46 protein-coding genes are annotated in these 49,240 nt (G+C 56.0%); 27 read left to right on the plus strand and 19 right to left on the minus strand.

Annotation, left to right across the window (positions count from 1 at the left end; genetic code table 11):
- Window positions 1-186 precede the first annotated feature (186 nt).
- Together ACOVRA_RS14485 and ACOVRA_RS14490 are read right to left on the minus strand one after the other, a co-directional pair.
- On the minus strand, window positions 187-2,100 hold the full coding sequence (locus ACOVRA_RS14485) for an ATP-binding protein (protein WP_421720919.1): 1,914 nt from the start codon (window positions 2,098-2,100) through the stop codon (window positions 187-189).
- A 96-nt stretch (window positions 2,101-2,196) separates the two neighbouring features.
- Window positions 2,197-3,060: a crotonase/enoyl-CoA hydratase family protein gene (locus ACOVRA_RS14490; protein ID WP_290807807.1), complete on the minus strand. Its 864-nt coding sequence runs from the start codon at window positions 3,058-3,060 to the stop codon at window positions 2,197-2,199.
- Window positions 3,061-3,226: 166 nt separating this feature from the next.
- Here ACOVRA_RS14490 and ACOVRA_RS14495 point away from each other — a divergent pair, with 166 nt between their 5' ends.
- Together ACOVRA_RS14495 and ACOVRA_RS14500 are read left to right on the plus strand one after the other, a co-directional pair.
- Window positions 3,227-4,237, plus strand: coding sequence for a DUF4197 domain-containing protein (locus ACOVRA_RS14495; RefSeq protein ID WP_421720920.1), 1,011 nt, complete (start codon window positions 3,227-3,229; stop codon window positions 4,235-4,237).
- 33 nt (window positions 4,238-4,270) lie between these two features.
- Complete coding sequence (locus ACOVRA_RS14500; protein WP_421720921.1) at window positions 4,271-5,170, plus strand: alpha/beta hydrolase; 900 nt, start codon at window positions 4,271-4,273, stop codon at window positions 5,168-5,170.
- Here the strand turns inward: ACOVRA_RS14500 and ACOVRA_RS14505 are convergent.
- On the minus strand, window positions 5,154-6,083 hold the full coding sequence (locus ACOVRA_RS14505; RefSeq protein ID WP_421720922.1) for a thioesterase family protein: 930 nt from the start codon (window positions 6,081-6,083) through the stop codon (window positions 5,154-5,156). The genes ACOVRA_RS14500 and ACOVRA_RS14505 overlap by 17 nt on opposite strands.
- Window positions 6,084-6,107: 24 nt before the next feature.
- Window positions 6,108-6,542: a Fur family transcriptional regulator gene (locus ACOVRA_RS14510; protein WP_421720923.1), complete on the minus strand. Its 435-nt coding sequence runs from the start codon at window positions 6,540-6,542 to the stop codon at window positions 6,108-6,110.
- 140 nt (window positions 6,543-6,682) lie between these two features.
- Here ACOVRA_RS14510 and ACOVRA_RS14515 point away from each other — a divergent pair, with 140 nt between their 5' ends.
- From ACOVRA_RS14515 to ACOVRA_RS14530, 4 genes are all read left to right on the plus strand, one after another.
- The gene (locus ACOVRA_RS14515) at window positions 6,683-8,653 is read left to right on the plus strand and encodes a TonB-dependent receptor (protein ID WP_421720924.1); all 1,971 of its coding nucleotides are present in this window, start codon (window positions 6,683-6,685) and stop codon (window positions 8,651-8,653) included.
- Between the two features lie 222 nt (window positions 8,654-8,875).
- Window positions 8,876-9,823 (plus strand): DUF1838 family protein, encoded by a 948-nt coding sequence (locus ACOVRA_RS14520; protein WP_421720925.1) that lies wholly within the window; start codon window positions 8,876-8,878, stop codon window positions 9,821-9,823.
- A 67-nt stretch (window positions 9,824-9,890) separates the two neighbouring features.
- The gene (locus tag ACOVRA_RS14525; protein WP_421720926.1) at window positions 9,891-10,502 is read left to right on the plus strand and encodes a glutathione S-transferase family protein; all 612 of its coding nucleotides are present in this window, start codon (window positions 9,891-9,893) and stop codon (window positions 10,500-10,502) included.
- A gap of 433 nt (window positions 10,503-10,935) precedes the next feature.
- Window positions 10,936-12,198 carry a TadE/TadG family type IV pilus assembly protein gene (locus ACOVRA_RS14530; RefSeq protein WP_421720927.1) on the plus strand — a complete coding sequence of 421 codons (1,263 nt, stop codon included), beginning with the start codon at window positions 10,936-10,938 and terminating at the stop codon, window positions 12,196-12,198.
- Between the two features lie 310 nt (window positions 12,199-12,508).
- On the opposite strand, the gene ACOVRA_RS14535 is transcribed toward ACOVRA_RS14530, so the two are convergent.
- On the minus strand, window positions 12,509-13,417 hold the full coding sequence (locus ACOVRA_RS14535; protein ID WP_421720928.1) for an SMP-30/gluconolactonase/LRE family protein: 909 nt from the start codon (window positions 13,415-13,417) through the stop codon (window positions 12,509-12,511).
- Between the two features lie 306 nt (window positions 13,418-13,723).
- Between ACOVRA_RS14535 and ACOVRA_RS14540 the strand changes: the two genes are divergently transcribed.
- Window positions 13,724-14,239 carry a RidA family protein gene (locus ACOVRA_RS14540; protein WP_421720929.1) on the plus strand — a complete coding sequence of 172 codons (516 nt, stop codon included), beginning with the start codon at window positions 13,724-13,726 and terminating at the stop codon, window positions 14,237-14,239.
- A gap of 44 nt (window positions 14,240-14,283) precedes the next feature.
- On the opposite strand, the gene ACOVRA_RS14545 is transcribed toward ACOVRA_RS14540, so the two are convergent.
- Window positions 14,284-15,066, minus strand: coding sequence for an SDR family NAD(P)-dependent oxidoreductase (locus tag ACOVRA_RS14545; RefSeq protein WP_421720930.1), 783 nt, complete (start codon window positions 15,064-15,066; stop codon window positions 14,284-14,286).
- A gap of 123 nt (window positions 15,067-15,189) precedes the next feature.
- On the opposite strand from ACOVRA_RS14545, the gene ACOVRA_RS14550 reads away from it, so the two are divergent.
- The 3 genes from ACOVRA_RS14550 to infC all read left to right on the plus strand — a co-directional run bounded on the left by ACOVRA_RS14550 (window position 15,190) and on the right by infC (window position 18,027).
- The gene (locus ACOVRA_RS14550; protein ID WP_421720931.1) at window positions 15,190-16,368 is read left to right on the plus strand and encodes a glycosyltransferase family 4 protein; all 1,179 of its coding nucleotides are present in this window, start codon (window positions 15,190-15,192) and stop codon (window positions 16,366-16,368) included.
- 2 nt (window positions 16,369-16,370) lie between these two features.
- Window positions 16,371-17,384: a glycosyltransferase family 9 protein gene (locus ACOVRA_RS14555; RefSeq protein ID WP_421720932.1), complete on the plus strand. Its 1,014-nt coding sequence runs from the start codon at window positions 16,371-16,373 to the stop codon at window positions 17,382-17,384.
- Window positions 17,385-17,502: 118 nt separating this feature from the next.
- Entirely contained in the window at window positions 17,503-18,027 is a 525-nt protein-coding gene (gene infC, locus ACOVRA_RS14560) for a translation initiation factor IF-3 (protein WP_290805655.1), read from the plus strand.
- Window positions 18,028-18,249: 222 nt separating this feature from the next.
- On the opposite strand, the gene ACOVRA_RS14565 is transcribed toward infC, so the two are convergent.
- Both ACOVRA_RS14565 and ACOVRA_RS14570 read right to left on the minus strand, forming a co-directional pair.
- The gene (locus tag ACOVRA_RS14565) at window positions 18,250-18,915 is read right to left on the minus strand and encodes an imm11 family protein (protein ID WP_421720933.1); all 666 of its coding nucleotides are present in this window, start codon (window positions 18,913-18,915) and stop codon (window positions 18,250-18,252) included.
- A 23-nt stretch (window positions 18,916-18,938) separates the two neighbouring features.
- Window positions 18,939-19,562, minus strand: a complete 624-nt coding sequence (locus ACOVRA_RS14570) for an imm11 family protein (protein ID WP_421720934.1) — start codon at window positions 19,560-19,562, stop codon at window positions 18,939-18,941.
- Window positions 19,563-20,250: 688 nt separating this feature from the next.
- Between ACOVRA_RS14570 and ACOVRA_RS14575 the strand changes: the two genes are divergently transcribed.
- The gene (locus ACOVRA_RS14575) at window positions 20,251-20,742 is read left to right on the plus strand and encodes a hypothetical protein (RefSeq protein ID WP_421720935.1); all 492 of its coding nucleotides are present in this window, start codon (window positions 20,251-20,253) and stop codon (window positions 20,740-20,742) included.
- Window positions 20,743-21,793: 1,051 nt separating this feature from the next.
- Window positions 21,794-23,158, plus strand: a complete 1,365-nt coding sequence (locus ACOVRA_RS14580; RefSeq protein ID WP_421720936.1) for a M24 family metallopeptidase — start codon at window positions 21,794-21,796, stop codon at window positions 23,156-23,158.
- Window positions 23,159-23,200: 42 nt separating this feature from the next.
- Here ACOVRA_RS14580 and ACOVRA_RS14585 read toward each other — a convergent pair whose 3' ends face one another.
- The 6 genes from ACOVRA_RS14585 to ACOVRA_RS14610 all read right to left on the minus strand — a co-directional run bounded on the left by ACOVRA_RS14585 (window position 23,201) and on the right by ACOVRA_RS14610 (window position 28,477).
- Complete coding sequence (locus ACOVRA_RS14585; RefSeq protein WP_421720937.1) at window positions 23,201-23,881, minus strand: zinc metallopeptidase; 681 nt, start codon at window positions 23,879-23,881, stop codon at window positions 23,201-23,203.
- Window positions 23,882-23,961: 80 nt separating this feature from the next.
- Window positions 23,962-24,456 carry a YkgJ family cysteine cluster protein gene (locus tag ACOVRA_RS14590; RefSeq protein WP_290806240.1) on the minus strand — a complete coding sequence of 165 codons (495 nt, stop codon included), beginning with the start codon at window positions 24,454-24,456 and terminating at the stop codon, window positions 23,962-23,964.
- 177 nt (window positions 24,457-24,633) lie between these two features.
- Complete coding sequence (locus tag ACOVRA_RS14595) at window positions 24,634-25,293, minus strand: 5-bromo-4-chloroindolyl phosphate hydrolysis family protein (protein WP_421720938.1); 660 nt, start codon at window positions 25,291-25,293, stop codon at window positions 24,634-24,636.
- 3 nt (window positions 25,294-25,296) lie between these two features.
- Window positions 25,297-26,046: a hypothetical protein gene (locus tag ACOVRA_RS14600; protein ID WP_421720939.1), complete on the minus strand. Its 750-nt coding sequence runs from the start codon at window positions 26,044-26,046 to the stop codon at window positions 25,297-25,299.
- A 3-nt stretch (window positions 26,047-26,049) separates the two neighbouring features.
- A complete protein-coding gene (locus ACOVRA_RS14605; protein ID WP_421720940.1) occupies window positions 26,050-27,156 on the minus strand; it encodes a toxic anion resistance protein in 1,107 nt (368 codons plus the stop codon).
- A 208-nt stretch (window positions 27,157-27,364) separates the two neighbouring features.
- A complete protein-coding gene (locus tag ACOVRA_RS14610; RefSeq protein WP_421720941.1) occupies window positions 27,365-28,477 on the minus strand; it encodes a hypothetical protein in 1,113 nt (370 codons plus the stop codon).
- A gap of 324 nt (window positions 28,478-28,801) precedes the next feature.
- Between ACOVRA_RS14610 and ACOVRA_RS14615 the strand changes: the two genes are divergently transcribed.
- From ACOVRA_RS14615 to ACOVRA_RS14630, 4 genes are all read left to right on the plus strand, one after another.
- Window positions 28,802-30,274, plus strand: coding sequence for a TolC family outer membrane protein (locus ACOVRA_RS14615; protein ID WP_421720942.1), 1,473 nt, complete (start codon window positions 28,802-28,804; stop codon window positions 30,272-30,274).
- Window positions 30,275-30,329: 55 nt separating this feature from the next.
- Window positions 30,330-31,418: an EAL domain-containing protein gene (locus ACOVRA_RS14620; RefSeq protein ID WP_421720943.1), complete on the plus strand. Its 1,089-nt coding sequence runs from the start codon at window positions 30,330-30,332 to the stop codon at window positions 31,416-31,418.
- Between the two features lie 129 nt (window positions 31,419-31,547).
- Window positions 31,548-33,227 carry an acyl-CoA dehydrogenase family protein gene (locus ACOVRA_RS14625; RefSeq protein WP_421720944.1) on the plus strand — a complete coding sequence of 560 codons (1,680 nt, stop codon included), beginning with the start codon at window positions 31,548-31,550 and terminating at the stop codon, window positions 33,225-33,227.
- A gap of 279 nt (window positions 33,228-33,506) precedes the next feature.
- Entirely contained in the window at window positions 33,507-34,322 is an 816-nt protein-coding gene (locus ACOVRA_RS14630; RefSeq protein ID WP_421720945.1) for an Abi family protein, read from the plus strand.
- Window positions 34,323-34,328: 6 nt separating this feature from the next.
- On the opposite strand, the gene ACOVRA_RS14635 is transcribed toward ACOVRA_RS14630, so the two are convergent.
- Window positions 34,329-34,892 (minus strand): GcrA family cell cycle regulator, encoded by a 564-nt coding sequence (locus tag ACOVRA_RS14635; RefSeq protein WP_290806267.1) that lies wholly within the window; start codon window positions 34,890-34,892, stop codon window positions 34,329-34,331.
- Window positions 34,893-35,136: 244 nt separating this feature from the next.
- Here ACOVRA_RS14635 and ACOVRA_RS14640 point away from each other — a divergent pair, with 244 nt between their 5' ends.
- The 6 genes from ACOVRA_RS14640 to ACOVRA_RS14665 all read left to right on the plus strand — a co-directional run bounded on the left by ACOVRA_RS14640 (window position 35,137) and on the right by ACOVRA_RS14665 (window position 41,445).
- A complete protein-coding gene (locus ACOVRA_RS14640) occupies window positions 35,137-35,766 on the plus strand; it encodes a histidine phosphotransferase family protein (RefSeq protein WP_290806270.1) in 630 nt (209 codons plus the stop codon).
- 110 nt (window positions 35,767-35,876) lie between these two features.
- The gene (locus ACOVRA_RS14645) at window positions 35,877-38,606 is read left to right on the plus strand and encodes a hybrid sensor histidine kinase/response regulator (RefSeq protein ID WP_421720946.1); all 2,730 of its coding nucleotides are present in this window, start codon (window positions 35,877-35,879) and stop codon (window positions 38,604-38,606) included.
- The gene (locus tag ACOVRA_RS14650) at window positions 38,603-39,085 is read left to right on the plus strand and encodes a chemotaxis protein CheW (RefSeq protein WP_290806276.1); all 483 of its coding nucleotides are present in this window, start codon (window positions 38,603-38,605) and stop codon (window positions 39,083-39,085) included. Before ACOVRA_RS14645 ends, ACOVRA_RS14650 begins: the two co-directional genes overlap by 4 nt.
- A gap of 16 nt (window positions 39,086-39,101) precedes the next feature.
- Window positions 39,102-39,476 (plus strand): response regulator, encoded by a 375-nt coding sequence (locus tag ACOVRA_RS14655; RefSeq protein WP_290806279.1) that lies wholly within the window; start codon window positions 39,102-39,104, stop codon window positions 39,474-39,476.
- Complete coding sequence (locus tag ACOVRA_RS14660; RefSeq protein ID WP_421720947.1) at window positions 39,473-40,612, plus strand: protein-glutamate methylesterase/protein-glutamine glutaminase; 1,140 nt, start codon at window positions 39,473-39,475, stop codon at window positions 40,610-40,612. The genes ACOVRA_RS14655 and ACOVRA_RS14660 overlap by 4 nt, the downstream gene beginning before the upstream one ends.
- Window positions 40,609-41,445, plus strand: coding sequence for a CheR family methyltransferase (locus tag ACOVRA_RS14665; RefSeq protein ID WP_290806285.1), 837 nt, complete (start codon window positions 40,609-40,611; stop codon window positions 41,443-41,445). The genes ACOVRA_RS14660 and ACOVRA_RS14665 overlap by 4 nt, the downstream gene beginning before the upstream one ends.
- Window positions 41,446-41,458: 13 nt before the next feature.
- On the opposite strand, the gene ACOVRA_RS14670 is transcribed toward ACOVRA_RS14665, so the two are convergent.
- Entirely contained in the window at window positions 41,459-43,264 is a 1,806-nt protein-coding gene (locus ACOVRA_RS14670) for an acyl-CoA dehydrogenase (RefSeq protein WP_421720948.1), read from the minus strand.
- Window positions 43,265-43,452: 188 nt separating this feature from the next.
- Between ACOVRA_RS14670 and ACOVRA_RS14675 the strand changes: the two genes are divergently transcribed.
- The 3 genes from ACOVRA_RS14675 to ACOVRA_RS14685 are packed head-to-tail and all read left to right on the plus strand — an operon-like array spanning window position 43,453 to window position 45,308.
- Complete coding sequence (locus tag ACOVRA_RS14675; protein WP_290806291.1) at window positions 43,453-44,091, plus strand: YceI family protein; 639 nt, start codon at window positions 43,453-43,455, stop codon at window positions 44,089-44,091.
- 3 nt (window positions 44,092-44,094) lie between these two features.
- A complete protein-coding gene (locus ACOVRA_RS14680; protein ID WP_421720949.1) occupies window positions 44,095-44,679 on the plus strand; it encodes a cytochrome b in 585 nt (194 codons plus the stop codon).
- Between the two features lie 17 nt (window positions 44,680-44,696).
- Window positions 44,697-45,308: a YceI family protein gene (locus ACOVRA_RS14685; protein ID WP_421720950.1), complete on the plus strand. Its 612-nt coding sequence runs from the start codon at window positions 44,697-44,699 to the stop codon at window positions 45,306-45,308.
- 62 nt (window positions 45,309-45,370) lie between these two features.
- On the opposite strand, the gene ACOVRA_RS14690 is transcribed toward ACOVRA_RS14685, so the two are convergent.
- Window positions 45,371-45,856 (minus strand): SgcJ/EcaC family oxidoreductase, encoded by a 486-nt coding sequence (locus tag ACOVRA_RS14690; protein WP_421720951.1) that lies wholly within the window; start codon window positions 45,854-45,856, stop codon window positions 45,371-45,373.
- 165 nt (window positions 45,857-46,021) lie between these two features.
- On the opposite strand from ACOVRA_RS14690, the gene ACOVRA_RS14695 reads away from it, so the two are divergent.
- Together ACOVRA_RS14695 and ACOVRA_RS14700 are read left to right on the plus strand one after the other, a co-directional pair.
- Complete coding sequence (locus ACOVRA_RS14695; protein ID WP_421720952.1) at window positions 46,022-46,963, plus strand: L-threonylcarbamoyladenylate synthase; 942 nt, start codon at window positions 46,022-46,024, stop codon at window positions 46,961-46,963.
- 84 nt (window positions 46,964-47,047) lie between these two features.
- Window positions 47,048-48,253: a pyridoxal phosphate-dependent aminotransferase gene (locus tag ACOVRA_RS14700; protein WP_421720953.1), complete on the plus strand. Its 1,206-nt coding sequence runs from the start codon at window positions 47,048-47,050 to the stop codon at window positions 48,251-48,253.
- 39 nt (window positions 48,254-48,292) lie between these two features.
- Here ACOVRA_RS14700 and ACOVRA_RS14705 read toward each other — a convergent pair whose 3' ends face one another.
- Window positions 48,293-48,694: a retropepsin-like aspartic protease gene (locus ACOVRA_RS14705; RefSeq protein WP_421720955.1), complete on the minus strand. Its 402-nt coding sequence runs from the start codon at window positions 48,692-48,694 to the stop codon at window positions 48,293-48,295.
- Between the two features lie 26 nt (window positions 48,695-48,720).
- Window positions 48,721-48,948, minus strand: coding sequence for a hypothetical protein (locus ACOVRA_RS14710; protein ID WP_421720954.1), 228 nt, complete (start codon window positions 48,946-48,948; stop codon window positions 48,721-48,723).
- Window positions 48,949-49,240 lie beyond the last annotated feature (292 nt).

Raw genomic sequence — 49,240 nt, forward strand, 5'->3', positions numbered from 1 at the left:
TTGCAAAGGCCCTCGGCCCTGTCGCCAGCTTCAGCGTTGGTGGCTCGAGCCTTGACGAAGCAGGCATCCAAGCCTGCAATACCGCCGCGAAATAAACGCAAGGCGATGCTTGGTTAGCTATTTGAAAAAGTAGCAATTTATTGAAAAGGCGAACCTTCATCGGTTCGCCTTTTTTCATTCGCGAGATCAGCCTACTTCGGCCAATAGGGTGTGCGCTTCTGCTTCTTCCTCGCCCGACAAGGCCTGATGGATTGCCGCAAACAAGACTTCGGGCCGGATCGGTTTGGCGACATGGGCATCCATGCCAGCGTCCAAGCATTCCTGCACATGGTGGGTCATGGCATTGGCGGTCAATGCGATGATTGGCGTGCGAGGCCGTTTCTGAACCCGCTCTAGCGCCCGGATCCGCACGGTGGCCTCTGGCCCGGACATGATCGGCATTTGCACATCCATCAAGATGAGATCAAATTGGTCTTGGGACCAAAGCTCCACCGCCACTTGGCCGTTTTCAGCAAACACCGGCTCGATGCCCACTTGTTCAAGGAACATCTGTAGCACGAGACGATTGTGCGCATTATCTTCAGCCGCCAGGACGCGGACCGAAGTTGCGCCTTCGCCACCTTGGGCACGCGATTCTTCAAATTGGCCTGCGTCCGTACGTTCGGGTGCCACGCCTAACGGCATGGTGACCGTAAAGCGGAAAACAGAGCCCTCTCCAACGCGGCTTTCGACTTCAATCTCACCACCCATCAGCGCAACCAATTGCTTACAGATGGCAAGGCCAAGGCCCGTGCCGCCAAACTTGCGATTGGTTGCCGTTTCGGCTTGGCTGAAGCGCTCAAACAAACGGCCTTGGACCTCTGGCTCAATGCCGATCCCTGTGTCCTTGATCGCAAAGGACAAAGCGCGGCGACCCTCACCGACGTCTTCCGCGGTGATAGTCACAAGGACACTGCCGTCTTGGGTGAATTTTACGGCGTTGGACACAAGATTATAGAGAACTTGCTTAATCCGCGTCGGATCGCCCAAGCACCAGATATCCGCGCTCTGATCCACATTTACGGCAAAGCTGATGCCCTTCTGGTGCGCCCTCAAGGTAAACATGGCCTCGGTTGAACGCACAATCTCCATCACACTGAAGTCGAGCGATTCCAGAGCGAGCTTGCCCGCTTCGATCTTGGCGATGTCGAGCACGTCGTTCAGCAAGGCGAGCAACGTATCGCCACTATCTTGGATCACCGCCAACATCCGTAGCTGGCGGTCGTCCAATGGCGTGCGCGACAACGCGTCTGCCATACCCAGCACGCCGTTCATGGGGGTACGGATTTCGTGACTCATCTGCGCCAAAAAGGCCGACTTGGCATGGTCAGCAGCCTCTGCGGCAGTCTTGGCCATTTCGAGATCGTGTGTCCGTTCGTCGATGCGAGCTTCCAAGGTACTGGCATGGAGAGCCAAAGCATCACGTGCTTCAACCAAATCTTGCGCTTGGCCCCGGAACAAGGCGGCGACACGGGCCCAGCATAAACCAGCCCCCACCATACAGCCGAGCAGGGCTGCTAGGCCGCCGCTCAACAGCAAGAAGGCCGCATCGATTTCGACTTTCAGGCTCGCGGCAATCTCGCGCCGCGCCTTTTCCAACTGCCGCGCTTTCCTTGTACCAGCTATGGCATAGGATTGCGATTGCAACAGCGCCTTCGCATCGGCTTGGCGACCCGCCGCAGCCAAAAGGACCGCTGAATCCTCAATCGCGCCCATTTCACGGGTTGCGTTGTAGATCGTTGCAAAAGCGCTCTTTTTCGTCGATTTCGGTGCCAATTGAATGGCTTTTTCGATCAAAGCTTCACGCGGCTCATTCAGCGCAACAAAGCGCTCACGATCTTCAGGCCTGCCCATTTGGGCAAAGTCATCGGCAGCTTCGGTAACGCGTTGATCCACCCAAGTCGCTTCACTCCAAGTGCGTTCGAACTTCGCCAAACGCTCAGCTTGCGACGATAAATTCCGGACAGCCGACAAAGCAATCGCCGCACCAACCAAAGTCCCCAAGACCGAAAGAATGAGAGCGGACCAGAGCCAAGAGCGTACGTTGCGGGTTTGTGTCATACCTAAACATGACATAAAAGCTTCAAAGCCGAGTTAATTTCGGCCCTAAAAACACGCCCCAAAGCACCCTAGGACTCTGATCCTTCTCGGTGATTTCTACATGCGATTACGCAATGGCAGAAGCTCGGGGAAGTTACCGGGTTCCTTGGCGGCATTGGCGCGGAAAGCTTCTGCCATATGGGCTGGGCTGAACATACCGGCCTGCCATGTGGCGATATAATCCAGGCCATCGCGGATCGAATGATCGCGCGCGTAATTGATCATGACCTTAGAGCCCGTGACGGCCAAAGGTGCCTTGGCGGCAATCTCGCGTGCGGTGTCCATCACGTGGGCAACCAAAGCTTCGTGGGTTTCAAATACTTCATTGACCAACCCGATCTCTTTGGCTTTCGCCGCGGTCAGGCGCCGACCCGTATAGGCCAACTCACGGACCCAGCCCTCAGGAATGAGTTTGCACAAGCGCGGGAAAGTACCGACGTCTGCCGTCATACCGATATTAATCTCTTGGATGCAGAAAAACGCGTCTGCGCTGGCCCAGCGGATGTCGCAAGCAGAGATGAAGTCGACTGCCCCTCCAATACAACCGCCTTGGACAGCCACCAGCACGGGAATGCGGGCCTCATCCAAGCAGGTGAAGGTGTTTTGCAGATGATGCACATGCAAGCGGAAGCTTTCGCCACGGGTCTCGCGATCCGAGACTGAACCTTGGGTGACGCCATCGCCACTGGAGAACACGCTTAAGTCCATCCCGGCGGAGAAATGCTTGCCAGTCGACGTGATCACAATCACACGGGCGCGGGAATTGTCATTGATGTCTTTGACGATCTTGGGCAGGTCGTTCCAGAAATCGCGGGTCATCGAATTGAAGGCCTCGGGCCGCTTCAATTGAATATGAGCGATGTGATCTGCGATAGTAACTTCAAAGCAAGTTGAAGTCGGTGTGGATTGTGAATCGTACATGGTCGCGCTCCCTTTGGCCGTCAGAGCTTAAGCTCTTTTCAATAGACTTTTGTCTTGCAGTGGACCAGCCTACAACAAGTTTGGCCTGTGGTCATCATGTGCCCTAATTGGGTCTTGGTTCAAGTCCAAAATTACGCCAAGATCGTTGGGGTCGAGGAGATTGTACATGTCAAACCCAGACGGGATTCAACGCCGTAGCCTGATGTGGTCGCTTATTGGCTTAAGCCTTGGGCTCGGCACCGCCGCGCAAGCCCAAAGTGCGGGGCAGATGCTGGAAGAATTAGCCAAGGCCGCCGCAGCCAAGCGTGCCGGCTTGCCCACGGCTTTGCCCAGTATCGACGATGACTTGCTGATTGCCTCCTCGCAGAATGAAGGCGAAGCGGGCATCCGTGCCGCCCTGCTGCAAGGGGCTGGTGCGGCCGTTAGCCGATTGGGCAAAGCGGACGGATTTTGGGGTGACACACGGGTGCGCATTCCTTTGCCAGAGCCGCTGGCTTCGCTGCAAAAGCGCTTAAGCCCACTGCGGTTAAGTGTCCCGCTCGATAACTTCCAATTGCGCCTCAATCGTTCGGCTGAGTCCATGATGCCAAAGGCCGGCAGCATTTTTGTCGACACGATCCGCGGCCTCACGATCGAAGATGTTTTGAAGGTGTTGCGCGGTGGAGACACGGCGGGAACGGACCTCTTGAAGGCCAAGTCCTATGCAGGTCTTGTGAGCCTTATGACGCCACCCATGGCCGAAGCGGTGCAAGCTTCGGGCGCAGGCCCAGCACTCGACCGGATTCAATCCCGCTATGGCAATGAGATTGAGCGGTTGGGCGGTTGGGGTAGTTTGAAGAATTATTCCGGCGCGCCCATCACCTTACCGGCTCCACCACCGCCAGAAGTGCCCGCCCCAGTTGCACCGCCGCCCAAAGCGGCCGCTGTCACCACCAAGACCAAGGCAGGGGCTACAAAGACCAAGGCTGTGACTGCCATTCCCGTGCCGCCCCCGCCACCGCCACCGCCGCCACCTGTCGTGTTGGATAACCCGCTTAAAAACCAATTGATCGGTTTTGCCGTAGACCGTGCACTGGATGGCTTGTTTGTCTATATTGGCGAAGAAGAACGTGGGATACGTCGTGATCCTGCCCGTCGAGGGACAGACCTTTTGAAGCGCGTGTTTGGCAACCTGTAAGGGTCCAACATTACTCCTGGAAGCAGAAACTAAGTGGTAGAGATTGTTGAAACCCGCCTTGTGCAACGCTTGGCGGAAGGAGAGATGGCGGGTCTGAAATGGGCAAGTGCGTCGCAGATGGATCAGGCCCCCGCCTTGGTCTTCTTTCACGCCAACGGGTTTTGCGCCTCGACCTATCGGCAGATGTTACGGCCTGTAGCCGAAGCCATTGGCCGCCCCGTCGCGGCCTTTGATCTGCGCGGCCATGGCCGCACCCGCTTGCCAGACGATCCAGATCGGCAAGACAATTGGAACCGCTTTGCCCGCGACATTGCTGCCCTCCTCGACAATATAGCGCCACAGGGCACCGTGCTCGCGGGTCATTCCATGGGCGGCACATCGAGCCTGTTGGCCAGCGCGCTGAGACCGGACTTGGTAAAAGGCCTGTGCCTATTTGACCCCGTCCTCGCCCCCACGCCATTTTACATCTATGCCCATATGCCGTGGGTGTTTCGCCTATGGCGCAGCCAGTTTCCCCTCGCCAAGGCGGCCGGTCGCAGACGCGCGATCTTTCCAAACAGGCAGGCCGTCTTAGACGCCTATACCGGGCGCGGTGCCTTTAAGTCTTGGCCCGCGGCCATGCTGGCAGATTATTGCGAGGATGGCTTTACCGATCTGCCAGACGGCCAAGTCCGCCTGTCTTGCGCCCCAGCCTTTGAGGCAGCCTGCTTTGCTGGCCAGCGCCATTATCCGATTGCGGCGCTAAAAGCTTTGAAAGTGCCCGGCCGATTGTTACGCGGCGGGCGGCATTCGACGACCGTTGCAACATTGATCCCGCTCCTCACCCGCAGCGGTATTCAGGTTGAGACCGTGCCGGAGACCAGCCATTTTGTACCAATGGAGAAACCGGACGTCTGTGCCAAAGCGCTGATCGACCTCATCCAATCGGTTTGATCAGACGCGCTTCCAATCGGGCGCGCGCTTGTGGTGGAATGGCGATCACTTTGCGCGCGACCAGATCAAAGGTCACCGCCACGGCCTCACATACACAGAAGATTTCGCCTGTCACGGGATGAGCCAAGACATGCTTGAGCGTATTGGTTTTCTCCGCCACGTCAGCCACGCCGGAATAAACAGCCATGAAGTCGCCAGCGCCCGGCCAGCTTATATAGTCCAAGCGATATTCCAGAACCGCCGCACCGGCCTTGCGGGGTTGGCCATCTTGGGCGCTTAATTCGGCTGTGGTTTCTTCCCGCCAAGCCGTCATCAGATTGGGCACACCGGTGGAGACCCGTCCAATCATCCCCTCGGGATAAAGGCGATTGAAAACATCAACGTCTTCAATGCGCACCGCCGATAGGCCCACTTGTTGGAAGCCGCGCGATACCAAAGTTGCGAAGTCGAATTGGTCTGTCGGGCCATCAAACGAAATAGAGCGCGGGCTACCATGGGCGGGCACCTCGACTTGCATCGCAGCGGCAAGCGCTGTGGTGCGCTCTGGCCACGGATAGGCTCTGCCTGTCTTGGCCTCCGCATGGGCCATTTTGGTTAGGAAGGTCGCGCCGATGGCCCCATCGAGGCTGTGCACGATCTCGCCATAAAAGGTGACGTCAGCCTCGCCAATCGCGACCACCCCACCGCGAAAAAACAAGGGGACCCCTTCGCGCGCCTCTCTTAAGAATCTGATGTGTTGGCGGATGGGCAGCAAAGTTGCCGTCGCCTCTGGGGCGAAAGCGCGTTCACACCCAAGCTCTGTCGCCATTAGCATCATGCCGTCCAGCGCACGACGAACCCAGAAGCGCACATTCATGTGCCCCATTTCGTCGCATTCCCAGGCCTCGACACTGCCCCGCCAATATTCCCGCATCAACTTGTCCAATTCTTTTTGACTTTAAGCCGCCAGCGCACACTCTCGGCATTGCCCACGGCCTTCCACGACGAGGCGCGTCAGATGGAAACCCTGCACCTCTGCCGCCTTTTCGAGGATTGGGGCCACTTCATCATAAGCAACTTCGGTCGCCTTCAGGCAGGTGTTGCAAACAAAAAGTGCCATCGGATGGGAATGGCCCGCGTGGTTGCAAGCGACAAAAGTGGCATCTTGTTCAATCCGATGCACCAGACCCAATTGGCACAGAAAATCCAAAGCGCGATAAACGGTAGGTGGCTTGGTTGCCTGCCCACCTTCGCCAGCCTTGCTGATCAGATCATAGGCTTTCATCGGCGTTTCAGACGCGGCGAGAATTTCCAACACTCGGCGACGTGGCGCGGTAAAGGCCATGCCGGACCGCTGACATAGGGCCTCTGCTTGACGAATAAGATCGTGCATGTGCGCCTCCTTGAACGTGACGAACCGTCTTTTAGTTCATGCCTGAGTTTGGTGTGCATGGAAAATGTCCTTTGCACTTGCGACGTCAAGATTTTAGGGTAGGTAGTGTTATGTAATAACATACTAGGAACCTCCCCCCCATGACTCCTGCGCTTTACACCCTCCTCGCTTTGACGGCCCCCGAAACCGCGCCGCCCGCCGTCCCAGCCGGCCAAGCCCGCCCGGTCGAGACCATTGTCGTCACGGCGAGCTCGTTGGGTGATCCGTCCGATGCCATCAGCCAAGGTGTAGCCGTCATTAATCGCGGCGAAGCGCTACAAGCCTCGATTAGTGGCGGGATTGGCGAGACTTTGGCCGGTATCCCGGGCGTCCGCTCCACCTTCTATGGCGTCAACGCCTCCCGCCCCATCGTGCGCGGCTTGGGTGAGGACCGCATTCGCTTGGTGCTGAACGGCTTGCAAGGCATTGATGCCTCCACCATTTCGCCGGACCATGCGCCCGCCATCGACGGCTTGGACGCAGAAGGCATTGAAGTTCTCAAAGGCCCTGCCGCCTTGCGCTATGGCGGCAATGCGGTTGGCGGTGTGGTCAATGTGGTCGATGGACGCTTGCCGACCAAGCTGCCAGAAAAGCCTTTTGCTGGTGAAATCTTCCTTGCAGGCTCGACCGCCGAAGATGCGGGCACGGCTGCGTTTAAGCTGGTGGGCACCAAGGGTGCAGGTGTGTTTCGGGTCGATGGCTTCCGTCGCGAAGGCCAAGACTATAAGATTCCTGGCTTTTCCCAAACCGCAGGGCTGCGCGCGATCACCGGCGATGATACCAAAGACACCGCCTTCAATACGCGGGGAGAAATTTGGGCCTTGGGTGGCAGCGTCGCCCATGTGACTGACAGAACCAGCCTCGCCCTCGCCACCCGCCGGACCAAGTCCAATTATGGCATTCCAGGTGAAGAGGCTTTTATCGAGCTCAGCCAAACTCGCTATGACTTCCAAGCGTCGATCAAGGATTTGGGCTTCCTTGACGTGCTGACTTTCTCCATCACCTCGGGCGATTATACCCACAGCGAGATTGAGTTTGATGGCGCGATCGGCACGGTCTTTACCAATGAAGGCTATGAGGGCCGCTTAGAAGCGCGCCACCGCTCGATTGGGGCCTTGGACGGCGTGTTCGGTCTGCAATTTGCCGCCAATGACTTCGCCGCCAAGGGCGATGAGGCCTTCATTCTGCCAGTGACGATTGAGACGGTCGGGGCCTTCTGGGTTGAGCGCTATAATCAAGACAATTGGGGTGCCGAAGTCGGTGCCCGCTATGAACAGCGCGATTATTCAGGCCTAGCCGGATCACGCAATTTCGATCTGGGCAGCTTCTCCGCTAGCGCCTTCTTAAAGCCAACTGATGGTCTACGTCTGTCTCTAAACGCTGGCTATACCGAGCGTGCGCCCACCGAAGTCGAATTGTTCGCTGATGGGCCTCATGCGGCCACCCAAGCCTATGAAATCGGTGATGCGGACTTAAAGACGGAAACCGCAACCAGTCTTGAAGGCGTTGCGCGCTGGCAAGTCGGCAGTGCGACCGTCGACCTGAACGTTTGGCGCACCAGTTTTGACGGCTTCATCGCGTTCAATCCGACCAATCTGATCGAAGATGGTCTGCCTGTCTTCTTGGTCAGTCAGAAAGATGCCACGCTCAGCGGGGCTGAATTGCATGTGTCATGGGCCTTTGGCGAGTTTGGTGACTGGTCTGTGGTTGGCGATGGCGGCGTTGACACCGTGCGCGGCACTTATGATGGCGGTGGTGCCATCGCCCGCATGCCACCCGCCATGGTGACCCTCGGCCTTGAAGCCAAAAGCCCGCAGATGCGGTTGCGCGCCGAAGTACAATCCATCGCCGAACAGGGCCGGACTGCCGCATTTGAGACCAAGACCGAAGGCTCCACCGCGATCAATGCGGTCTGGTCCTGGCGACCCGTTGAAAGCAATGACCGCATTGAACTGACCTTTGAAGGCCGGAACCTGACCAATGAGGACATTCGCGAGCACACTTCCTTCCTGAAGGACTATTTACCCAAGCCCGGTCGCTCGATCCGGGTAAGCCTTAAGGGGTCGTTTTAGCGGCTTTGAATGGACCGGATAAGCTTTGTTTTGTCCCTGTTGAATAACCCCTTCACCGGCTTCGCCGGAGTTTCCCCGTTTACGGGGTAGCTGTCCCGAGGGGACTGAAGGGGTGGTTCCAGCTTCGCCTTATCAGCCACTGCACACCCTCAATTGTCCGGACAAATTTTTGGTGACAAGTCGCCAGAGCCCACTTAAGAAAGACGTAGAAGAGGAGCTGTCATGACCCACCTATTTGCCCGTCAATTATTCGTTGGATTTGCTGCCTGCCTCGCGGCGGTCGCCACGTCGGCTGACGCCGCGCCTAAGAAAAAGGCCCCAGTTGCGGCCCCCACCCCCGCCGCCGCGCCCTTAGACCTTACCACGCCCGAAGGTGTGTTGGCTGCCAACCGCAAAATGCAATGCGACATGCGCGACGGCGTTGCGGTCACTTATTATTGGGCGGGTGACGCTTATTCGCGTCGCCAAGGCGAGGCCGACAAGCTTCTATTCCGCGCCGAAGGTATGAATATCCGCCATTGCGTCACGGTGAAGGACCCTGTTCGCGGTGTGGGGTATCGCCTGATCTCGCGCGAGCTGTTGATCTATACCGACCCCAAGACTGGCAAAGTCTTGAGCAAATGGACTAATCCTTGGACGGGTGAAGTGGTCGATGTGATGCATGTCGCCAATGATCCAGTGAACTCCACCTCTTATGTCACAGGACGCGATGGCCAGCCGATCCGCTGGACCGGCACCATCAGTGGCGATCATTGGTGGACCAATGTGACCGTGCCGTTGTTCTATTCCAACCCGCTGGCCGGCAAATATCAGGCTGAAGTGGGCGGCACCTATCATGCCACGGAAATGTTCAACTTCGCGGGCACGGTCTCGGACATTGTCGATCCCACAAAGACCACGGCAGAGGCGAGTGTCGCTTGGGTGCGTATTTCGGACTGGTTGCCATGGATGCGCATGAATGGCCGCGAGGGCGAGATTTACTTCAACACCAATGGCCGCAAGCTGGATAATTGGGACCAGATGCCCGCCGTGATGAAGGACGAAATCGCCAAGAATTACCCTGCTTGGACATCGCCTCCCCCGCTAGACGATGCCCGCCCGAACGAAACATCTTGGACCTACTTCCTCGATGTGAAAGAAGGTCGCAAAACCCTCCCGAAACGGGATTAATGGATAGAAGGGCTCAAGGCACAGCTTTGGGCCCTTTTTCTTGGTGCGCGCTTGAAAGGCTAGTCTCATGAAACTCTATGGCGAACATAATCCGGCCCCGAACCCGCGCCGCGTTCGGATTTTTCTGGCCGAAAAAGGCTTAGAGGTAGAGCATGTGCATATCCCGATGCGGCAAGGGGCACATAAGACACCGGAATTCTTGACCAAGAACAGCCTCGGCCAAGTGCCCGTGCTGGAACTGGATGATGGTACCTGCATCAGCGAGAGCGTCAGCATTTGTCGCTATCTCGAAGCGCTCCAGCCCGATCCCCCCTTATTCGGCACCACGCCACTCGAGATCGCAAACATCGACATGTGGATCCGTCGCGTTGAGTGGCAATTGATGAGCCCGATTGGCCAAATCTGGCGCCACGCCCATCCCTATACGGCAGCCCTTTTGACCCAATATAAGGACTTTGGCGAAAGCAATCGCGCCCATGCCGACCGCGCCTATCATTGGCTGGACCGGGAGATGGCGGACAAAGCCTATATTGCAGGCGAGGCCTTTTCCGCCGCCGACATCATGGCTCTCTCCATCGTCGATTTCGGCACCTTCATCGGCACGCCTATCCCGGATGACTGCAGCCATCTAAAAGCCTGGCACGAACGCGTCAGCACAAGGCCAAGTGCGGCGGCTTAGGCCTGATCATTCAACAATATGCTGCGCGCGGTAGGGTGCGTTCCATCACGAATCGCAGATCGAAAGGATCGCGCAACACGAGTTGCGCATGTCTACGCGGGGAAAGCGCAACTCGTGTTGCGCGCTCCCTTAAGGCCGATCCCGCCCCATCTTGCGCGGTCAAACTCGAACGATGCCTTTGACGATATTGGGTTCAATGCCGGGCCGTCACGCGCTGTCGACTTTTGGCCGATTGCGGCTGGTCTGCTTTGGAATGCGCGGACGGCGAAAGCGGACGTAAATCTGGGATGTGCTGCCAATCTTCAGGGACATTTCACTGAAGCAAGTCAAATCAAACCTTAATAAGGATTTACTCTAGCCAAGCTCAATTACTCGGTCTGAGCTAACAAATTATACTCGATTATTAGGTACACTCGACTGATTGAGGTCCTAAATGTTGAAAGCGCTGCTGTCGAATATTCGTGGTAATATCGCTGCCGTCACTGCGATTGCATTTGTGCCAATCGCAGGCGCGGTTGCCATGGCGGCTGAGTTGACCATGGTCAGTGCTGAACGTTCGCATCTCCAGGCGATCGTCGATTCTGCCGCCCTCGCAGGCGCAACAGAAATGGCTATTCCCTCCCGCGATGCAGTAGGCATTCAAGCAGTCGCGGTTGCCTTTGCCTCAGACTCTTACGCCCGCGCTGGGTCAGCAACACCTGTTACATTTGCCGCCAATGTGGACCGAACTCAGCGAACAATCACGGTTACGGCAGCCGGTGCTCGTCGCCCAATGATTGGGGTCCCTGGGATCGGTTCTGCTAATCTATCTGTGTCCGCTACGGCCGAGAGTTTGCAAAACATCCCACTATGCGTTTTGCAAACTAACTATCAGCCCCCAGTAAAAACCGCTAAATTTCTTGCTAGAGTGGGCGTCGCTGCTGTCACGGGTTTCGATTTGTTTGATCAGGCGACAATCCGTGCCGGGGGGTGCCTCATTCACTCAAATGAGCGGATTGCGGCGAACGATAGGGCGGCGATTGAGGCATCACGTGTGCAGGCCGTAACCGCCGCCACAGGCCAAATCAACCCCACTGCAAACGTCGGCGCATTAAGAATCGAGGATCCTTTCACCGCTTTGAATTTGAACCCAAAGTCCATGGCCGGCTGTCAGCCGCTCAAGCGGATCAGCATCGGTGCAGGCCAAACCTATGTCATGCCGCCCGGCGTACATTGTGAAAAAATTGATGTCCTCAGTAATGGCATTCTGCAGCTACAGCCGGGGGAACATTATTTCTTCGGGGACTTAGACTTTACAGATAATGCATCTTTGATTGGCGATGATGTGGTCATGATCTTTGGCCCGCTCTACAAGTTCAATTTTGGCGGAAACACGCGGGTTGAGCTATCTGCTCGCAAAACCGGCCCGCTAGCGGGCTTTCTAATTGCCACCCACCCCACCAACTATCAGTCATTCACGATCTCATCCAACAATGTCCGGCAGTTGCTCGGCACAATATATATTCCACGCGCTGAGTTGATTATTAGCTCAACCGGCAGCGTCGCCCAAGAATCGGCGTGGAGCGTGATTGTAGCTAGAGCAATCACCATGACCAATAATCCAATTCTCGTGATTAACTCCAGTTATGTGAACTCGGGTGTGCCGGTTCCAGATGGCGTCGGGCCCAGTGAAGCAATGCCGCGCCTGAAGCAGTAGTCAGCGAACTTACTTGAAAATGGGCAGGTAGCTCGAGCGTCCATGCTCAGCGAGCCCAACAATGGGCGTCGTGCTGTAGGGTCCATTACAAACCCGAGACCCAATGTCTTCCGATGAAAATGTCCGCTTTCGGACTTCCGTGAATTTCGCGTTGTTGACCTAGCTTGGCGCAAAGCAGACCAAGGGACAAAATTCACAATTGATGTTTGCAGACATTTGGCGTTGGAAAGTTGGCGTTGAAACGACGGTTGTGAGCAGGGAACATTTCTTAAAGTTGGCTGTCCGCTTTTCGGCCCCGACGCCCCCCCCCTCACCCCTGATAATTCAACCGCAACCCCGGGCGATCCCAGCGCGTTTTGGCGAGGCGGCCGGTTGAGGATAGGGTGATATAGGCGTCGCACATATCGGCCCCGCCAAAGGCGATGTTGGTGGTCATTAGATCGTCCGTGGGAACAAGGCTGTGCGCACCGGTCGTGGGGTTCATGCGCGTGATGCCGGGATTGATCAGGGTCGCAATCGCCACCGTACCATCTGCTTCCACGGCAAGACTATCGAACAAAGTCCATTGATCGACGCGGCCAACCACACGGGCGGCGCGGAACGGGCTGGCGGGAGCGATTTGGCCGGGGCCTGCGACGTCAAAAGCATAGAGCCTGCCTTCCATCGTGTCGGCCATATAGATGGTTTTGCCATCGGGGCTGAGGCCGACGCCATTGGGCGAGGTATAGCCATGTGACAGCTCGTGCGCCGAGGCGGCACCCGGCGTTACATAGAACAGGCCGCCATAATCGCGGTGGCGGTGGTGGCTTTTGCCATGGTCGGTGAAGTAAAAGCCGCCATTGCGATCAAAAACCAAGTCGTTTGGCCCGCGCAGGCTATGGCCGTCGATCGTGTCGAACAGACGCTCGACCTTGCCGGTGGTCAAATTCACCCGCTCAATCCGCCCGCCCGAATAATCCTCTGGCTCATGACCCGGCACCATCAGGCCGCCAAAGTCTGACCAAGCAAAGCCACCATTATTGCAGATATACATCGCCCCATCAGGGCCGAGGGCCGCGCCATTCGGGCCACCACCCAAATGGGCAATGACTTCCGTCTTGCCATTCCAATAGCGGGTGAGATTGCCAGACTTGATTTCAACAAACACGACAGAGCCATCATCGAATACCACTGGGCCTTCAGGAAATTGCAAACCCGTTGCGAGGATTTCGAGTGTCATGTGTCGTGCTCCCAAATCTGTTTTTGCCTTGCCTCAACATCGGGCACGCTTGCCTCATCATCACGGCTACCGCGCGATTCAGCAAGGCCACAGCCGAAAAATTGCCGGTGCGGGCTGGACAAATGCGGATTCCGTCCGCACGTTACTCCTGCGTAATTGATCCATAGTGGTTAGGCTGACAAATAATCAGCCTTGTCGCGTTGGCGCATGGCACGCACCCGTGTACCCGTGGCTCACTCCGCCACCCATCCGTCCCAGCGCTATTACTCCTCAGTAATTCATCCATTTTCGGGAAAGTTTCAGATAATGCGTGTTTTCCAACCGATACGATCCATCACCCTTGCCCTCGCCTGCGGGCTTAGTTTCGCAACCCCATCGCGGGCGGACGAAGTTACCCGCTATGTACCGGAGGGGGCCTTTATCGCCCAATCGGTTGTGGTGCCGGCTGGCTATGAGACGATCTATATCAGCGGCCTATTGCCACCCCACAATGATCAAGCAGGCCCAGCTGGTTCAACTGCTCGCTATGGTGGGAACACAGAGGCACAGGCAGAACTGGTTTTTAAGCGGCTAGAAACTGCCCTTGCCGTGCAAAACCTTGGGCTTGGCGATGTGGTGATGATGCGCGTCTATCTGGTAGGTGATCCGGCGCAAGGCGGGGCGATGGACTTTGCCGGCATGATGGCAGCCTATAAGCGCTTTTTCGGAACACCGACCCAGCCGAACAAGCCTGCGCGCGCCACGGTCCAGGTCGCGGGCCTTGTCGGCGGCCCCGGCCCCTTGATTGAGATCGAGGCACAAGCCGTTCGTCGTCCCAAATAGGCGGCACCTGCAGAACCGAAAGTACCGCAGGTGCCGATGGGTTCTTAGCGTGGAGCCATGCGAATGGCGCCGTCCAAGCGGACGTCTTCGCCGTTGAAATAGCCATTGGTGATCATGGTCAAAGCCAATTGCGCATATTCATGCGGCAAGCCCAAGCGCTTGGGGAAAGGCACGCTCATGGCCAAAGCGTCTTTAACCGCATCGGGGGCTGCATTCATCAAAGGCGTGTTGAAAATGCCGGGCAGGATGGTGTTGACGCGAATGCCTTCGCCCATCAAATCGCGCGCGATCGGCAAAGTCATGCCAACGACGCCGCCTTTAGACGCCGAATAGGCGGCTTGGCCCATTTGACCATCTTCAGCAGCCACAGAAGCGGTGTTGACGATGGCACCGCGTTCGCCGTCTTCCAGTGGGTCCAAAGACAACATGCCGGCGGCCGACTTAGCGATACAGCGGAAGGTACCGACCAAATTGATCTGGATGATCATGTTGAAGGAATCGAGCGGGAAATGCTTGATGTCGCCAGTCTTCTTGTCGCGGCTGGCGGTTTTGATCGCATTGCCTGTGCCCGCGCAATTGACGAGGATACGCTCTTGGCCGTTGGCGGCGCGCGCTTTGGCAAAGCCAGCGTCAACGCTATCGTCAGAGGTCACATTGACCTCGCAGAAGGTGGCACCGATTTCAGCGGCGACTTCCGTGCCGCGCGCCACATTCATATCAAACAGCGCGACCTTCACGCCATGGGCCCGCAAAGCGCGCGCTGTGGCTTCACCCAGACCAGAAGCGCCACCGGTTACGATGGCTGCGATTGAATCGTCTAATTGCATGATTGGAGACTCCCTGAATTTGTTTACGATCGCGACTTATTATGGCGCGCTCGGGTAGGCAATTAGCTGGCTCTCAGCTAAACGCAAGAACACCGTGGCTGGAATTACTGGAATAGGCGAATTTTGTCCCCACCGCTCCCCTCTTTAGCGTCACTCAAGAACAAAACCATCCTGCAAGTTGTGCCTGAAATGGCCACCGGTGGGGTGGAGCGCACAACCGTTGAAGTCGCCAGTGCGATCATCGAAGCCGGAGGCCGCGCTTTGGTGTTCAGTGCGGGCGGCAGGCTGGTGCACGAGTTGGAAGCTTTGGGTGCCGAGCATATTTTTGGCGAGGCCAATTCCAAAAATCCTTGGACAGTCTTTGTCGCCAACGTCGCCAAACTCGCCCAGATTATCGAGCGGGAAAAAGTCGACGTCGTCCATGCTCGCTCGCGCGCGCCTGCGTGGAGCGCATTACTGGCGGCGCGGCGAACGAAAACACGCTTTGTGACGACCTACCATGGCATTTATAACGCCAAGTCGGGCTTGAAACGCTGGTATAATAGCGTGATGGCGCGTGGCGACCGGGTGATTGCCAATTCCGGTTATACGCGGGACCATGTTCTGGCTGAGCATAAGCTTGACCCCACCAAGATCGAGGTCATTTATCGCGGTGTGGATGTCGATGCGTTTGAGCGGCAAGCTGTTTCCGATAAGCGCCGCGAGGAACTTGCCAGCCAATGGGGAATTGCGCTTCAAAGCCCGCGCCCGCGCGCGATTTTGCCCGCCCGCCTGACGGCCTGGAAGGGCCAGAAGGTGATGTTGGAAGCACTGGGCATTTTGAAGCGTGCAGGCGTGGAGATGGATTGCCTCATGGTCGGCGACCCGCAAGGTCGTGATGTTTATCGGGCGGAACTTAGCCAAGATATCCGCCGCTTAGGCCTAGAGGGCTACGTCCATTTGGTCGGACATTGCAATGATATGCCCGCCGCCTTTTCCTTGGCGGACTTTGCCGTCACCCCCTCGACCGAACCGGAGGCCTTTGGCCGCACTGCCGCAGAGGCGCAAGCGATGGGCTTGCCGGTGATTGCCTCGGACCTTGGCGGTGCGCGCGAAACTGTGGAAGACGGGGTAACGGGGTTTCTGAGCCCTGCCGGGGATGGTAAAGCCTTGGCCGATTGTATGGCCCGACTCTTGGCACTGTCACCGGCTGAAACGGCGGCGATGGGGGCGGCGGGGGCTATGCGGGTGCGGTCGCGATTTACGACCCGCGCTCTACAATCGGCCACAGTTTCGCTGTACCAGCGACTGGTCGAACCATAGAAGTGACAGGAACTGACGTGAACCCGGAGCGGATCTTAGTTATAGTTTTGGGTAGTTTAGGCGATGCGGTCTTGGCCCTTGCCCCACTCGCCATGCTGCGCGCCCATCACCGCGATGCTGAAATCACCGTGCTGACTCAGCGCGGCAATGTGCGGTTTCTGTCGAAGTCACCCTTTGTCGACCGGGTCGACGTGCGGTGGCCGCAAACCAAACTGGTCGACAAAGCCAAGTTCATCTGGTCGCTGCATCAAGAGCGCTATGCGATGGTCTATGATTTGACCAATAGCGCCGAGAGCGACGCCTTGTTTAAGCTGATGTGGCCATTGCAACCCAAGTGGTCGGGTGGGGCTGTTGGTTGCTCGCATCCCCATGTTGACCGCACACGTCTGACTTTGCACCGCCTCGACCGCCATGCAGAGCAACTCATGACTTGTGGCGTTGGCCCGAAAGAGGGGTTTGCGCCTGGTCTCTCGCCCTTGCCGGACCTCGATTGGGTCGAATCAGTGGTGAAGGATCACACGAAACTGACCCCGCGCCATCATGGCATTGGCGAGCCGTTTGCTTTTCTGGCCCCAGAAGGCCCAGCAGCAGACCCGACAAAGCGCTGGCCGACCGCGCGCTATGGCGAATTGGCCTTGGCATTAGAAGCCCGTGGCATTCAGCCGGTTTTGGTGGGCGGGCCTGCGGCGATTGAGCTGGCTGTTGAAATTCGTGCGATTGCGCCGAAAGCCCTTGATCTGGTTGCCCGCCTGGATGTGTTCCAATTCATTGGTTTAGCACGACAATCTATTCTGGCTGTTGGCTCAGAAGGCGATATGGCGATCATCGCCGCTGCTTCTGGTGCCCCGACTCTTGCCATCATCAACCCGAACGAAACCAGCGTGCGCAAGGCCGCGCCCCGTGGCACAGCCACCGTGGGTCTTGTCGCACGCAACTTCGATACGATCCGTGTTCAAGATGTTTTGGCCGCCGCGCGCGCTGTGACGCCGACAATTCTTGAAGCACAAACATCATGACGCCTTGAAGGATTGTTCATTTACAGCCATTATCTAGGTGTGCCCGGTGAAACCCGGGACAAAGGCATTTGCGGCACCAAACCGCGTAATTTATGGAGAGACGAACATCAGACGCCCTATGGCTGCAACGCCCACTAAAGACGGCCCCCGCATCAATGAAGATATCCGCGCCCCGCGCGTGCTTCTGATTGACGAGAATGGCGAAAAGCAAGGCGAGATGCCTTTAGCTGCAGCGCTTGATGCCGCAGCAGAGGCTGGGCTTGACCTCGTAGAAATCGCAGGAACTGCAAACCCGCCCGTGGTGAAGATCCTCGATTATGGAAAATTCAAATTCCAAGAGCAGAAAAAGAAGAATGAAGCGCGCAAGCGTCAAAAGGTTGTTGAGCTGAAGGAAATCAAGCTCCGCCCGATGATTGACGATCATGATTATGACGTCAAAGCCCGCGCCATGTCCCGCTTCTTCGAAGAAGGTGACAAGGTGAAAGTCACCCTGCGCTTCCGTGGCCGCGAAATGGCACACCAACATCTGGGGATCGACCTCCTGATGCGGGTTAAGCGCGACTTTGAAACCATTGCCAAGGTGGAGAGCGAACCCCGCCTCGAAGGCAAGCAAATGACCATGGTCATGGCACCGCGCACCTAACGCGCTGTCCGTGCCTGTCCTATCTCAATCGAAGCGCCCTCCTGCCCCGCAGGGGGGCGTTTTGCTTTGGGGGCAGACGGCGTCTGCTTTGCGCCAAACTAGGTCAATAAAGCGCTGTTCAATGGAGCCCGAAAACGGACATTTATTGGCTGGCGGGATTGTTGCACCACAATTCGGTCGAACATCCAGCAGCTGCATTGCGGATTGATATCTGTCATTGAGCTACCTCAACAAACTGGTGGTATCTGTCACGGTAGCACCGACGACATTGACGCGCGTAAATTTGATATTGTGGCGTTTGAGCGCCTCGAGATCTGCTTTAAGCGGACCACTGATAAAGATATGTCGGCTGGTGTAGTAGCGCCTATCCCGCCACATTTTATTTGTCCCAAGCTTATGCGACGAATATGCCAAGCAATTGTCACGCGTTTCGACAAAAAAACGTGGCCCATTTAATTTTTGATGGATTTTCGGATCATCCCAGTTGCCAATTGAATGTTCGATGACGACCCCATCAACCAATCCCATCACGTGAAGTATATAAAATTGGACACTTTCAGTTTTTGAATGGATTGTTACCGGAATATATTTGTGGACGTTAGGCTCATGCTTTTCGATGATCGCCCTGAAACCTTCGCTAATATAAAAATTGTCAAATATCGTGAAGCAATGCCGTAGGCTGTTGCCAACACGTTTTACCCGAAAGGTTAAAGGAAAATCAGGTGGGCCCCAAGTGCTGGCCCGCCCATAATTTATATCGCCAATTGGTGATAGTCCTGGGCCGTCCCAGTTATAGTCCAAGAATACCGAAGCCTGACTGACGCCGTCTTGAATATACCAGACTTCCTTTTCAAGGTCCTCTTGGCTTACTTTTTTCCTCGCCGCCATAGTTGTCCTCTCCCCCAGCACACTCAGCGCCGTCCAACGAGCACTTTTGAGTATTCAATGTTCTTCAGCTTGATTGCATCCAAGCGCTTCTTCAGCGCATCGGAGACGAACCAGTCACCGTAATAGTCTGGAGCAACCCAAAAATGGTGCCGTTGAATTAATGTTTCATCAGCCACCAAGACCGAATCTCGAAAGTCTGGTTCTGGTTTAAGCTTGTTTGTGTATTGGCTGATGGCCTTATGCGCCGTGCTTTGCTCAATGATCAGCGTGTTATAAAGATGGATGCGCGGATTGAAGTTGTAATAGGTCATTTCTGAAGCGCGACCGTCTTTATAGCGCACATCTACCGGTTCAGAGAATTGGTGGAGACCCGGCTCAAACTCTTCTAAAACGGCTCGGAAGCGATCACTGACGCCATAGAAACTATCTAAGTTAATGATGTCGGGAAACACTTTTTTAGGTGTGCGGTGAATGGCTGATTGTACAAACAGCTCAGGAGGGGCAAAGCCAGGCATCGCGGTTGTGCAAGGAATCAGCGGCAGATTTGCCTCTTCGTGCAATTTTTTGCGCAAAGCATAAGTCTCCGGCTTACAATCAAATGCCGTCGAATACTGGACAGAATTCTTTACCCGCGCAAACCAAACCATAACGCCAATCCCTTATTGCTAATCGCTGGGTGGGCGTACTCATCACCATGCATGCCAGCTCATTTGCAAATTCAATGGCTCAATACTTAGCATAATCAGGTGAATATTTGCCTTATGGAATCTCTGGCGAAACTTCGCGCCGCCAAGAGTGATCTTGTCCTGCAAAAGTAGATCAACCTCCAACGAACGTCCGCTTTCGACGCCGACGCCCCCAAAGCAGACCATCCGCAATCGGCCAAAAGTCGACGGCGCGTGACGGCCCGGCTTTGAACCCAGTATCGTCAAAGGCTGTGTTCGAGTTTTAGCGCGCAAGACCGGGCGGGATCGGCCTTAAGGGAGCGCGCAACACGAGTTGCGCTTTTCCCCGCGTAGACATGCGCAACTCGTGTTGCGCGATCCTTTCGATTTGCGATTCGTGATGGAACGCGCCCTGCGGCGCAGAATGCTTTTATGAGGCCACATCTACCCCCCCCCTTTTAAGTTTAGCTTTGGAGCTGCTTTGCGCCAAAGGCGCGCCCCTTGACCCCGCATCTTGCGCAATAAGAATTGTCCAGCGGGGCAAGCGGAGTGCGGAGCGACGCATTGAGCCGAGGCTCATCATTGACTATCTTAGGGATTGCTTGGCTATGGAACATTCCATAGATCGAATAGACCATTTGGTGCAAAGCTCATTGTTGAGAGATATGTGATGTCACTAGAATACATTCTGTTTGGCTTGATAGCGGTGCCTTTTATAATTACTCGGCCAGTAACAATTTTATTTTTCATTTTTATTGTTGTGATTATAAACATTGCAGATATGACTTTGCCATTTCTCTCAGGTGTTCGATTTATTCTGGTTCCAGTAGTGGAGGAAATTGCAAAGGCAGCCGTGATATACAAGCTAGTACAACAGAAGTTACTAGAGAGAGCAATTACTTGTATGACTTATGGCGTTGTGGACGGTTTTTCCCATTTTATTCATTTCAGGGAAAAATTGAATGAATATCTTGAGCAAAATCCAAATATATATGGCGTAAGCGAGTTTCATTTTAGTCTACTGATGGCCCTAGTATCTGTTATATGGATCCTGGGGCATGCACTGTTTTCTCTTTTTTATTTAAAGTTTAATAGTGACAATAAATACTATTTTTGGATTCCACCCCTCATTGTGCACTTGTTGGTTAACCTAAGCAATTAAGCTGGCGACAGCCAAATTCGCTTTTTGCCCACCTCAAAACGTCCGCTTTCGCCGCCTTCGCCGCCCAAAGCAGACCGTCTGCTTTCGGCCAAGTTCTGCCGAAATGTGGACGGTCTCAAATGCGCCAGAAGTGGTCTTTTAGGGCGGGGTGACGGTTGCTTGAAAGCGGACATTCGCCAGCATGTAGGGTGCGGTCCGACAGGACTGCACCACCTTACGCACTGTGGGTTTGGTTACAATTTTTCACTTAGACAGCCTTTGCTACAGGCTATGCCTACGCAAAGGCTTTGTTCGAGTGTGAGCGCGCAAGATGGGGCTTCAAGGTGAGCGGAGCGCGGCCTGAAGCCGTTCCAAGTGATTTGGCTAAGGCCCCACATGAACAAGCTCGGGAATTGCTTGACCGTGGTGCATTCCATTAATGGAATGCACGCTTCGACGCGGAGCACATTTCTGCTAAGGTTCCCGTTATGCTGCAACCTAAGACTTATTGATTATGACGAAAAGAGTTCTCTTTTCTGGCGGGCTGGTTTTAGTCTTCACCCTTTTATACGCGGAGTTGCGTGGCCTAAAAGTTGTGACTTGTGCAGGTGGTAATGTCCGTGCAGTCGCAATATCCAGTTCACACGAACGCGTATACCTTACAAGGATCGGGTCCATCTTTGTCGGTTTCCCCAATGTTGAAGGTCAGGCAGTAGTTGTGACTTCGGGCGGCACAGCAGAATTCGGGTATTTCACGCGCGCGGGAATCCAAATTGAATCCTGCTCCTGATTTTCGTAGCGGGGTCAAGAGGTCGAAGTTTGCTTTTGATGTCCAGTTGAGCGTCCGCTTTCGCCCCCACACGCCCTCAAAGCCGCCCTTCCGCTTTCGGCCATAGTCAGTCATTGCCACGCGCAGTCACTCGATGAATGGCGCGATGTGGAAAAACCAATGAAACCAAGGAAAATCCACCCGATTGCTACTGATGCTAGCGATGGACGATAGGCATTGAGGCTCGCATTTGATGCTTGCGCCACGATCGGATAGCGTCAATACACGTGTTTGGGGGGCAGGATGGCAATGAAAAGAGTGTTTCTGGCGGCGCTGATTGCGGCATTTATGGCACTACCTAGTGCCGCTACACCAAAACCTGCCGCGACGAGTGAAGCTACCCAAGGCTCACCCGCGATGCCCCCAATACTCAACGCACGTGAGAGAGCGAGCACCGAAAACCGTATTTTAGCTGAGCGGCTTGAGACGATCATTCCCGTGATCATGCGCGAGCAACGCATCGATTTATGGCTTCTCGTGGCGCGTGAATATTTCGAAGAGCCGGTGGTTGCGTCGATGCTGGATGCCGAAAATATGCATGCACGTCGGCGGACAATTCTGATCTTCTACGACCCGGGCAATGGGAAGCCGATTGAGCGTCTGACCGTCAGCCGCTATGGGCTTGGCGGCTTGTTCGCGCCGGCTTGGGACCCCAGTAAACAGCCGGATCAGTGGCAGGCCGTTGCAGACATCATAGCCAAACGTAATCCGACAAAAATTGCGATCAACACGTCTGATCTCTATCAGTTTGCCGATGGTATGACGCTCAGTCAGTATGAGAAGTTCAGGGCCGCTTTGCCGAAGCCTTTGCATGGCCGGATCGTCAGTGGCGAGACGCTCGCAATCCGTTGGCTCGAAACGCGTACCCCTTCAGAGATGGCGATCTACCCCACACTGATGCGCACAGCCCATCAGCTGATCGGCGAAGCGTTTTCGCGGTCGGTTATCACCCCGGGCGTGACGACTGCGGAACAGGTTCAGTGGTGGTATCGCGACCGGTTGCTTCAACTTGGCCTTGATCCCTGGTTCCACCCGTCCGTCGGGATCCAGCGCAAGGGTGCCAAAGGTATGCTTGAAGGCAACGAAGTGATCTTGCCTGGCGATCTGTTATGGACAGATTTTGGCATCACCTACCTTCGGCTCAATACCGATATGCAGCATCTGGCTTATGTGTTGAAGCCGGGCGAAAGCCAGGCACCTGCAGGCCTCAGGCAGGGGCTGGCGAACAGCAACCGTCTGCAGGATATGCTCACCCGCCAGTTCGCAGTCGGGCGCAGTGGCAACGACGTGCTGGCGCTGGCGCGGGCAGAAGCGGTTGCAGCAGGTCTTGATCCATCAATTTACTCGCACCCGATTGGCTTACATGGTCACGGAGCGGGTCCCTCCATCGGATTTTGGGACAATCAGAAGGCTGATCCACGCGGCAACGGCTTGATTGCCGCTAATACGGCTTGGTCAATTGAGCTGACAAACTTTGCCGCAGTGCCCGAGTGGGACGGTCAGCGCGTTGATTTCCGGGCGGAAGAGAACGCCTTCTTTGATGGGACAAACGTGCGCTACATCGACGGACGCCAAACAGAAATCACCTTGATCCCGTCAGGGCCGTAAGTCGGCGTCATTGCTCTGGCAGAAGGCATTGCGGCTTGGCCTTCACCGGATCCAACGGATCACATCCAATAAGGTGGCCAGAGCACTGGCAACATAAGTCCCGGCCGCGGCCTTCAGCACCTGACGGGCGCTAGCAAGATCGTCTTCATGCAAGAAACCGCCATGCTCCAAAACAGGTAGGGCGCGCTTAAAGCTGGCGTCGATTTCCATTGGCAAGGTCAGCACATGCATCAACACCCGCCCGCTCATCAGCACGACAAGCGCCCCGATTTGTAGCATGGCGATGACGGGTGACTTAATGAGAATGCCAATCAACGGAATGGAGATCAGCATCCAAAAGGCCACCTTGTCGAGGCCTGCCAGCCCCCCAGCCCATTTGGTGCGTGTCACTAAGAACGGATCACCATCACGGTGCTGGACGGCGTGGCCAACTTCATGGGCAGCGACTGCCACAGCCGTGACCGAGCGGCCGTGAAAATTACTGGGCGACAGCCGCACAACCCGGGCAATCGGATCATAATGATCCGTTCCAGGCGGTGTTTCTTCCAAGCCAACATCGGCCAAGCCTGCTTCATCGAGCAAGTGACGGGCAAGTTCGCCCCCGCTGCCGGGGAAATCCGGTCTGTCGGTGGCGTGGCGCGCCATAATGCTCTTGACCCAATATTGAGGGCCGAAAATCAAGGCCAAAAGTGCTAGAATTCCAAGGATGATCAAGATTGGCATGGTCTCAATCTAGAGCAATCGGCTCGAATTGGAAATCACGCTTATTGTACCAGTCGGGCGTGCAGTGATTGCCGGTTCGCTTATGGCTTGTCAGCAAACATTAGGCGCTTTGCCTTGGCAGCGGCACGGCGCGCAAGATGATAAATTCTCGCTGCCCCTTCATCATAGCGCACCGTGATCTTGCAGTGTTCGCCATAGGTGTCTTTCAGAAAGTTTCGTATCAGGGCCTCTGCGGCCTCGCGAGGGCCTAGGAGCTCAGCCGTCAAAGGACATTCAGTCCGGCTATGATAGGTCGCATAAACCTCTCCCTCCCCTTCAAACACATTGCCCATTGTGTAGGGATAAAGGTCACAATCCATGGGGCGCTTGCCATAGACTTGGCATTGTTGGTCCCAATGCGGACACGGGCCACTGCCGTGAGAAGATATCTCATAGAGCTTGCCTTTCTGCAGAACAGTTAGGTGCTCACTTTTGCCCTCAAAGAGCTGTTTGAATTCTGCATCATTCACTTTCAGACCATGAAGTTCTCGACAGCAGCTTTGGTCCGTTGGACATTTCAGACAGGGATTCGACATCAGCGTTTTTCCTCAAACAGAACCTGTTGTACCTAGCGAGTAAGTGTAAAATGGCGATTAAAAAAGCCGAAATATAGTGCCGAGCACACAAGTCGGAACTTCGTCGCGTACAGAGCATAAAGCTGAGATCGGCAGGCGAATGGGCGCATTAGGTCCCAAAAAGAATAAGATACGCCCTCACCTCGGGGCCAGATCATCCTTTAAGGCGCGGTCCAAAAGCTCAATGTCCAGATCGACCGAGGCGAGGTCCGGCTCCACCACGGCGCGTTCAAAGCTGGCGAAAGCCTCTTGCAGGCGAGCTAAAGTCTGGTCGATTTCGGCCAAGCGGGCCTGGCCGGCATGGGCCTCTAATTTTAAGCGGTCTGAAACCAGATCGCCCGTAGCAGGCAGATAATAAGTGAAGAAGCGCAGAATGGGGTTCAGCTTTTCTGGCTGGCTCGCCACCGTATCCAAAATCGTCAGCCCGTGGCGCACCAAAGCATCGAGGACATGGCCCACTTCCAGTGGCACGGCGGGGATTGCGGCGCGGATGCTCATCAAATGCTGGTGTGCCTCGACCATGAGCGCGTGGCGGGGGTCATCATCTTCGGGGTCCAGCTCAGGCGGGCTGGCCGCTTCTGAAGCGGCTTTGCCCTTGAACAGGCGCGGTAAACCAACTGTTAGAAAGCCATAGAGCGACAGCGCCACCAGCCCTGCCACAATTGGCCCGGAGCGCACTTCCACGAGAAGCGCGCCGCCAACAGCCAAGGAAGCGGCCATCGAGCCAAAAATGACCCACCACGATGTCCCGGCCCCGCCGCGGCGGGGCTTGTTCGGGTTAGACGGCGGCTTTGCCATCTCTTAGCCCTTTGTCTTGTGGGCGAATTCGTCGTCTAGGGATTGATCGAGCAGGCGCATATCAATCTCGAGGCTGCGGGCATCATGGCCGCGTAGTCGACTGGCGAAGTCAGTATAGGCAAGATCGAGCTTGCCAATCATGGTATCAATTTCAGCCAAGCGCGTGGGATCTGCGCCACCTGCCACCGCGCCACGCGCGCCCAAAAGATCGGCGGTTGCGGGCAGATAATAGGTGAAAAGACGCTGGACATCGGACAGTTTCGACGGGTCGTGTCGGAGACCCATTTCGACTTCCTTCACGCGTGCGACCATATTGCGCAAGCGCGCGCCGAGTTCACCCTCCGCCACACCGGCTGCAGCCTCTAGCCGCACCAGCGAAGGTTTGGCATCGGCAATCACGGCTTGATGCAGCTTAGGCGGTGCTTCAGGTTCGGGCAAAGCCTCGCCATTGGCCCGAGCCCGCGCCGCAGCTTCAGATTCGCCGCCCTGACGACGCGGCCGACCATCCTCGTCCTCATCGAAATAATCATCGGTACCGTCGTAACCCCACAAATCATCCACGGTGTCACGCTTGCCACCAAAGAAGCCAAGCGAGCCACCAGCGGCAAAGAACAGGCCGAAACCTACCCACGGATTGAAGTTACAAATGGCCCAGATGAAGAACCAGAACGCAATCACACCGAAGGATTGAGGCGACCGGATGCGAACGGCGAACTCCTCTTTCATCCAGTCTTTCGAGCGGCGACGGGACATGAATTAGGTCACGCGCCCTTGCACCAAAGCTTGCCGCAATTCTTGGGTCATTTCATCCATGCGCTTTTCGACCATGGCGCGCTTCTGACGGCCTTCCTCTTGCGTCGAAAGAACCCCTGAGATCGTGTCGATCAAGTCGCGATTGGCTTGTTCCAAGGTTTCCAAGTCCACGATCCCGCGCTGAGATTGCTCTTCAATCGCGATGGCTTGCTCTTTCATCATCGAGGACGTTTGGCGCAGCATCTCATTGGTGGCATCGGTCACAGCCTTTTGCATGGCCAATGCGTCTTCTTGGCGGCGCAGCCCCAAGAGCAGCACCATCTTCTGCTTCCACAAGGGGATGGTCAGGCGGGTTGAAGCCTGCAAGCTTTCGACCAAGGTCTCATCGCCGGCTTGCACAATGCGGATTTGCGGCAATTGTTGAATGCCGATCTGGCGGGCCTGCCTCAGATAGAAGATGCGCTTTTCCAAGCGCTCCATCGCTTGCTGGGCGTCACGATAGGCTTGCGCCTCAATCAGGCCGTCGCCCGTCAGCAAGGCTTCGTCTGCAATGGTCTTCAACTCTGGCAAGCGCGTGGCTTTGATCTCGGCAGCAAAAGCCTCGCCTGCTTCAATATAGGCGCTGAGTTGGGCGATGGAGGCGGCTGTCTGCTCATGCAGATCGTCCATCACCGCAATGTCGCGGCGAAGGCCGTCTTTGCGCTTTTCCAATTGAATGCCGATGGAATCAATCTGGCTGGCAACGTCTTCAAACTTGCCTTTGAATTTTTCGATCTCGGCTTTAGCACCACCAAACAATTTGCCGAAGAAGCCCTTCTTCTGCATGGCCGCGGGATCAAGGCCCTTGGCTTTGGCGATGATGTCGGTCAACAGGCGACCGGTGTCGCCCAATTCGCGGTTCTGCGTCTGAGCCAGAATTCGGTCGGCATAAGCGACGACATTACGCTGTGCATTATCGCCGAATGTGGCGATTGAGGCCCGGTCGTCTAGAGATAACTGGCCGCGAATCCGGGTTAAATCCTTGGACTCAACCTTGATCTCAGGCAGCACGGCTTCTGCCGACACCGTATCGACGACAGGTGTTTTGGTGGCATTTGCATCATCACTCATTGGCCTAAAGCCTCCCCATCAACCTTGGTCTGCACAATTCGCCCATCGGGTTGAGACCCGCTTATTTAAGAGCATTGCCTTGCTTTCGCACTAGGCAAGCGGAATTTTTGCAGTTCCGATTATCGCAATGAACTTAAAGGGTGCTGAATTGATGCCGAAAAGCGCATGGTGTCCCATCAAATAGCAGCCGAAGATAGCACAGGGCGGCCTATGACCGGCTGAGTTGCAGGGGTTGGCTAAGGCCTTCAACGACCCGCCCATCCAACCCCAGCAGGGTGCGCTTGCGATCACCTTGCCGTTTTAGGCCCCAATCAAAGAAGATCGAAGCTGCGGCAACCGCGGCTGCCAAAGGCTTAGGCTCAACCACGTTGCGCCGCGACGAAGTCGGGTTTCCAATTAGCCCGCCAAATGTGCTCGACCGAGCAGGCAGACTTAAGGCGATAAGGCCGCAGCCCGGCAATGCTTGTGGCATTGCCCCTTGAGGACCCGCTAAAAGTGCCAAGGCCCCGCCATCGGGCACGCCATTCACAATCCGTGCATTGTCTTCTAGTGGGGTCGGTGAAAGCACGAAGGCTGCCATAACGCGCCCGTCGCGCGTGTTCGCCACTTCTGAATTGCTTGACCCCCAACCTGCTAGGCTAAGCGCCATCCACGCCCCTTCTCCATGGCCAGCCACGCCGACACGCGACGCATCCACGCGATTGGCGCGGGGGCCCAAAACTTGGGCTGCCTCAGACGACATATCGATCAAGAAACGGGCTTCAGCAAGATTTGGTGGGCGTAATTGCGGGGAATTGGCGATCAATTTTGTGCCGTCGCCGGCCTTCAGCGCGACCGCCCGCGAATCATCCAACGCAATCACGAAATAGCCGCTAGCAGCCAATGCACCGATCAAGGGATCATACATGGCACCTTTACACCCTGCATCCGGGCAGAAGATGATCAGCGGCATGCGGTCAAACACGGTCACCGGATACGCGATACGGGTATGACACATATTGCCATCCGGCGCGCGGATCGAAAAGTCACGCATGCGGGCGGCAACCACGCCGGTAGAGGCTTCATAGACGATCTCAAAGCTATCCCGACCCCGATTGAGCCAGGTCATCGGATTGAAACCGCGTTCGGTATTCTTTGGTGTGCCCCGTGACTGCGACCAAGCAGAGCTTGCGCCAAAGCTTGAGAGGCCTGCTGCGCAGACACCGGGCCAAACTAAGCCGCGCATCATATCCCGTCGCCGGAGGCTACAGGATGTGTATTCAGCGGCCGTTTCGCCTGTGCTCTTGGACGTAATCGTGTTCAAAGTCTCATCGTCCATCATGGATCTCAATCTGCCCTCTGTAGACGTAACAACGTCGGCTCGCTTTGTTTCCACAAGCCATTTTGACCTAACACAGGCCCATTGTGTGGCCACTCTGGTCAACTGGTCAATTGCCATCTAGCCAAACGCGTGATTTTGCGCTCAATTAGTTGTGAACAAGACGAGAGGGCCAATCAACCAACCGACAATTGTCAACTGAATAAGGTTAAAGCATGACAAGATTCAAAGTCATGCTAAGTCCACTCTGCAAGGCACAAAAATCAGCCGCGTGTGCTCCCTCCCCCGCCACACTCTGTGGTGCACAGAAGCAAAGATGCTCGAACCATGACCAAAAAAAGAAACGCCATCCGCTACAGTCTATCGCTTGCCATTTTGGCCGCCATCTCGACCCCGGCCGCCGCCCAGACGCTGCCAGAGGCCGTCACCATGGCGCTGCAAACCAATCCCGGCCTTGAAAGTCAGCGCGCCAACTTGCGCGCGCTTGGCCAGAGGCGGGTGCAAGCAGTTGCTCAAAGACGCATGCAAATTGGCGGTGAGGCCACTTATGGCCAGCAGGAATCCTGGACCCGGTCCATCAGTTCAACCGGTGTGATCTCCAGCCGTCTGGCCTCAGACACGACCCCAACGACTTACGGCATTTCCGCGTCACAGCCGATTTGGCTCGCTGGCCGGGTAAAGGCCGCGATGAGCCTCGCTGAAGCTCAGATCGCCCAAGCCGATGCACGTTTGGCTGGCAGTGAATTGGCTGTCATGCGCGATGTGGTCATCGCCTATGCCGATCTGCGTCGAGACTTGCGCGCGGTGGAAATTCGCCGCCAGAACCTGGCCGCCCTTAACCGTCAGCTAGAAGCGGTGCGTGTGCGCTTTGATGTTGGCGATGTCACCAAGACCGATGTCGCCCAAGTCGAAGCCCGCCAAGCGGCGAGCAAGACGGCGCTAGCCGCTGCCGAAGCGGCAGTCGACGCTAGCCGGTCCGCGATTGAGCGGTTGATTGGGCAAGCGCCCACCGATCTGACACCGGAGATCAAAGAAGTGGTCGGCCCTGCCAGCCTCGATCAAGCGCTCGTATTAGCGCGGGCGAACAATCCAGACCTTGCCGCCATCCGCTTGGGCGAGACAATCGCGATGGCCGGGGCCAAAGTGATTGAGGCAGAAAACCGGCCCAAGATCACCATTCAAGCCAGCCAAGCTTGGGCTGTGGATTCAAACTTTGACGGCAATCGAAGCGGCAACACGGCCGTCACCGCACGGCTGTCGGTACCCATCTTCACAGGTGGTCTCGCCAGTTCGCGGATAACTGAGGCTTTGGGCAATGCTAATGCCGCCCGCTTCTCAGCCGTCGACGGCGAACGGCAAATTTCTGAACGAACGACCAATGCTTGGCACCAAGCCCGTGTGGCCCGTATCGCAGTTAGCGCTTCCGCTGAGCAGGTCAAAGCCGCCCAGATTGCCTTTGAAGGGGCAGAACTTGAACAATCGGTTGGGCTCCGGACGACCCTCGATGTGCTGATTCAGCAGCAGGAATTGTTAGAGGCTCAATTGGCGCAAGCCCGGGCCGTGCATGACTTGCAAGCGGCCACCATTGCTCTATCGGCCATCACCGGCATTTTGAAACCCTCAGACCTAGAGGCTACCAGTGCGAGCGTTAAAAAGACTGGGCTTCCTTGGCTAACACCGCCTGAAGTGCCGTTGGCAGCGGTCGAAACAGCCTTGAGCATCGTGCCACTCCCGAGCCAAGTTTCGGTGAAAGCAGCGGAACGTGCGGGTGGCCGGCCAAAGCCTGCAGCCAAGCGCTAGCGACGATCGGGGGGCAAATTAGGACTTCTCTTTTCAGGGAAAACAGGTCAGAGGTATGCGGATGGTCCACTCGATCCACCCTGAACCCTTGCTTGATGCCACCGTCAGTCCGGCTGAAGATGCGCTTAGCCTGCTGCATGCAACGGCCTGCAAGATTGACGAAATGGGCGGCTTGTCGTGGGTAGACCCTGTCAAAGCGGCGGTTTTTCTACAAGTGGATCGACCGCCCGCCCATTTTGATGAACTCGATTTAGCGGTCGAAGGTGCAGCTTTCCAAGCACTGCGTCGCGGTCATCCCGTGACGATCCGCCGCCCCAGCAATTTGGAAGTCATCGCCAATGTTGCGCACCAGATCATTGTGTTCCGCGAGATCATGGCCCTTGCTCCGGAATATGTCCCGCCTATCCCGCGGGCTGCCAATGATCCTGAAACGATGATGCTGAAGTCGGCTTTGGCAGATAACCGTATGTGCCTATTCCGTCAGCCCATCATCTCAACAGCCGATAATCAAGTCGTGCGGTGGGAGTGTTTATCGCGCCTCATCCAAGTTGATGGGCGGGTTGTCGCGCCAATCGACTTTATCCCCGCAGCAGAGCGTGCTGGCTTGGTTGGGGAATTGGATATCGAAACCCTGAACCTCGCTTTGAGTGCCTTGACGCGCGAAGATACGATCAAGTTGGCAATCAATGTGTCGGCAGGCACGATTGCGGATTCGTCAGCTTGTCGCGATTATCTCGACATTCTGAGCTACAATCAGGCTATCTCTGACCGACTAACTGTCGAGATCACAGAGTCGATTGCGATCCATGATTTGGATGCCGCCGCGAGATTTGGGCACTCTGTTCGCGCGGCGGGTGCCCGCCTGGCTTTGGATGATTTTGGCGAAGGCCACACATCGTTCCGCTCGATCCGCGCCCTCCCCCTCGATGAGATCAAGATCGACGGCGCTTATGTGAAGAACATTGAATCGCGAGAAGATAGTCGCGCTTTTGTGGTTGCAATTGATCAGCTTGCCCGTGGCCTCGGCATGGAAACCGTGGCTGAACGTGTGGAAACAGCGGAAGAGGCCGAAGCCCTGCGTGAGATTGGCGTGATCGGCCAGCAGGGTTATTTTTACGGCAGACCGCGCTCTTCTGGAAAATGATATCCCCATTTTGGGGATGTAAGCTCTCAAATTAGAAAAATACTGCGCAGACAGGGCTAAAATTAGCCTTTGCCTTCTGCCGCGCGTGCGCTATGTCATGCTGCATATGCGAAATCAGAGAGTCTCACCATGAACGCTTCCACGCCAACGCTCGCCCTGGACCTATCCCCTCAGACCGTTCCTGCCTTGTTGGGTGATAGTGCGGCAGCCTTATCGCCCATTAAGACGGCGGCATTGGCCTTTGTGCGCAAGCGCGTGGCCCCCACTGGCAAGATTGACCGGAAGCTGATCGACCAAGAGCAGCACATCGTGCATGGGCTTGCTTGGGTCGCGACCTATGTTGAGACCCTGCGCGAAGTGGCCAATTGGGCTGTGAAACTCCAAGAGGAAGGTTTGTTTGGCGAAACAGAATCCGCCCTCTCCTGCCTCTTATTCTCCAGCTATCTGGGTGACCTAAAGGGCGGGATTTCCATGAACCAGGGCGAAACCATTCGCCCCGCCGAATTGGGCCTTGAAGCCATTGTGGAAGAGGCCTTGTCTGGCCCAGCTAGTGCTGCGCTGTTGGCGGCCGCAACGCAAGAACTCAAAACCCGCACCGCCGACCTAGTCGCCCAAGCCCAAGGCAAGGGCACGATTGAAGTCACAGGTCTGGACGAAACCTATGAAATGGTGCGCGACACCTTCCGCCGCTTTGGCCAAGAAAAAGTCGCCCCCTTTGCGCACGGCTGGCACTTGCGCGACGAATTGATCCCGATGTCCGTACTGACAGAGATGGCCGATCTGGGCGTCTTTGGCCTGACCATCCCGGAAGAGTTTGGCGGATCTGGCATGGGCAAGACCGCCATGTGTGTCGTCTCGGAAGAATTGTCACGCGCCTATATTGGTGTGGGTTCACTTGGCACCCGCTCGGAGATCGCAGCAGAACTTATTCTGACGGGCGGCACAGATGACCAGAAAAACTACTGGTTGCCTCGGATTGCTTCGGCGGAGACCCTGCCGACCGCTGTTTTCACAGAGCCGAATACCGGTTCAGACCTTGGCGCTTTGCGCACGCGTGGCGAAAACAAGGGCAGCCATTGGGAAATCACCGGTAATAAAACCTGGATCACACACGCGGCGCGTGCCGACATGATGACCCTGCTGGCCCGCACCAAGCCTGAGACGGATAATTTCTCCGGCCTGTCGATGTTTTTGGCTCCCAAGCCACGTGGAACCGATGAAACGCCCTTCCCCGCAGACGGCATGACGGGCGGCGAGATTGAGGTTTTGGGCTATCGCGGCATGAAGGAATATGAGTTGGGCTTTGACGCGTTCAAAGTTCCAGCTGAGAACCTGTTGGGTGGCGTTGAAGGCATGGGCTTCAAGCATTTGATGGCCACTTTTGAAAGCGCGCGCATCCAAACCGCCGCACGCGCCATCGGCGTGGCGCAAAACGCCCTTGATCTGGGCCTTAGCTATGCGCTCGACCGGCAACAATTCGGGGCTGCGATCTTTGTGTTCCCGCGTGTGCACAATAAGCTGGTGCAGATGGCAGCAGAAATCTTGGGCGCGCGGCAATTGACCTATTTTGCGGCCCGTCAAAAGGATGAAGACAAGCGCTGTGACTTGGAAGCCGGCATGGCGAAACTTCTGGCAGCTCGCGTGGCTTGGGCTGCGGCCGACAACGCTCTGCAAATCCATGGCGGCAACGGCTTTGCGCTGGAATATCCCGTCAGCCGCGTGTTGGCAGACGCACGCATCCTCAACATCTTTGAAGGGGCCGGCGAAATCCAAGCCCAGGTCATCGCGCGTCGCCTACTCGAAGAGTAAGCGCCACCACCCATTTTTGAGAAAAAAGCCGCGTCCTCTTGTGAGGGCACGGCTTTTTTGTTGGTTTCTGAGAAGAAATGTGCATTAAATCTCGACGTCTCCTTTGGCGCGTACTGAGTATCGCCCTTCTGGGAGACAAACCAAAGTGCGTATGAAAATCAAAAAAGGCACCCGTGAAGGTGCCTTTTCTAAGTGAGAAGTCGAGCATCCGTTGCGCCGAAGCGACTGCCGATGTGGGTCCCGACTTTGCACCTTTAGATATAGGATTCTGAACGCACTATGTCAAGAGAAGTGACGATCAAAGAAATTGACCATCTTGCGAATTTCATTTCAGCAGAACGGCTTGATAAACTCCTCAGACTGACTGGGGATTTGGAAGTTGCCATTCAAATCCATCAAGACACACTGGCGTTGAACAGTCAGCTCATCAAGATTGTTGCAACGATCGAGATCGCTTTGCGAAACACGATTTACACGAACATCATGCGTCATTTTGAAGCTGCCAATTGGCTGCAGCAGCCCCCAGTTACGCTGACCTTAGGAGACGGCGATCGCAAAAAGATCATCATGGCACTCGATAGTGCTAAACGATCAGAATACGCGAAGAAGAGCCAAGCTGAGAAAGCGGTCCTGAAGGCCAAAGTCTTTCCCAACGGCAAGCCTAAAGACATCAAGCCATTTAAGTACGTACAAAAGAAGCGAGAGAATATTCCCGTTTCAGACGGCAAAATCATTGCCGAGCTTACGTTCGCGTTCTGGAAGCGCCTGTATTCAGCTGAATATGAGCATCAACTTTGGCGCACAACACTAAAGCGGACATTTCCGAACAAAAATCTAAAGCGTGCGCAGGTGTCCGCACAGCTCGAAATCGTCTATCAAATGCGTAATCGACTTGCCCACCATGAACCGGTAGTCGGGGACCGTTTTCATAAGCTTATCGGTGCAATTGAGTTCGTGCTGCAAGAGCTGAATACCAAGGCGTCACGTCCACCGCATCCTTTGGAAAAATTGCTTGCTGCAGATGTGCAACAAGCAATCAATCTTCAGTCTACCTTGGAAACAACACTCGCGCCTTATCGGATGAAGGCCAACTAACTTGACTTAGAAGTTAGCCAAACGCGCCAGACGGCGGACTTCGGACGCTGCTCGATCTTCCTTATTGCCACCTTGGCGACGGCTGAGGGCGGGCTGGAACGCGATAGCCGCATGTTCGGTGCAATAGACCGCACCGGAACTGCATTGCGCACCGCAGAAGCCAAAGTCTGGGTCACCGGGGTCGCCGATGGGCCATTTGCACATATTGGTGCCCAATTGCAGCACACCAATCAGATCGCCGCGCTTTTGTGGCGGGGTAACTGGCTTTGCCACCGGTTTTACGATGGGCGCGGGTGCTGCTGGGGCCAAGGCCTTAACCGCGGACTCCACTTTGGATGCCACATGCGGCGGCACGACCAAAACCGGACGCGGACGCGCGGTTGGCACCGGAATGCGCTTGATCGGACGCGAAGGTGCAGCCCGACCCGCCAAACCCAAGCGATGGACCTTGCCAATGACGGCATTGCGGGTCACACCGCCCAATTGCTTGGCGATCTGACTGGCCGAAAGCCCATCTGTCCACAACTTCTTGAGTAGGGTGACGCGATCATCCGTCCAGCCGTTGGTCATGAATATCCCCATATCTTGTGCCCAGCCTTGAAGGCCAGCTAATTGAGTGCCCACCCATAGTAGCTTCACGACTTATTAACACAAGTGCTAGTGATAGGGTTTTCCACAAATATGGGCTCCCCTCTACATGTTGATAACACCAGATGTTGTAGGTGGCATTTTGGGGGCTATTCGCGATTTTTCGCCAGCTAATGCGCTCTTCTGACCGCTTCGCTCCGAATCGGGGCAGAGAGGGCGCATGCTTATGGATGCCTCAACCCTCGTCGCTCTCATTTCCTCACGGATTTGTCATGATCTCGTGTCGCCCATCTCCGCCTTAACGACGGCGTTGGATATTCTCGACGATGACCACGGTGCAGACATGCGCGAGCAGGCGATGGATTTGATCCGGACGTCTGCTGGCCAAGCTGCTGTGAAGCTTGAGTTCATGCGCGCTACCTTCGGCGCTGGCACCACTGGTGTTGGCACGGCTGATCTGGGCGAGCTGCGCGAATTGTCCAAGCGGTTTGTAGAAAGCCAGAAGCCACAATTGGTTTGGACGCTAGAGGTTCAATCCGCCCCGCGGGCAGCGGCCAGAATCCTGATGAATTTGATCCTTGTTGGCCTCGATTGCCTGCCGCGTGGCGGCCAATTGGAAGTTACGGGCGGGCAAGAAGACGATAAATTGACCCTAAATGTTATTGCGACCGGGCCGCGAGCAACTCTGAAGCCATCTGTGCGCGCAGGCTTGGCAGGTGAAATGCCTGAGGGTGGCTTTGATGGCCGCTCTGTCCAACCTTATTTGGCCTTTATTACAGCTTCTGGGGCCCGCGCCGAACTCGCCGCTCGTGAAAGCGAAGAACGTGTTGAACTTATTGTTCGCATAGCCGCATAAATACTGCACTTTTGCTCAAAATTTAGTCCTGTCTTAACCGTCCGCCGTCATTGTGTGCAGATGATTGGCGTGAAGCGTCAGATACAACGCGTCGGCAAAGGGCTGGACTTATGGATGAACTACTGGGCGAATTCATAACTGAGACAAATGAATTCCTAGAAACCGTCGATACTCAGCTTGTTGTTTTTGAAGCGGATCCGACCGATGGCGATACCCTGAATAGTATCTTCCGGTTGGTACATACCATCAAAGGCACGTGCGGCTTTTTGGGTCTGCCCCGCTTACAATTTGTTGCCCATGCCGGTGAAACGCTTTTAGGCAAATTTCGCGACGGAACTTTGGTTGCGACCCCGGACCAAGTACAATTGGTTCTTGAAAGCATCGACCGCATCAAAGAAATTTTGGCAGAACTGGAAGCAACCGGTTCTGAACCTGAAGGCGATGACAGCGCTTTGATTGGCGCCCTGGAACTAGCGGCTGAAGGTCATCCAGCCCCCAGCGTGCCCGCAGCTGTCGTGGAAGTTGCAGCACCAGAGCCCGTTGCAGCCCCAGTCGTTGAAGCCGCCCCCGCCGCCTCAACCGGGCTACGGTGGGATCCAGATTTGGGCCGCGAATTGCGCCCCGGCGAAGTTTCGTTGGCCGAATTGGAAGCGGCCTTCATGTCGGCAACGCCAGATGATGAGGTTGAGCCCGTTGCGAGCGTGGCCGCAGCACCTGTTGCTGACGCCCCTGTCGCCATTGAGCCCCCTGCACCGGCTGTAGAGCGCCGTGCCGCACCTGAAATGCGCGCGATCAAAGAAGATGAAGACGATGCGGCCGCCAAAGGTGGCGCGGTTTCGTCCAACCAGACCATTCGCGTCAATGTCGAAGTGCTCGAAACCTTGATGACCATGGTTTCCGAACTGGTGCTGACCCGCAACCAGCTGATGCAAATGGTGCGCAATACCACCGACAGCGAGTTTAAGGGACCGTTGCAGCGCCTGTCCGCCGTCACCGCTGAATTGCAAGATAGCGTCATGAAGACGCGCATGCAGCCGATTGGCTCGGCGTGGAAGAAGCTGCCCCGTATTGTGCGCGATGCCGCGCGCGACCTGAATAAGAAGATCGATCTGATCATGGATGGCGAGGCGACCGAACTGGATCGTCAAGTCTTGGAATTAATCAAGGACCCCCTGACCCACATGATCCGCAATTCTTGCGACCATGGTCTGGAGGCCCCAGCAGCTCGGGTTGCGGCTGGGAAGTCCGAAATGGGCTCGATCCGCCTAAACGCCTATCATGAAGGCGGTCATATCGTCATTGAAGTCTCCGACGACGGAGCTGGTCTGTCGACAGCACGCATCCGCGACAAAGCCATTAAGAATGGCTTGGTCAGTGAAGAGCTGGCGTGGACCATGTCTGACTCCCAGATCCATCGCTTCATCTTTGCCCCCGGCTTCTCGACTGCCGCCGCAGTTACCAGCATTTCTGGCCGTGGCGTCGGTATGGATGTGGTGCGTACCAATATCGAACTGATTGGCGGCACCATCGATCTGCAATCGACCGAAGGGCGCGGCACCAAGTTCTTCATCAAAATCCCGCTGACTTTGGCGATTGTGTCGGCTCTTGTTGTCGGCTCACGCCAACAACGCTTCGCCATCCCGCAATTGTCGATTGTGGAACTGGTGGGTGCGGGTGGTGCGTCTGAGCACAAGGTTGAAGTTCTCAATTCTGCACGCGTCCTGCGCTTGCGCGACCGCTTGTTGCCATTGGTGGATCTGTCTGAAGTTTTGGGCGTGCCACCGCTCGATCCGATTGCTTACGAGACGAGCTCTGCCTTTGTTGTGGTGATGCAGCATTCGGGTCAATTGTTTGGCGTGGTTGTCGATGAAGTTTTCGACACTGAAGAAATTGTGGTGAAACCATTGTCCAAGGCTTTGGGCGATGTAGGCACTTTCTCAGGCGCAACCATTTTGGGCGATGGCTCGGTCATCATGATCATCGACCCAGGTGCCGTCTATCGCCGCGTCGGCCAAGCCGAGGAAGTTGTTGAAGAAGCTGTTGAGGCCGTTCAGAAAAAGCGCGGTCAGCGCCCTGAAACCACCTCGATGATCGTGTTCCAAGCCGGAGGCGAACAGCCCAAGGCCGTACCGCTTTCCTTGGTGACGCGCCTTGAGGAATTGGACGCAACCAGCTTCGAGCAAGGCGATGGCCGCACTTTGGTGCAATATCGTGGCGAGCTGATGCCGATTGTCGCCGCAGACCCCTATGCCCCGATCGCCACTACTGGCGTCCAGCCCGTTTTGGTCTTTACCTATAATGGACTGGCGGCAGGTATGGCTGTCGATAAGATTGTCGACATCGTCGACGAGGCACTCGACATTGAATTGGCTGCAGAACGTCCAGGCCTGTTGGGTGTTGCTGTCCTCAAAGGCAAAGCCACCGAAGTTCTCGACGTCAGCCATTATCTGAGCCTTGCCTTGACGAATTGGGACGATCCAGGCGTCAATAAGCCAGCCAAGCATATCGTCTTGGTAGAACGCAACCCATTCTTCCGCAATTTGTTGTCGCCGCTCTTGCGCGCTGCGGGCTATGAAGTTGAAGCTGTGGATACGGTTTCTGCCGCTCTGGTCTGCGCTGAATACCGCAAGCCTTCTGCTGTGCTGACCGACATTGATGTCGATGTTGCCTCCGCAAGGCGCTTGTTGAGCGATGATCGCCTCGCCGGCACCAGTATTGTGGCGCTGTCTGGCTCCCCTGATGCCGATGCGACAGGCTTTGCCTCACTGGTTCGCAAGTCCGACCGCGATAGCCTGATTGCCGCTGTCGAAAACGCCGCCAAATTGGAGATCGCAGCATGACCGCCCTCGCAACGCGCCAAGAAAGCGAATTGGCCTTAGCCAAGGCTGGGACCAAGGAATTTGTGACCGTCCATGTCGCCGACCAATTGTTCGGTGTCGAAGTGATCGACATCCAAGATGTGTTCTCACTCAAAGGCTTAACACCTGTCCCGGGCGCACGGGCAGAGATTGCCGGCGTCCTTAATCTGCGGGGCCGGATCGTTACCGCAATTGACGCACGCTGCCGTTTGGGCCTGCCGGCCCGCCCGCAAGGCTTTGCTGGCATGATGGCTGTAGGCGTTGAATATCAGGGCGAAGCCTATGGAATCCTTGTGGATTCAGTCGGCGAAGTTCTGCGCCTATCGGACTCTGACTTTGAGCCCAACCCTGTGAATTTAAACCCGAATTGGAAGGACGTCAGCCAAGGTGTTTATCGCTTGGAAGGCCGCCTTTTGATGACGTTGAACATTGACCAACTCCTCTGCGTCGCCACTGCCTGAAACAGGAAATAAGATCATGAAGACTTGCCTTGTTGTCGATGATAGCCGCGTTATCCGTAAAGTCGCGCGCCGTATTCTAGAAGATTTATCCTTCCGCGTTGAAGAAGCCGGCGACGGATCAGAAGCTTTGTCCTTCTGCCGCAGCTCCATGCCAGACGCGATTTTGCTGGATTGGAACATGCCCGTGATGAATGGCATCGATTTCTTGCGTCACTTGCGCGCCGATCCAGGCGGTGACCGGCCTGTCGTGGTGTTTTGCACCACCGAAAACGACATCACCGCTATCGCCCAAGCCATTGAATCTGGGGCGAATGAGTACATCATGAAGCCGTTTGACAGCGAAATTGTGCAATCCAAATTTGCTGAAGTTGGTTTGGTATCGCCCGTATGAGTCTGTCCCCCGCCCACCCTCTGACGAGCCAAGCGCCCGCGCGTAAAATCCGCGTGCTGGTTGTTGACGACTCCGCGGTTATTCGCGGTCTCGTGACCCGCTGGCTGTCTGGGGAAGCAGATATTGAAATTGTTGGTGCCGCCGTCAACGGCAAGGATGGCGTAGATCACGCCGAGAAATATAAACCTGACCTCATCATTCTCGACATCGAGATGCCAGTGATGGATGGGGTCACGGCACTTCCGGCGATCCGCAAAGTCGCGCCGAATGCCCGAGTAATTATGGCGTCGACGCTGACCCAGCGTGGGGCAGAAGTCACTATCAAGGCGCTGGCCGCTGGGGCTTCCGACTATATTCCCAAGCCCGATGCGAGCCAATTGGCAGGCGCTGCCGACTATAAGCGCGAGCTCTTGGCAAAGGTCAGGAGTTTGGGTGCGCGGGCTGTTTCGGCTTCCAACTTAAGCCAAACCTATAGTTCAGCGGTCTCTGGTTCGTCTGCTGCACGCGCGGCTGCAACAGCCGGCCCAACGCTGCGTGCCGTCACCCACAAACTCATTCCAGAAGCCATTTTCATCGGCTCTTCCACCGGTGGCCCAGAGGCTTTGCGTGAAGTGATCGAAGGTCTAGCCGGCAAACTCCGTGTGCCTGTTTTCATCACCCAACACATGCCACCGATGTTCACGAAAATTTTGGCGGATCATTTGACCAAGCAGACCAAGGCTTCGGTCGTTGAAGCCAGTGATGGCATGCAAGCCCTACCCGGGGTCTTCTATATTGCGCCGGGTGATCGCCATATGATCATCAGTCGCAATTTGAGCGTCACCCGCATCACTTTGAGCGACGCCCCACCGGAAAACTTCTGCCGCCCCGCGGTAGATCCGATGTTCCGGTCTGCGGCTGAGACTTATGGCGAGAAAGCCTTGGCGGTAATTCTGACCGGCATGGGTCAAGATGGCTTGCTTGGGGCAAAGCCCCTCGTAACCAAGGGCGCACAATTAATTGCCCAAGACGAAGAAACCAGCGTTGTCTGGGGGATGCCCGGCGCGGTTGCCCGTGCAGGTCTCGCGACAGCCTGTAAGCCTATTCAACAGATTGCTCCGGCGATCTTGAATGTTATGCGTGGAGTAAGTGTATGAAGCCCGCCGATTTTGAGTTTGTATCGACCATGGTGCGGGAACGTTCAGGCTTAGTCCTGTCAGCCGACAAGACCTATTTGGTTGAGAGCCGCTTGGCCCCGATTGCCCGCAAGGATGGCTTTGCCTCGATCGATGATCTGATCAGCGCGATCCGCGTCCGTCGCGACGCCAAACTCATTGAATCGGTTGTGGATGCCATGACCACCAATGAAACCTTCTTCTTCCGCGACAAGACGCCTTTTGACATTTTCGAGCAGTCGATCTTGCCAGAACTGGTGGCGCGCAAGCGTGGCGGTACCATCAAAGTGTGGTGCGCAGCAGCCTCGACTGGTCAAGAGCCCTATTCTTTGGCCATGATTGCGGAAGCCTTGGGTCCGAAGTTGGGTGGCTGCAAGCTAGAGATTTTGGGAACCGACATCTCAGAGCGTTGCTTGGAAAAGGCCAAGGCTGGCATCTATACCCAGTTTGAAGTCCAGCGCGGTCTGCCGGTGCAAATGCTGTTGAAGCATTTCAAAAAAGAAGGCGATGCGTGGAAGATTGACGACCGCCTGAAAACCAACATCCGCTATCGCACTATGAATTTGCTCGACGACTTCCGCGCGCTCGGCAAGTTCGACGTTATCTTCTGCCGCAACGTGTTGATTTATTTTGACATGCCAACCAAGAAGATGGTGCTGGAGCGTATGGCCCAACAAGTTGAAGGGGCTGGCTATCTGCTGCTAGGTGCGGCTGAAACCGTTCTTGGTGTAACCGATAGCTTTAAGCCTGTAGCAGGCAGCCGCGGTCTTTATGTGCAAGACCCCAGCAAACTGGCGGCTAAAGCTGCGGCTTAATCAGCCCATCAGATCAGCCAGCCAAAGCGTCCATCTCTGGCTCAAACAAGACGTCCGAACCCGCAGTGACCGAGGCCAATAGGCCCGGCACTTGCGCCAGCACGTTTTCGGCAAAGAAGCCTGCCAGCGAGATACGCGCCGTCATATAGGCGGCATCACCCGACTTGGCTTTGAGATGGCCCAAGGCGGCCAGTGCCCCCTTGGCCAAGGTCCAGCCGCCAGTGACATCGCCGGCGAGCTTTAAGAAGGGCGTCGCACCCGCCAACGCATCGCGCTTGGCATTGCCGGATTGGGCGCGGATCAGCCAATTGGCCGCGTCTGAGAAGATATCGACCGCTTCGCTAAGGCGCTTGCCGATCCATTTAACCTGCTCATTACCGGCTTGCTCGCAGGCCAGAGCCGTCGCGCGCATCTCTTCGATCAAAGCGGCAATGGGCGCACCGCCATCCATCGTCAGCTTGCGGCTAACCAAATCAATCGCTTGAATACCATTGGTGCCCTCATAGATCGCGGCAATTCGGGCATCGCGATAGAATTGGGCTGCACCCCCTTCTTCCACAAAACCCATGCCGCCATGGATTTGTACGCCGAGTGACGCCACTTCCACGCCCATATCGGTCGACCAGCCCTTGGCGATTGGCGTCAGTAATTCTTCGCGCGCTTTCGCGATTTTGCGGGCTTCAGGGGTTGGCGCATGTTCGGATACATCCGACGCCAGTGCCGTCATGTGACAAATCGAGCGGGCCGCAGAGACCTTGGCTTTCATCGTCATCAACATGCGGCGCACATCGGCATGGTGGAAAATTGGGCTGGGGCCAGCCTCAGTCCAGCCCTCTGCTCGGCCCTGCTTGCGGTCCATCGCGTACTCATAGGCCTTTTGAAACGCAGCATCGGCAACCGCAACGCCTTGCAGGCCGACGTTCAGGCGTGCTGAGTTCATCATGGTGAACATATAGGTCAAGCCTTTATTGGGCTCGCCAATGATCCAACCAATTGCTCCACCCGTGTCGCCATAGGACATGGTACAAGTGGGCGAAGCGTGGATGCCCATCTTATGCTCAAGGCCGATACAGCGCACATCATTGTGCACCCCGGGCTTACCCTCTACGTCCGGGATAAACTTTGGCACGAGGAAGAGCGAGATGCCCTTCACACCAGCAGGCGCATCAGGCAAGCGTGCCAGCACCAGATGGACGATGTTCTCGGCCATCTCATGCTCACCCCAAGTGATATAAATCTTTTGGCCGAAAATCTTATAGGTGCCATCGTCGTGGGGTACCGCACGGCTGGTCAGCGCACCCACGTCAGAGCCTGCTTGCGGCTCGGTCAAATTCATCGTGCCCGACCATTGGCCTGTCACCAGCTTAGGCAGATACAGCGCCTGTTGTTCAGGCGTGCCGTGGGCCGCAAGGGCTTCTACCGCGCCCAAAGTTAGCATCGGGCAGAGGCCGAAGCTCATGTTTGCGGCATGCACCATCTCATGCACGGCTAAGGCCACGCCTTTGGGCAGACCCATGCCGCCAATCGCTGGATCAAACGGCACCGAGAGCCACGCGCCTTCGACAAATTGTTGATAGGCTTCGGCAAAGCCTTCGGGCGAGACCACGGTGCCATCGGCCTGAAGCTGGGTACCTGCGCGGTCACCTGGTGCGTTTAACGGGGCCAAGACATCGCTAGCCAATTTACCCGCTTCAACCAAAATCTGCTCAACCAGATCCGCGCTCGCATCCACAAACAGGCCTTGTTCGCGCAAGGCAGACAGCCCTGCAATCTCTTCCAAAGAAAAGCGGATATCGCGGACGGGGGCGGCATAGGTCATGGAACTTTTTCCCAGAGGCAGTTGTTTGTGACAAGGTGACGAACTTCATCAATCCAAGCAACGGACTGTTTCAGATATTTTGGGTTTTGCTACTCGGCAAGTCTGCCGATACCGTCTATCTAATGCAGTGTCAGACGGTTTGCCATGATGCAAGCTGACCAAGACAATCAGCTAAAAGGACATTTGACATGCGTCGCACTTTTATTCTCGCTCTAGCAGCCCCGGCAACTTTGATTGCGTTTGCCGCCATGACGGCTACCGCCGCCACCCCTGCAGCAGATGCTGCCAAAGCCGCCAATCTGGCTGCCCAGCCAGCAGGCGTGTACGAAGTTGAACCAACCCATACGTCGGTCCACTGGCGCCTCGATCACAGCGGACTGTCGACCTATACGGCCCGCTTTGACAAGATTTCGGGCACAATCAATTTCAACCCACAAAACCCAACCGCATCGAGCGCCGACATCACGATTGATGCCACCTCGGTCAATACTGGCCTGCCCAAGTTTGACGCTGAAATCGCCAAGCAAGTCTTCAAGGCCGAAGCCAACCCCACCATCACCTTCAAGTCGACCAAACTGACTTCTACGTCGGCTACCACCGGCACGATGACGGGCGACCTCACCGTTGCGGGCGTGACCAAGCCTGTAACTTTGAACGTGACCTATAACACCGGTCGTAAGAGCCCGTTCCGAGGTGTCCAAAATGTAGGCTTCTCGGCTACCGGTTCGATTAAGCGGTCCGAGTGGGGCATGAATAACTGGATTAATTTTGGAATTGGTGATCAAGTAGACCTGATCATCGAAACTGAGTTTTTGAAAAAGGACTAAAACATGACGGGCGAGACTTGGTCAGGGGCTAAAGAAAGCCAATCCTACACAACAGTAGCCATCCTGTTGCACTGGGTGATCGCTGCGGCAATCCTGGTTCAAATCCTGGGTGGCTGGGCGATGGAAGACCTCAAAGGCCCTGAAAAGTTTGAGGCCTTTCAAGTGCACAAAAGTGCTGGCCTGACCATTCTCTTGCTCTCGCTGTTTCGCCTGTTCTGGCGGCTGGCAAATCCCCCTCCCCCACTGCCGGAAGGCATGAAGGCGTGGGAAGTTGCCGCCGCCAAGTTCACCCATTTTGCCCTTTATGCCCTGATGATTGGCATTCCACTGGGCGGTTGGGTGATCATCTCCACCTCGCCTTACAACATCGCGACCCATTGGTGGGGCCTGTTTGAGTGGCCTCGTCTTCCCCTCGCCGATCTGCCCTTCCGGAAAGAGCTGAATGGCATAGCCAAGGCTGGCCATAGTGCGGCAGCTTGGGGCGTTATCGTCTTGTTTGTCATCCATGTCGGCGCGGCCTTGAAACATATGTTCATGGATGACGATGATGTCATGACCCGCATGCTCCCCTTCATGCGGCCAAAATAAGATAAGGAATCAAACCTATGCTAAAGGTCCTCACGGTCGCCAGTCTGGCGCTCGCAGCCTTGACTACACCCCTAAATCTGGCAGATGCCCAGACCGCCAAGAAAGCCCCTGCTGGGAAACTTGCCGCGCCCGCGGCGGGTTGGACGATTGATGCACGACAGAGCCGAATTGCCTTTTCGACCAAATGGGCGGGCAATGGGGTCAATGGCACGTTCCGCCAGTGGTCGGGCGATATTAAGTTCGATCCCAACAATCTGGCTGGCAGCCAAGCTGTGATCACGATCATGACAGGTAGCGCTTTGACGGGCGTGAAGGAGCCTGACGACAATCTAGCCACGTCAGACTGGTTTGACGCCCGCAAATTCCCCACCGCCCGCTATGTCACCCAGTCAATCCGGTCACTAGGGCCAGGCCGGTATGTCGCCGATGGTGTTCTGACGGTCAAAGGCATGAATTATCGTGTGCCTTTGCCCTTCACCGTCGCCATTTCAGGCAATGTCGCCACCATGACCGGCCAAGTAAAACTCGACCGTATAGCCATGAAACTTGGCCTTGAATCGGACGCAGGCGCAGAATGGGTGGCGCGGGAAACCATCGTGAACATCGCTGTCCGCGCCACGCGGAAATAGTCACAAAAAAGGCTGGAGCCCTAAAGCTCCAGCCTGATTGTATCGAGCTGTCGAAACCAAACTTACTTGGTTGGTTCTGGCATCATCGACGAATGCAAGTGGTAGATTTTCCAAGCGCCATCTTCCAGCTTGTAGATGAAGGAATAGCGCGCCTTCACGACGGTGACGGCCTTGGTGTCTGGGTTGGTCAAAGCCACATCCCAAGTGCCCAAACGGGTTGCGATGTTGCAGCCCACTTGCACGGAGCTGGTTTGGATGGTCCCAACTGGGCTGTTCTTCAAGAAGCCAACGAAATAGTCGTTGATGGCTTCAGGCGTCGTGCGTGGGGTGTTGGAGACGGTTGCCAACAGGACGGCGTCCTTTGCGAACAAAGGGGTCACTTTGGCTGGGTCTTTGGTGGCCCAAGCCGCGTTGAATTGTGAGAACAAGCCTTCAACTTGGGCTGGGGTCGCCGCAGTGCACTTCATTTTGTTGCCGCCAGCGTGCGCAGGAGCTGCTGCAAGCGCGACCACGGACGTGAGGGCTGCTAGGTAAGCGATACTTTTCATGTTGACGACCTCCATTTAGTGCTGTCGGGGTGCATATGTCGGTGCCGTGCAGACGTCACAAGGTCGGTTTAGTCAAGTTGATGGGAGCGTTACCATTTCGTGAACGAAAAAGTGTCGCTGCAGCCGCATTTTGACTTTTAGGCCCAAGCTGTCACAGGTCACGCCATGGATCAGACGCTTTTGGAACCTGCGACTTCAGCCGCCGCCGCCCTTGTGCGCGGTGACTTGGTGGGCCTGCCGACTGAGACCGTCTATGGCCTAGGCGCGGATGCGACAAATGCCGAAGCCGTCGCCAAGATTTTTGCCGCCAAGGGTCGGCCGCATTTCAATCCGCTGATCTCTCATGTCGCCAGCCTTGAAGCGGCAGAAGCGCTCGGGGTGTTTTCGCCCTTGGCGCGGAAGTTGGCCGAAGCCTTTTGGCCAGGCCCATTAAGCCTTGTCGTGCCGCGCCAACCTGATTGCATCGTTTGTGACTTGGCATGCGCTGGGCTGGATACGATAGCCTTGCGCGTGCCTGCCCATCCCTTGATGCAGCACGTGCTGCGCGCCTTTGGCAAGCCGGTGGCGGCGCCTTCTGCCAATGTATCGGGCAGACCTTCGCCCACAATTGCGGCGCACGTTCGCGAGGAATTTGGCGATAAGCTGGCGCTCGTGCTCGATGGTGGACCCAGTGCCGTTGGGCTGGAAAGTGCGGTGGTCGCGGTGTCTGGCGATCAAGCGACACTTCTGCGCCTCGGCGGCCTCAGTCGGGAAGCCTTGGAAGCCGTTGCTGGCCCGCTTTTATCCCCCGACGCTTCAGCTAAGGCAGCCCCTGCATCCCCCGGCATGGTGCTGCGCCATTATGCCCCGCGCGCGCCGGTGCGCTTGAACGCTTCAAGCGCTGAAGCCACCGAAGTGATGATTGCTTTTGGTCCGGGCTATGAAGGGGCAGAGTTCAACCTGTCACCTTCTGGCGATCTCACCGAAGCCGCAGCCCAATTGTTTGCCATGTTGCGGGCAGCAGACGCCCTGAACCCAACCGCCATTGTCATAACGCCCATACCTGAAACTGGGTTGGGCGAAGCCATTGCTGACAGGCTAGCCCGCGCTGCAGAGCGCTCATGCTGAAAAGACGCACCGCTTGCCCTTGCACGCACCGCGCAGCGCCGTAAAAGAGGCCAGCCTTTCTGCCCATCCACAGGATGTTTCCCAATGACCCCGTTCAAGTCTGCCGCCCTTTCCCGCATCAAGCCATCGCCCACCATGGCAGTGACCCAGAAGGAGCGTGAGTTAAAAGCGGCAGGGCGCGACACCATTGGCCTAGGTGCTGGCGAACCAGACTTTGACACGCCCGATAACATCAAAGAAGCCGCCATCGCCGCGATCCGCGGCGGCAAGACGAAATATACCAATGTCGACGGTATTCCGGAGCTGAAGGCTGCAATCTGCGCCAAGTTCAAGCGCGAGAACAATCTGACCTATACGCCAGAGCAAGTCAGCGTCGCACCAGGTGGCAAGCCCATCATCTATAACGCCTTCATGGCCACCCTAAACCCCGGCGATGAAGTGATCGTGCCCGCGCCCTATTGGGTGAGCTATCCTGACATTGTCCATCTGACGGGGGCGACACCGGTGATCGTGGAAGCCACCGCCGAAGAAGGCTTCCGCCTGTCGGCTGAAAAGCTGGAAGCGGCCATCACGCCAGCCACCAAATGGCTGATCCTGAACTCCCCCTCCAACCCAACCGGTGCTGCCTATAGCGCTGCCCATCTGCGCGCTTTGGCTGACGTTTTGTTGCGCCACCCGCATGTGATGATCCTGACCGACGATATGTATGAGCATTTGCTCTATGACGGGTTTGAGTTTGCCACCATCGCCGCAGTTGAGCCTGCACTTTATGACCGCACGTTGACGATGAATGGTGTCTCGAAAGCCTATGCCATGACGGGCTGGCGCATTGGCTATGCGGCTGGCCCTGTGTGGTTGATCAAGGGCATGGCTGGCATCATGAGCCAATCGACTTCTAACCCGACGTCGATCAGCCAATATGCCGCGGTTGAAGCGCTGAATGGCCCTCAAGACTTTTTGCCCACCCGCAATAAGGTCTTCCAAGATCGCCGCGATCTGGTTGTCTCCATGCTCAATCAAGCCTCCGGCCTGTCGTGCCCAAAGCCTGAAGGTGCTTTTTACGTTTACCCTTCCTGCGCCGCCTTGATCGGTAAGAGCACGCCATCGGGCGTGGTGATTGCCAATGATGAGGATTTCGCGCGCGAGCTTCTGGAAGCTGAAGGCGTGGCCGTGGTGCATGGCGCTGCCTTTGGCGGCAGCCCTGCTTTCCGCATCTCCTATGCGACGTCGACCGAGACACTGGAAGAAGCCTGCCGCCGCATCCAACGCTTCTGCGCGGGTTTGAAGTAGGTTTACTTGGGCGCGTGCCGTACAAAGGCTTCTTGGACATCAAAGGGACAAGCGGAACTCTCGCGCGGGACCGTCCATCGTAAAAACTAAATGCTGAAGGAAGTTTCGACCCAGCAGAGGTGTTTGCTCATCGCTGCCGCCCTGTATGGCAATGACTTGACAGATGTCCCCAAAAATCAGTGCGGGAACAAACAATCGCGCCAAGAAAACTCTGCCCATCACACTGCCACCTGCGACATCGACGGTGCGGCGGTCTTGATATGGCAAGTTTAGTATGCGCGCCATCGCCATCGTGATGCACGTCGAGCTGGCGCCAGTGTCAATCAGCGCTTCTCGTTGAATAACCAAATTGGACATTGAACTATCGTTGGGATGACAAAAGCAAATGTCGATATAGGGCCGTCCAAGGACGATTTCCCGCCTAGGCGGCGACGGTAACATATTAGACACGCTGATCCTTTGAAAAATCAGTGCCGTACAAACAATAGGGGCAAAAATGGCGGTTCAGCACTCACATCGCGAACCAGATACTGATTGGATGGCAAACGGCCATTAGCCCAGTTATAAGCTGCCTCAAAACTGGCAAACCAACCTTCGACCTGCCCACCAAAGAACACAACAATTGGGTTTGCCGATGTTGGCGGTCTTGGCGGATTGGCTTCAAACGCCTTGATTTCGGCTTCTAGCGGGTCCATCCAGAATTGCTCATCCAACGCATTTAACAGGCGGTAAGTTTGCCCGATTGGCGAGATCGGTCAAGTTCAATTTACAAAATGACACATAGGCGAGGCGACGGCCACACGCACTGCCTCACGAAAGCCCCCCGTCAAACTTCCCTTCCTCTCCTGATCAGGCTAAGAGCGGCCATGGCTGAAACGCTCTCGCTCTTTGCTACGCGGCTTTATCGCGCCCCCATCGGCGGGCGTACATCAGATGACTTGCGCCAAGATTTGGCCGAAGCCTGCGACATGCTGGAGCAAGAGGATG

The sequence above is a fragment of the Aquidulcibacter sp. genome, from assembly GCF_049239865.1.
Classification (GTDB): domain Bacteria; phylum Pseudomonadota; class Alphaproteobacteria; order Caulobacterales; family Aquidulcibacteraceae; genus Aquidulcibacter.

Excerpts from the sequence above, each read along its gene's own strand:
- ACOVRA_RS14485 (WP_421720919.1), bottom strand. The coding sequence starts at position 2,100 with ATGACACAAACCCGCAACGTACGCTCTTGGCTCTGGTCCGCTCTCATT.
- ACOVRA_RS14490 (WP_290807807.1), bottom strand. The coding sequence starts at position 3,060 with ATGTACGATTCACAATCCACACCGACTTCAACTTGCTTTGAAGTTACT.
- ACOVRA_RS14495 (WP_421720920.1), top strand. The coding sequence starts at position 3,227 with ATGTCAAACCCAGACGGGATTCAACGCCGTAGCCTGATGTGGTCGCTT.
- ACOVRA_RS14505 (WP_421720922.1), bottom strand. The coding sequence starts at position 6,083 with ATGCGGGAATATTGGCGGGGCAGTGTCGAGGCCTGGGAATGCGACGAA.
- ACOVRA_RS14510 (WP_421720923.1), bottom strand. The coding sequence starts at position 6,542 with ATGCACGATCTTATTCGTCAAGCAGAGGCCCTATGTCAGCGGTCCGGC.
- ACOVRA_RS14515 (WP_421720924.1), top strand. The coding sequence starts at position 6,683 with ATGACTCCTGCGCTTTACACCCTCCTCGCTTTGACGGCCCCCGAAACC.
- ACOVRA_RS14520 (WP_421720925.1), top strand. The coding sequence starts at position 8,876 with ATGACCCACCTATTTGCCCGTCAATTATTCGTTGGATTTGCTGCCTGC.
- ACOVRA_RS14525 (WP_421720926.1), top strand. The coding sequence starts at position 9,891 with ATGAAACTCTATGGCGAACATAATCCGGCCCCGAACCCGCGCCGCGTT.
- ACOVRA_RS14530 (WP_421720927.1), top strand. The coding sequence starts at position 10,936 with ATGTTGAAAGCGCTGCTGTCGAATATTCGTGGTAATATCGCTGCCGTC.
- ACOVRA_RS14535 (WP_421720928.1), bottom strand. The coding sequence starts at position 13,417 with ATGACACTCGAAATCCTCGCAACGGGTTTGCAATTTCCTGAAGGCCCA.
- ACOVRA_RS14540 (WP_421720929.1), top strand. The coding sequence starts at position 13,724 with ATGCGTGTTTTCCAACCGATACGATCCATCACCCTTGCCCTCGCCTGC.
- ACOVRA_RS14545 (WP_421720930.1), bottom strand. The coding sequence starts at position 15,066 with ATGCAATTAGACGATTCAATCGCAGCCATCGTAACCGGTGGCGCTTCT.
- infC (WP_290805655.1), top strand. The coding sequence starts at position 17,503 with ATGGCTGCAACGCCCACTAAAGACGGCCCCCGCATCAATGAAGATATC.
- ACOVRA_RS14565 (WP_421720933.1), bottom strand. The coding sequence starts at position 18,915 with ATGGCGGCGAGGAAAAAAGTAAGCCAAGAGGACCTTGAAAAGGAAGTC.
- ACOVRA_RS14570 (WP_421720934.1), bottom strand. The coding sequence starts at position 19,562 with ATGGTTTGGTTTGCGCGGGTAAAGAATTCTGTCCAGTATTCGACGGCA.
- ACOVRA_RS14575 (WP_421720935.1), top strand. The coding sequence starts at position 20,251 with ATGTCACTAGAATACATTCTGTTTGGCTTGATAGCGGTGCCTTTTATA.
- ACOVRA_RS14580 (WP_421720936.1), top strand. The coding sequence starts at position 21,794 with ATGGCAATGAAAAGAGTGTTTCTGGCGGCGCTGATTGCGGCATTTATG.
- ACOVRA_RS14585 (WP_421720937.1), bottom strand. The coding sequence starts at position 23,881 with ATGCCAATCTTGATCATCCTTGGAATTCTAGCACTTTTGGCCTTGATT.
- ACOVRA_RS14590 (WP_290806240.1), bottom strand. The coding sequence starts at position 24,456 with ATGTCGAATCCCTGTCTGAAATGTCCAACGGACCAAAGCTGCTGTCGA.
- ACOVRA_RS14595 (WP_421720938.1), bottom strand. The coding sequence starts at position 25,293 with ATGGCAAAGCCGCCGTCTAACCCGAACAAGCCCCGCCGCGGCGGGGCC.
- ACOVRA_RS14600 (WP_421720939.1), bottom strand. The coding sequence starts at position 26,046 with ATGTCCCGTCGCCGCTCGAAAGACTGGATGAAAGAGGAGTTCGCCGTT.
- ACOVRA_RS14605 (WP_421720940.1), bottom strand. The coding sequence starts at position 27,156 with ATGAGTGATGATGCAAATGCCACCAAAACACCTGTCGTCGATACGGTG.
- ACOVRA_RS14610 (WP_421720941.1), bottom strand. The coding sequence starts at position 28,477 with ATGATGGACGATGAGACTTTGAACACGATTACGTCCAAGAGCACAGGC.
- ACOVRA_RS14615 (WP_421720942.1), top strand. The coding sequence starts at position 28,802 with ATGACCAAAAAAAGAAACGCCATCCGCTACAGTCTATCGCTTGCCATT.
- ACOVRA_RS14620 (WP_421720943.1), top strand. The coding sequence starts at position 30,330 with ATGCGGATGGTCCACTCGATCCACCCTGAACCCTTGCTTGATGCCACC.
- ACOVRA_RS14625 (WP_421720944.1), top strand. The coding sequence starts at position 31,548 with ATGAACGCTTCCACGCCAACGCTCGCCCTGGACCTATCCCCTCAGACC.
- ACOVRA_RS14630 (WP_421720945.1), top strand. The coding sequence starts at position 33,507 with ATGTCAAGAGAAGTGACGATCAAAGAAATTGACCATCTTGCGAATTTC.
- ACOVRA_RS14635 (WP_290806267.1), bottom strand. The coding sequence starts at position 34,892 with ATGACCAACGGCTGGACGGATGATCGCGTCACCCTACTCAAGAAGTTG.
- ACOVRA_RS14640 (WP_290806270.1), top strand. The coding sequence starts at position 35,137 with ATGGATGCCTCAACCCTCGTCGCTCTCATTTCCTCACGGATTTGTCAT.
- ACOVRA_RS14645 (WP_421720946.1), top strand. The coding sequence starts at position 35,877 with ATGGATGAACTACTGGGCGAATTCATAACTGAGACAAATGAATTCCTA.
- ACOVRA_RS14650 (WP_290806276.1), top strand. The coding sequence starts at position 38,603 with ATGACCGCCCTCGCAACGCGCCAAGAAAGCGAATTGGCCTTAGCCAAG.
- ACOVRA_RS14655 (WP_290806279.1), top strand. The coding sequence starts at position 39,102 with ATGAAGACTTGCCTTGTTGTCGATGATAGCCGCGTTATCCGTAAAGTC.
- ACOVRA_RS14660 (WP_421720947.1), top strand. The coding sequence starts at position 39,473 with ATGAGTCTGTCCCCCGCCCACCCTCTGACGAGCCAAGCGCCCGCGCGT.
- ACOVRA_RS14665 (WP_290806285.1), top strand. The coding sequence starts at position 40,609 with ATGAAGCCCGCCGATTTTGAGTTTGTATCGACCATGGTGCGGGAACGT.
- ACOVRA_RS14670 (WP_421720948.1), bottom strand. The coding sequence starts at position 43,264 with ATGACCTATGCCGCCCCCGTCCGCGATATCCGCTTTTCTTTGGAAGAG.
- ACOVRA_RS14675 (WP_290806291.1), top strand. The coding sequence starts at position 43,453 with ATGCGTCGCACTTTTATTCTCGCTCTAGCAGCCCCGGCAACTTTGATT.
- ACOVRA_RS14680 (WP_421720949.1), top strand. The coding sequence starts at position 44,095 with ATGACGGGCGAGACTTGGTCAGGGGCTAAAGAAAGCCAATCCTACACA.
- ACOVRA_RS14685 (WP_421720950.1), top strand. The coding sequence starts at position 44,697 with ATGCTAAAGGTCCTCACGGTCGCCAGTCTGGCGCTCGCAGCCTTGACT.
- ACOVRA_RS14690 (WP_421720951.1), bottom strand. The coding sequence starts at position 45,856 with ATGAAAAGTATCGCTTACCTAGCAGCCCTCACGTCCGTGGTCGCGCTT.
- ACOVRA_RS14695 (WP_421720952.1), top strand. The coding sequence starts at position 46,022 with ATGGATCAGACGCTTTTGGAACCTGCGACTTCAGCCGCCGCCGCCCTT.
- ACOVRA_RS14700 (WP_421720953.1), top strand. The coding sequence starts at position 47,048 with ATGACCCCGTTCAAGTCTGCCGCCCTTTCCCGCATCAAGCCATCGCCC.
- ACOVRA_RS14705 (WP_421720955.1), bottom strand. The coding sequence starts at position 48,694 with ATGTTACCGTCGCCGCCTAGGCGGGAAATCGTCCTTGGACGGCCCTAT.
- ACOVRA_RS14710 (WP_421720954.1), bottom strand. The coding sequence starts at position 48,948 with ATGGACCCGCTAGAAGCCGAAATCAAGGCGTTTGAAGCCAATCCGCCA.